The sequence below is a fragment of the Coprococcus sp. AM97-35 genome (genome assembly GCF_027697525.1).
GTDB lineage: Bacteria > Bacillota > Clostridia > Lachnospirales > Lachnospiraceae > Allocoprococcus > Allocoprococcus comes.
The window spans coordinates 38,391-95,815 of record NZ_JAQESL010000004.1 but is presented as its reverse complement, the minus strand read 5'-3'; the positions used below and the strand labels follow the sequence as shown (position 1 = coordinate 95,815).

The window sequence follows — 57,425 nt, the reverse complement described above, 5'->3', positions numbered from 1 at the left end:
GTGGGTTGTTTCTTTTAGAAGGAGGATTTTTAACCGTGAAACAACCATACAATACAACGATTTATAACACTGCACTATATTTGAGATTGAGCCGTGACGATGAATTACAGGGGGAAAGCGGCAGTATCCAGACCCAGCGCATGATGCTTAGACAGTATGCCGCAGAGCATGGGCTGACCGTTGTAGACGAGTACATTGACGACGGATGGAGTGGGACAAATTTCGAGCGTCCAAGTTTCCAAAGGATGATTGATGACATCGAAGACGGGAAAATCAACTGCGTTGTCACAAAGGACTTATCCCGTCTGGGAAGAAACTATATCCTGACCGGTCAGTACACGGAAATCTATTTCCCCAGCAAGGGAGTACGCTACATTGCCATCAATGACAATGTGGACACCATCAACGGAGAAAGCGAGCTTGCACCGTTCTTAAACATCCTGAATGAAATGCACGCCCGACAGACCAGCAAAAAGGTCAAGGCTGCCATGCACACAAGATTTGCCAATGGCGCACACTATGGAGCCTATGCACCGCTGGGCTATGTAAAAGACCCGGACAAAAAAGGTCATCTTCTGATCGACCCGGAAACACGCTGGATTGTAGAGAAGATTTTTGACCTTGCTGTACACGGGCGTGGAGCCGCCAGCATTACACGGATTCTGGTGGAGGAAAAAGTACCTACCCCCGGCTGGCTGAACTATGAAAGATACGGGACTTTCGCCAATATCTACGCCGGTGCGCCCGCAGAAAAAGCCTATGCGTGGACGATAGCACAGGTCAAGAGCATTTTGAAAGAGGAAACCTACATCGGTCACAGCATTCACAACAAGCAGAGCAACATTTCATTCAAGAACAAGAAAAAGGTGCGGAAGCCGCAGGAAGAATGGTATCGTGTGGAAAATACCCACGAAGCCATCATTTCTGAAGAAGTGTTCCAAAAAGTTCAGGAGCTGATTGCAAGCAGACGCAGGAAACGCAGAAACGGTACGACACAGATTTTCGCAGGATTGATAAAATGTGCAGACTGCGGATGGTCTTTAGCCTATGGGGAAAACAAGCAGAATAAGAACCCATACGGGTACTACCATTGCAGCAAGAACGGGCAGGGATTACGCCAGTGTTCCATGCACTATATCCGCTATGATGTACTGTATGCCTATGTGCTTGCAAGACTGCAATACTGGTCTATGCTGGCACAGAAAGACGAGGACAAGCTGCTGAAACGCCTGCTCAATGCCAGCGACAGGGAAAGAAACTCTGCGAAGAAAAAGCAGGCTGCGGAGCTGAAAAAGGCAGAGAAGCGTAAAGCCGAGGTTGACGGGCTGTTTGCTAAAATGTATGAGGACTGGTCTGCCGGACGCATAACCGAGTATAACTTCAATATGCTGTCCGAGAAGTACCAGAACGAGCAAAAGGAGCTTGAAACAAAAATAAGACAGCTTCACGAAACGATGGAAGCCGCCGTACAGACCGCAGCGGATGCTGAAAAGTGGATTGCCCTGATGAAACAGTATGTCAACCCTGTGGAGCTGACCGCCGAACTTCTGAACACTCTAATTGAAAAAATAACCGTCCACGAAGCTGTCAAGGGCGAGGACGGAAGCCGTGAGCAGGAAGTAGAAATCTACTACTGCTTCATCGGCAAAATCGACTGACCTTTCTTTTTTACCCAACAATATCTTTAATTAAGGGAGACGGGAAACACATATCCAGATATATCATTACTTCCGGCAATTGCTCGATTATTAAAAATTGATATGAATGAACTATTTTCATTTCGTGAAGAATTGACAGAAAAAGAGATTGGACAATTTGTGAATGAGCTTTCGGAAGCTTCATTGGATAGCTTTATAAAAGCTTTTGAGATGGGAAAAAATAAAATAAAGGAATATCCTCATTGTGATTCGTTGATTTATTCAATTGCTACTGTTTTAAATGCGGCGTTAACTTTATCCGATGTCGATGATGAGAAAAAGTTGGAATGCAATAATGTGATTGTTGAATGGCTGGAACGAACTGCTGAAAGTCCGAATGAAAAGGTAAGGATTTCCAGTATTTTTATGCTTGCAGCGAAATATATACAAATGGAAAAATATAAAGAAGCAAATATCTTTTTGGATAAAATTCCAGATACTGTGATAGATGCCACAATTATGAAAACGAATGTACTAGCACACCAGGAAGGGACAGATATTGCAGCGTTCTTTTTAGAGGGAAAACTGATGCAGACAGTTACGAATATACAAAACTATCTGTATAAGTTGATAGAAATGGAAGAAGAAACCGGAAATCATTGTAAAGCAGAGGAGATTGCCGAAATCACAGAACATATGGTATCGTTATTTGGTCTGTGGGATTACGGTAAAGTAGTACCATATCTATTGATTGCCGTGTATCGAAAGGATGTAGAAAAATGTATTCAGTTGATAAAAGAAGTGTTGATGGAGTCACAGAAGCCATGGAAGATGGTGAAATCACCTTTATATTACAGATATGCGGATACAGTACAGGGAAAATCTTTTTCAGGAGTCGGAAATAATTTTGTTCGTGCATTAGCTACAGAAATTGAAAATAAAGAAGAGTATGAATTTTTGAAAGGGAATAAAGAACTGGAGGCGATTTTTGCTCAATATTTGAAATAGATTGTGATAAAAATATATAGAAATGATAAGAGCTGTAAAAATCTACGTTGAATTTTACAGCTTTTTGTGTATAATAAAAGTAGAAGAAACAATTTGAAATCAAAGGAAGGAGCTGAAAGAATATGGCAAATATTTTACCAGTATCTGATTTGAGAAATTATAACGAAGTCCTAAAAAACTGTCACAAAGGAGAACCGGTATATCTGACCAAGAATGGCAGAGGACGTTTCGTTGTCATGGATATTGAAGATTATGAGCGTGACCGTGCAGAGAAAAAGCTTCTCTTGAAGCTGCAGGAAGCTGAAGAAGCAGTGAAAGATGGCGAAGGTTGGCTGGATCTGGACGAACTGAAAGCACTTGTGGGGGAATAAGATGTTAAAATTGCGGATCAATCCGATTGTTGCAAAGGATTTGAAAAACATCCGAGATTATATTGCTGAAGATAACGAAGAATATGCAGCAAAGACCATAAAGGAAATTTACGGTAAATTTGAAAACCTTCAGATGTTTCCTGGAATGGGATCGGATCTTTCTAAAAGAGTCAGCTTTCGGACAGATTATAAATATGCGATATGGGAAGATTATGTGATTATCTACAAGGTCGGTAACGAATATGTAGAGATTTATCGTGTAGTTAACCGATATCAGGATATCACGAGAATCTTTGATTGATAACAGAGATGTGATAACAAATTGATAGCACCGTTCAGTACAGCCTGGGAACTTTGGACAGTGGAACACATATAAAACCAGATAGAACCATAATTACTATACAAAAGTGTATAGTGACGAGATTTTATTTGCGAGTTTGAATAACGGACTAAAATGCCGAAAGCCTGTATTTATGCGGGGTTCCGGCATTTGTTTTATCAAATGGCTCTGGTTTGGCTTTATTTGTGGGGAGAGTAATGACTTTCATAAATCAATATATTGCGTTGCTAGGTTGATTAGGAGAAAAGATGACAGATAATGAAAAGAGATTTATAAAAAGTATATTTTCGGGAGACAGTAGTGGACATGACTATTATCATACGATACGAGTATATAAACTGGCTACTAAAATCGCAAAACAGGAAAATGCAGATGTTAAAACAGTGCGGTTGGCGGCTCTGTTACATGATGTGGACGATATTAAGCTTTCTCCGGACACTTATGCTACCAAGAAAAATGCAGTTGATTTTATGACAATTAACAAAATAGATGGTAAAAGGATAGAGGCGGTATGCAAAATTATAGATGAAGTTTCATTTGCAGGAGCTGATTCAGTCGTACCTGATACCATAGAAGGAAAATGTGTGCAGGATGCAGACAGACTTGATGCTATAGGAGCTATTGGAATTGCCAGAACACTTGCATATGGTGGTAGTAGGGGAAGAAAGATTTATGATCCGGAAATAAAACCTAAAATGGGAATGAACAAAGAAGAGTATCGGAATAATCAAGATTCTACAAGCATTAATCATTTCTATGAAAAGTTGCTTTTGTTGAAAGACATGATGAATACGACTGAGGGAAAGAAACTGGCAGAACATAGACAGGTTGTAATGCAGGAATTTCTGAATGAGTTTATGCTGGAATGGGAAGGGAAAATGTGATGGAAGTAAAATTTTATGATACAGTTAATGATGAACTATTGAAATTTGCAGTAATTATCTCACAGAGTAACGGCAAGTGGGTATTTTGCAAACATAAAGAAAGAGATACATATGAAGTGCCGGGAGGGCATAGAGAAGCTGGGGAGGATATTTTTGAAACAGCTAAAAGGGAGTTGCAGGAAGAGACTGGGGCTATCAAATTTGAGATAAAACCAATATGCGTATATTCGGTGACAGGTAAGACTAGAGTAAATGATACTGGTGAAGAAACATTTGGACTGCTTTGCTTTGCAGAGATAACAGAGTTTGCGAAAGAATTACATAGCGAAATGGAGAAAGTTGTGCTTATGGATGAGTTGCCTGAGAACTGGACATATCCGTTGATACAGCCGAAATTGATAGAGAAGTATTTACAGGTAAAAAATAATTCTATAATTGGAGCAACAGTAACTGTCACAGTCGATAGACCATTAGGAAGTTATCATCCTGAATATAAGGATATGTATTATCCAATAAATTATGGTTACATTGAAGGAGTTATGGCACCAGATGGAGAAGAGCAGGACGCTTATATATTAGGTGTAAATGAACCAGTAAAGAAGTTTACAGGTAAAATTATTGCCATTGTTCGGAGAAAAGATGATATAGAAGAAAAGTGGGTAGTTGTGCCAGACGGAGTAACTTTTTCAAAGGAAGAAATCAGGAGACAGATTCATTTTCAGGAACAATATTTCGACAGTGAAATTGTGATGTAATATTAAGGAGATTGCTATGTCATTAGGATTAAAAAGAGGAATAGTGCAGCTTGAACCACATGATAAACAGTGGGATGAGGCTGCCATTTAAACAATCAAAATACTTAAATCTATATTAGGAGATGATGCTATTGATATACAGCATATTGGAAGTACAGCAATACCGGCAATTAAAGCAAAACCGATTATTGATATTGTCGTTGGGGTAACTGATTTTGATAAAGTAATGTTACATAATGAGCAATTACGACAAGTGGGAATATTTTATCGTGGTTCAGATGTGGAATGTCAGCTTCTTTATGTAATGGGCGATATGGAAAATGATACAAGAACGCACCATATTCATATTGTGAAATGGAACGGAACTGAGTGGAAAAATTATATTCATTTCAGAGATTATCTAAATGATAATGAGAATATGGCTTTGCAGTATCAGAATGTAAAGGAAGAATTGGAAAGTAAGTATGCAGATGATAGAGTAGCATACACTAATGGAAAGCAAGATATGATAGACATTATTCTTGATAACCAATAATTTTTTCCCTTGCATAAGCATTAGTTCTTATGTTAGGATACTATCTAAGGAAAGTACCCATGACAGGGCGTTAAGCGTCCGGGGGACGCTTGTTTAGCGCCGACCGGAGCGGAGCGTAGTGGTAGCCTCCCGAGTTTTATGATACCGGGCAACCGGAATACATAGGAAGGGAGGTGGCGCCGATGACGGCTTAATGAGATCATTTCGATTTTCATTGGGATATTAGCATTGCTGATGTCCTTTGGTAGCTTGATTGTAGCGTTGCTTGCCTTTCTCGATAAGAGAAACAAGCGAAAATAAAAATGCCTATCCTGTCTGATCCACAGGATAGGCGGTGTCCTTAAGGATTTTCACATATATGGCAGGCTTTTAATGAACTTATAGAAAATGGACAACTTATTTCAAGTTCGGAAATATTTGAAGAATTAAAAGATGATGATATTGTAAAATGGGCAAAGGAATACAAAGATGCTTTTTTGCCTTTATCAAAGGAAGTACAGTTAAAGACTACAGAAATATTACAACAATTTCCACAAATAATAAAAATTCAAACAAAGGGAAGCTCAAATGGAGATCCATTTTTGATTGCAACAGCTATTTTAGAAGATGGTGTTATAGTAACTGATGAGGGAAACAAGAATAATGGAATATCAATGGTATGTGAATCATTAGGTGTAGAGTATATGAAACTTAATGATATGTTAGATGAGGTATTGGAGTAATGAATTAGAGGGGGAGAAATCCTTCTCTTTTTTGTTTGTATTATTCCGATAAACGATGTATAATCAAACTAGTTTTATGTTTCTACTTATGTATGATTTTGAAGAGGTAAGATTATGGAGTATTTAACGACTGTGGAATTATCAGAAAGATGGAATATCACATCACGTCGAATAGGTGTTTTATGTGCAGAGGGAAGAATTGAAGGCGCAATAAAAAAAGGTAAAACATGGTTAATTCCTTCGGATGCAATAAAGCCTGCGGATGGACGATACAAGAAAAATCAGAAAAGTAAGATGTAATACGAAATAGGATTTATAAATATATGAGAATATATAATTAAATGCAGAGGGGGTACTGATATGGCATTTGATTTTGGAAACGCAAATGAAGCACAGAGAAGTGCTATTTCAACAACAGATGGTCCGTTATTAATTATTGCAGGCCCTGGTACAGGAAAAACATATACATTAGTAAAGAGAATTGTTTATCTTATAACTGAAAAAGATGTGCTTCCTGAGAAAATATTGATTGCTACCCTTCTTCAGAAAGGCGAATATACAAAAGAAGAAAAACTGTTTAAGAAAAAGACTGACACGTTTTCTGGTGTATATTGGTGCTTGACTACAGCGATTTACCTTGCATGGAGCTTCTGGACGATGAGCTGGGATATTACATGGATTGTATGGCCGGTTGCAGGTGTTTTGTTTGCAGCATTGCTTGGTGTGGTGAAAATGGTGTTAAAGAATGGCAGTGAAACTCAGCACTATATTTAAGATGGAGTTAAGTTTATTTTCCGCATATTATACTCATCCAGAAATTCAAGTTTGTAACGAAGGTATTTGCGATGAAAGGAATTAAGATTGAGTTATTGGGGATTGCAATAATACCTTTAGGAATTGCTGTGACAACAAATAATTTTTGGGGATATGTCCTAGGTGTTCTTGGATTTGGCGTCGCTGTAGTTGGCTGTTTTCTAAAAGATAATCACTGATAACTTCTTGTTTGAAAAATTGAGTAAACGTAATATTGAACAAAAAAGAAATGCACAGTTCTTAGCTTATCGTGAACTGTGCATTTTTGTAAATAAATACTTTTAATTAGCCGATTACGGCATCCTCTGCTGTAAAATGTTCCAGAGAATTTTCTTTTACCTGAATGCAGATATAAGTAATTCCAGAAATATCGGATGCAAAAAACTGACGCTTTGCAGCAGGTGCGATTTTTAGCCAGTCTCCAGTTGAAAGGTTAATTTCTTCTCCATCAATTATGGCTTTGCCGTTACCTGAAAGAATTCCATAGATTTCTTCATTTTCTTTATGAGAATGAACAAACGGGACATTTGCTCCTGCAGGTAGTTCGTTTAAACTGATTTCTGCACCTGTTAAAGACAACTTTTCATGCAGCTCAATTCGGTTTTCCTTTCCAATAGTTGTTTTTGTGTAATTTGCCATAATAGTACCTCCATAGTTAATTTGTAGTTTCTGGTTGCTTGGTATTAGTATAGTGTGAGACACATACAAAAACAAGTACGCACCTTTTTGTAACTGTACACTCAAAAATGAATGTGTTACAATAGACTCGGAGGTGAGAATTATGCGAGCAAAAGAAGAATTACCGGAATGCCCAGTTGCAACAGCAGTATCTCTTATCGGAGGAAAATGGAAACTGCTGATTTTGCGTAACTTGAAAGAGCGTCCATGGAGATTCAATGAGTTACAACGAAGTATAGATGGTATTTCACAAAAGGTTTTGACAGATAGTTTAAGACAAATGATGAGTGATGGGCTGGCATATCGCCACGATTACCATGAGCAGCCACCGAGAGTTGAATACGGCTTAACGGAACTCGGAACAAAAATGCTTCCAATTGTTAATTCACTTGCTGACTTTGGTAACTACTATAAATCAATTATTGAACAGAATTAAGGACGTTAGTATTTGAAAAGCTTGAACAATTCCAGTTTGGAGAATTGAAAAAAACGGAATTTACCTATTAAGACATATAAACTGTTGACAATAAAGCTCCTATATAGTATGTTTTAATAAACTACTATATAGGAGCTTTTGTATGGAAATGAATGGAGGATTTCTTGTTACCAAAATAAAACAGCTTGGAGACCGGATTTTCGAGAAGATTCTCAGTGAAAAGAATATTGATGCGTTTAATGGAGCCCAAGGGCGTATTCTTTATGTGCTGTGGCAGAAGGATGGTATTTCAATCAGGTCACTCTCGACTAAATGCGGATTAGCGATAACATCTCTTACTACGATGCTGGAAAGAATGGAAAATCAAGGGCTGATAAGCCGTGTTCAGTCTGAAACGGACAAAAGGAAAACGCTCCTGTTTCTGACTGAGAAAGCACATGCCTTAAAGGGCGAGTACGATTCTGTATCTGATGAGATGGGCAGTATTTACTACAAAGGTTTTTCAGAGGAAGAAATTACCCGGTTTGAGGAATGCCTCGACCGCATCAGAAAGAATCTTGAGGAGTGGCAGAAGTCATGAGTATTTGTATCAAAGATCAGATTCAGAACATGAATATCGTCATTGGCTGCACAGTGGGGTGTACATATTGCTATGCCCGCAACAACGTGAAACGCTGGCATGTGATTGATGACTTCGCTGACCCTGAATTCTTTCCGGGTAAGCTCAAGATGATGGAAAAGAAACGTCCGCAGAACTTTCTTCTTACTGGGATGAGCGATCTCTCCGGATGGAAGCCGGAATGGAGAGACGAGGTATTTGCAAAGATCCGTGAAAATCCACAGCATCAGTTCCTGTTCCTTACCAAGCGACCTGATTTGCTGGATTTTGATACCGATCTGGAAAACGCATGGTTTGGCGTTACGGTGACGAGGAAAGCAGAACTGTGGCGTATCGATGCCCTTCGGAAAAACGTCAGAGCAAAACATTACCATGTTACCTTTGAGCCGTTATTCGACGATCCCGGCACAGTTGACCTTTCCGGAATCAATTGGATCGTTGTGGGCACCATGACCGGAGCTCAGAACAGGAAGATTCATACGGAGCCGGAATGGGCATGGTCTCTGACGGACCAGGCACATAAGCTCGGCATTCCGGTGTTTATGAAGGAAGACCTTGTCCCTATCATAGGGGATGAAAATATGATTCAGGAAATGCCGGAAGAATTTAATAAAGTGTTAGAGGTACAGAAATCATGGAAGAAGTAATAAATGGAATCCTCATTCGTGAGGTGGAAACAAAGAACATCATGACTAAGTCTAGTCTGCCGGTAGGCGGTTACTCGGTCAATCCCTATGTGGGCTGTACACATGCCTGCAAGTATTGCTATGCTTCTTTTATGAAGCGCTTTACCGGGCACAAGGAGGAATGGGGTACTTTCCTTGATGTGAAGCATTGGCCGGAAATTAAAAATCCGAAGAAATATGCCGGACAGCGGGTGGTCATCGGTTCTGTGACAGATGGCTACAATCCACAGGAGGAGCAATTCGGGAATACCAGAAAACTTCTGGAACAGCTGATCGGCAGTGACGCAGATATTCTGATCTGCACAAAGTCGGATCTTGTGGTACGGGATATTGATCTGCTGAAGAAGCTTGGACATGTAACCGTTTCATGGTCGATCAACACATTAGATGAAAATTTCAAGAACGATATGGATTCTGCTTCGAGCATTGAGCACCGTATCTCTGCTATGAAGCAGGTATATGAAGCAGGTATCCGTACAGTCTGTTTCGTATCCCCGGTATTCCCCGGTATCACGGATTTTGAAGCAATCTTTGAGCGGGTAAAGGATCAGTGCGATCTGTTCTGGCTCGAAAATCTCAATCTTCGAGGCGGTTTCAAAAAGACAATTATGGATTATATCGCCGGAAAATATCCTGATCTTGTACCACTTTACGACGAGATCTATAACAAGCATAACCGCAGCTACTTTGAAGCACTTGAAGTAAAAGCTGAGAAAATGGCTAAGAAGTATGATTGTGCCTTTGTGGATAATGAAATGCCTTATGGCAGAGTCCCGCAGGGACATCCGGTGATCGTAGATTATTTCTATCATGAGGAAATCCGTGGGACAGAGAATACCGGAAAAAGAAATCGCTAACTTCAAGTTTGTATATTTCATCAAAAGTTGCATATTTAAATAAATAAGGGGAGATGGTAAAATGAAAGCTCATGAATATTGGTTCAGTCACTATGGTGTCAGGAGAAATCCTGGCATTTTTTTATGTCTTTTTGCACTTCAAAAAATAATTTCAAAAAATTTCTAAAATCATGTCCGATTTTGTCTCTCCCAATACAGAGTATATGCAGCTTTTTCTTTTCGTTCTTCGGCGAGTTTTTCTTTGAGATTTTCTTCACGCTTATCGTCGAATACAACGGCTGCATTATTCAAAAATTCTTTCTTCCATACTGATTTTAGTATATCAGATTTATTATAATCTGTCCGAAAAAGTGTCTAAATTTATGAGACCATTATAGGAGAGTAAAGATAAAAAAAGGTGGTTTATTAGTCTGTTAATCGGTATAATAATGATTACAGGGATTATTTTGGATATTTGTAATATGAGCGTGACATGGATGTGTATGGTTCAGCTATGATCAGTCGGTTCCGAATGCATTATATATGACTGTGTATGCATCAAAGTGGCAGACGAAAAAAGGAACACAGCTAATGATACACAATACTATTATGATGTGAAAAACGAAAAAGTACTCATGATTTTTGACGGTATGGTTGATGGTGAAGATAATCCAGAGCTTATTGAAAAAATCGAAAATACAATTCAAAATTATTTTTGGAGTGGAGCAGGTATGATAGAAGTAAGAAAATATTTGACATAGTTATCCTGCTCTCGGTATCATAAATATGGATACAAAATCAAGTGTACAGAATTTATGGGGATATACGCATGAAATTTCAGGAGGAACAATGAAAAGTAAAAAGATTGGGATGCAGGCACTAAAAATTGCGATAGGAAGCAGTCTGGCGATTTACATAGCCAATCTGTTTGGACTGAAGTATTCACTGGCGGCAGGGAGTGTTGCACTTCTTACGATGGTGACTACAAAGTGGAAAACTGTCAAATTATCGGTAGCGAGGGTTGTAACATTTATAATTTCAGTACTTATGGCGCTTATTATATTCTCGGCAGTAGAATCAGAATGGATGGCATATGGTATTTATGTTTTTTTTGTGGTTATTATCTCAGAGATGATCGGATGGGGAGCGACGATTTCTGTAAATGCACTGATCGGAATGCATTTTCTGGAAGTCAGAGATTTTGAAGTTGATTTTATTGCAAATGAATTTATGCTGGTATTGATCGGAATTACGATGGCACTGGTCCTGAACTTGTTTTATGATTATGGAAGTCAGCGCAAGGCGTTGGTCGAAAATATGCGATATACGGAAGAACGTCTGCAGATGATACTTGGAGAGATCTCGGCATATCTGGCGAATAAGGAAATGCAGAGAAATGTATGGGATGATATCTGTGCGTTGGAAAAAGAGGTTCAGGGCTTTATCCAGGATGCCTATGAATATCAGGATAATACGTTTCAGTCACATCCGGGATACTATATCGATTATTTTGAAATGCGTATGAAGCAGTGCAACGTGATCCATAACTTACATTATGAGATGAAGAAAATCAGACATATGCCAGATGAGGCAATGATCATTTCGAGTTATGTGTTTGATATGCTGGTATGTGTGAAGGAACATACAGTTCCGACAGCTCAGTTGGATGAACTACATGAACTTTTTGCGATTATCAGGAACAATTCACTTCCAAAGACCAGAGAGGAATTTGAGAGCCGTGCGATGCTGTACCATATCCTGATGGATCTGGAAGAATTCCTTGTATTCAAAAGAAGGTTTGTGGATGGGCTGGATGATAAAAAGCGAAAATTATACTGGGATAATTAAGCTCTCATTTGTCAAAAAGAATGTGTTATGGCACATTCTTTTTGACACTTTCAGATCATCAAATTCCTGATAATAAAAAATCAGGAACCGGATGGGATACGGATAATAAGTTTTTCACCGTCTTTTGTAACAGAAGTAAGAACCGGGATATGCTTTTTGCGAAGCTGATGCACGACCGGGTAAAGAGAAAACATATCTCCATCGACATAGACAGCTTCCGGTTTCGTTTTCAGCATATCTTTTACCAGATCTTTGATATATTTTTTCCACTCTGTTTTTTCCATTTCTACCTCAGCATAAATTCCATTGATATCTAAAGCAGGGAGATCAGGCAGAGGTTTGTGGATAATTTTTACATGCGTGAGTTCTGGCAGCTTCATTAAAAGTGTGTTTGTAGAAGTGTCGGAACTGAGATTTACAAGGGTAATCTCGTCAGTAAAGGTATCCAGACTGATCTGACATGCTTTTCGTGCATCTTCTAAAGTAGCTGTAGTCATTAAAAAGCCGCCCTTGTGACAGAAAGAAGCACTCGAAAGACCGGTTTCTTTCTGGAGTTCTTCATTTTCCAGACCGAGCCATTCAGATGGAAAACTGCATTTATAATTCAGGGAATATTCTTTTTTCTGAGGCTGGATACAGTAACCACCGCGGTTGGATGGAAAAATAACGAAAGCGATATCTGTTTCGGAAAGACGTTTCTGGCATGGAATGAATTCAGGAAGGACCAGAATACGGGAATCAGCTTCAGGATTTTGTGTTTCGAGAATTTCTTCGATCCGCTTGTCAGCACGTTCATTTCCAAGGTAACGGGCAAATTTATTGTCAAGGATCATTCCGGCAACACTGACTGCACGGAAAAAGGCTTCATCGGTTCCGCCATCTTCGTCCCAGGAAGGATTGAAGCTTCCAATCAGTGAAGCCAGTTCATTTTTTTCACCGGTATTATCATTATTATCCAGTGGCTGGACAAAAGCTTCGTCAAACTTAGCAGCAAGCTCTTCCCCCAGGATTTCGGTACCAAGTTCTTCCCAGAGAAGGCCGAATGCCGCGTAAGGGATGCCATTTTCACGGATGCGGCTGTCTTTCTGGTGATGGTCATATCTGCCGCGCCCAATGTCGAATATGATGCCGTCAAAGTCTTCGGGTACTTTATTACCACGAAGGATTGTAATTTCCGGATTTAAATATAATAACAATGCAGAGGAAAATACATCATCTGCGTGGAATTTTCCACTATGTGTAAATGCGGAAGCATCTTTTAGGCGGATCTTTTTTAATAATTCATTCATCTTAATCTCTCCAAATAAAAATAGTTTTGCTAATGTAATAATGTATAAGCAGAAAAGGAAAATGTCAAGTGTGGAAAATAGTAGAATTCCGGGCTGTTTCGCAGAGAGGATGGGGAGTTTTGTCAGGATGTGATAATAATCCGGATCATAATGTGCCATCACGCTATGAAAAGATTTATGGATTTTTAGAACTCCCGGATACGCCGGAGGAAAAGTGGGTTCTCTCCGGCATCCGGGGGAAAAGTCACATGGATATGCAGCTGAGGTGATTGTAAGCTATCTGGAAGAACAGCTTATCTGTCAAAAATAGATTCCAGGATTCTGACAAAGTGTTCCAGCCCTTCCTGATCTTCTTCATCAAAACGGGCGAGAACAGGGCTGTCGATATCCAGAACGCCAACGATTTCATTTCCTTTATGAAGCGGAATCACGATCTCGGAATTAGAGGCGCTGTCGCAGGCGATATGTCCCGGGAACTGGTGGACATCCTTTACCAGCATAACCTGATCGTTTGCCACAGCGGTTCCGCAGACACCTTTACCGATTTCAATTTCAATACAGGCAGGTTTGCCCTGGAAAGGACCAAGGACGAGCCTGCCTTCTCTCATCAGATAAAAACCAACCCAGTTGATGTTCAGAAGCGCATCACCGAGAAGGGCCGATGCATTTGCCAGATTTGAGATCTGGTGAGGGATTCCGTCAATCAGACCGCGGAGGCGGATTGAAAGCAGGGAATACAGTGGCTTTTTATCAACTGGCCATTCAAAATTCGAAGTATTCATAAAAAATCTCCTTAAATATTTCCGTTTAACACATCTTCCAATGTAATCTCGTAGAAGAAATCATGTACCATTCCATCAAATTTCTTCCACAAAGGAAGCGTAATGCACTGCTCTTCACGGCTGCAGACCTCGGCACCTGGAACCAGGCAGGCGACTGTAGCAAGATTGCCTTCCGCAAGTTCAAGAATCTCGCCGATAGTGTATTCAGAAGGTTCCCTGGTAAGCTGGTATCCGCCCCCTTTGCCACGGCGTCCTTTTAAGAGTTTCTTCTTTACAAGAATTTTCAGGACAATTTCCAGGTATTTTTCGGAAATTTCCTGGCGGATTGCGATCTCGTTAAGCGGAACATATTCTTCGTCCTTATGCTGGGCGAGATCAATCATCACGCGAAGTGCGTAACGTCCTTTTGTAGAAATCATAATTAGTTTTCCCCCATTTTTTTATATGTACAATAGCAGCACCAGAGAGTTTATGAACCCTGGTGCTTTTTTACCTATTATACCGTAGGGTTATATGTGTTTCAAGAAAAAAACAAAAAAATAAAATAACCTATTGACTTAGTAGGTAATAGATGATATTATACCAACTAAATTGATAGGAAATAAAGGTTATACAAAATAACCAGTACTGATAAATATGAACGGAGGAAGAAATAATGGCAGAATTTGATTATGAAGTAGTAAATGGAAGAAAGATCCGTGTACGTCCGCAGGAAGTTGTATCGGAGATAGATGAGAATGGATATTTTGTCCGCCAGCCAAATCATTTTACAGAAGGATTTGGAGAAGGAAAAAATCCGGTAGAAAAAGGCAGATACCATCTGGTATGGGCAAAGCTTTGCCACTGGTCTAACAGAGCTTCGATCGTAAGAGAACTTCTTGGACTGGAAGATGCAATCAGTGTCAATATGGTTGATCATGCAAAGCATGAGAAGAATCTTGGATGGGAATTCGTATACGACAAAGAACATATCGATCCGGTCCTTGGAATCCAGTTCTTAAGTGAAGCTTATTACAAAGCTGATGATGATTACACAGGAAGAACAACGGTACCGGCTCTGATCGATACAAAGACAGGAAAAGTTGTAAATAACGATTACACCTGGCTTACCAATTATTTTGAAGTAGATTTTAAACCGTTCCACAAAAAAGGAGCACCGGATCTTTATCCGGAAGAACTCAGAAAAGATATCGATGAGATGAATGAATGGCTCTTTGATAACATTAATAATGGAGTTTATAAAGCAACCTTTGCAAGATCAAAGGAAGCTTACTGGGATGCCTATAATTCTTTTTATGCAGCAATGGATATTCTGGAAAAACGTCTGGAAAATCAGAGATTTCTCTTTGGAGATTATGTGACAGACAGTGATGTGAGACTGTATGTGACGCTGGCGAGACTGGATATTCGTTACACCTGGCAGCTTGGACATACCAAACACCGCCTGATCGATTATCCGAATCTGTGGGGATATGCAAGAGACCTGTATCAGATTCCGGCATTCAGAAATAACACCTACTTTAAGGATTTCGCAAATCCAAACAACAAGAAGGTCGGCGCATTATTTTTTGAATCTTTCAATGCAAGATTTCTGGATGAGATTAATTTTGATGCATACTGGGGTGCACCGCATGACCGTGCACATTTAAGCAGCGATCCGGGCAATAAATTTAAGGCAGAAGAACAGTAGGAGGAACGAATTATGGCAGATTTTGAATATGTAGATGTAAATGGAAGACAGATCAGAGTAAGACCGAGAGAAACTGCACAGGAAATTGATGAATATGGAAATTTCCATCGTCAGCCAAACCGCTTCACGGAAGGTTTTGGAGAAGGGAAAAATCCGGTAGAAAAAGACAGATATATTCTTTTCTGGGCAAAAGGATGCAACTGGTCCAATCGGGCAGCGATCGCAAGAGAGCTTCTCGGACTTGAGGATGCAGTGAAAGTTGAGATCGTAGACTGGACAGACCAGGAAGAGAATCTTGGATGGGAATTTGTAAATTCCCCGGATCATATCAATCCGGAAACGGGCGCACAGTTCTTAAGTGAGCTTTACTACAATGCGGATGAAGAATACACAGGACGTACAACCGTTCCGGCATTTGTAGATTATAAGACAAAGAAAGTGGTAAATAATGATTACCACTGGCTTACAAATCATCTGGAAACAGCGTTCAGACCATTCCACAAAAAGGGAGCGCCGGATCTTTACCCGGAAGAATTAAGACCGGAGATCGATAAGCTGAACAAATGGCTCTTTGAAAATGTAAACAACGCTGTTTATCGAGCGCAGTTCGCTGAATCCTTACAGGCATTTGCCGATGGATATGAGACATTTTTCGCAGGGCTTGATGCAATGGAGGAAAGACTTGCAGACAAGAGATTCTTATTCGGAGATTATGTGACAGACAGTGATATCCGTCTTTATACAACCATCGCAAGACTGGATGTGTCTTATTCAAGAAATATCGGACCTTGCAAACACCGTCTGGTAGATTACCCGAATCTGTGGGGATATGCAAGAGATCTGTATCAGATCCCGGCATTCAGACATAACACATATTTTAAGGATTTTGCGGCATCTGTCGATCTGAATGAAGCAGATGAAGAGTATTGGGAAAATACATACTATGATATCGTGGTGCAGGAAACAGACTGGGATACTATCTGGAAGACACCGACAGGAAGAGAATCACTCAGTAAAGATCCGGCACACAAATTTAAAGCAGAAAAATAACAGACGAAAGACGAGGAAAAATATTATGAAAAAGTTGGCAAGCATTTTAGCAGTTACACTGGCAGCAGGAGTCCTGGCTACAGGATGCGGATCTTCTTCAGGAAGCGCTTCAAAGGACAGCTCTTCAGACAGTGGAAAGACAGTAATCAAAGCAGCAACCGGAGCAAACGCAAAACCATATGTCTATGTAGGCGATGATGGCAAGCCGGCAGGATACGATGTGGATGTACTGAATGCAGTTTTTGATAAACTTCCGGATTATGAACTGGAATATGAAGTGACTGATTTTGGATCTGTACTTTCCGGACTGAACAGTGGAAATTATCAGATCGGAGTTAACAACTTCTCTTACAACGAAGACCGTGGAGCAAGTTATCTTTACTCTTATCCATATGACAAGATCAGCTATGTATTCGTAACAAAGAAAGGTGGAAAAGAGATCAAATCATTTGAAGATGCAGCAGGACTTTCTTTTGAAGGTGGTACAGGAATCAGCGTATCCAATGCAGTAGAAGCATGGAATGAAAAGAATCCGGATAAAGCGATCAATATTACTTACTCGGATGCAGATACATCTGTATTTTTACAGCATGTAGCAGACGGATCGCAGGATTTTACGATCATCGATCTGGCAATGTACAACTCTTACATGGAAGAATTTAACTATGATGTGCAGAAAAATGATATTCCGGAAGATGAAGCAAAAATGATTGCAGAAAACTCTTATGCATATTATATTTTCCCACAGGATCAGAAAGATTTAAGAGAACAGGTAGACAAAGCGCTGAAGGAGCTGAAGGAAGACGGAACCCTGACTGAGATCAGTAAAAAATGGTATGGTCAGGATGCCGCACCGGAGGATGATAAGTTCGAGGAGACGATTAACTAATGGGTAAATTATTTGATGGAAAACTGGTATTTACACAGATACCGCTACTTTTAAAATATCTTCCGGTCACAATGGAACTGGCTGTCACAGCAATGATCGCCAGTCTCATCCTGGGACTGCTCCTTGCACTTGTGAAGATTAAAAAGGTACCGGTACTGAAACAGCTGGTAAGTATCTATATCTCGGTTATCCGCGGAACGCCGATCCTGGTTCAGTTATATGTGACTTATTTCGGTATTCCGATGCTCCTGAAATATATCAATTTTAAATGTGGAACCAACTACAATGTCAATGGAGTCGCACCAATCGTATATGCATTCGTTGCTCTGGCACTCAATGAATCTGCATTTAACGCAGAGATCATCCGTGCCTCTCTTGAATCAGTAGATAAAGGACAGGTTGAGGCAGCAAGCGCTTTAGGAATGAATTATTTCCAGGCATTGATAAGGATCATCCTTCCGGAGGCAACCGTGGTAGCACTCCCATCCCTTGGAAATGCATTTATCGGACTGATCAAAGGAACTTCTCTTGCATTTGTCTGTTCCGTAGTGGAGATGACCGCAGAAGGAAAGATTCTTGCGGGAAGAAATTACCGTTATTTTGAAGTGTATATCTCACTGGCAATTATTTACTGGGTAATTACTTTCGTACTTGAGAGAGTGATCAGCTATCTTGAGAAAAAGCTCCGGGTACCGGAAGATGCACCGGCACTTTTAGATATCAGAGATACAGAGGTGGAATAAGGTATGATCGAAATCAAAAATATATCAAAAACATTTAAAAATAATAAGGTTCTTGATGGGATCGACCTTACCATCAATCAGGGAGATGTCGTAGCGATCATCGGACCTTCTGGAACAGGAAAATCCACATTTTTAAGATGTGTGGACAGACTGGAAAAACCGGAAACCGGAACCATAACGATTGACGGTGAGACACAGGATCTTGCACATATTCATGGCAAAGATTTGACAGAGCTTCGGAAAAAGACCGGCATGGTTTTTCAGAATTTCAATCTTTTTTCAAAGAAGACAGCGCTTCAGAATGTAATGGAGGGGCTGATCGTGGTAAAGAAGATGAAAAAAGAGGAAGCAGAAAGGATTGCGAGAGAGCAGCTTAAAAATGTAGGTCTTCTGGATCACGCAAACCATTATCCGAGACATATGTCAGGTGGTCAGCAGCAGAGGGTTGCAATCGCAAGAGCACTTGCGATGGAGCCAAAGCTTTTGCTTCTGGATGAGCCGACATCTGCACTGGATCCGGAGCTTGTCGGAGAAGTTCTGGATACGATCAAAAAAGCGGCAAATGAAGGATATACAATGCTTCTGGTGTCTCATGAGATGAGCTTTGTACGAAACGTTGCAACCAGAGTGATCTTCCTGGACGGAGGAAAGATCCTGGAAGACGGAACGCCGAGAGAAGTGTTTGGAAATCCAAAGAACGAACGTGTCAAAGAGTTCTTTACAAAGATCAACCGGATGGAAGAACCGGATTATTCAATTTAAGAGAAAAACAAAATCGGTTGAGGGATCAGTCGATTTTTTCCAACAGGATAAAAGAAGGGAGCGAAAGCAATGAGTATCAGACTGGTGACAGACAAGGAAAATGTAGATTATCAGGCAGTGGCAGATATTTTAGACCATTTTGGACTGAGTCATTTTGATGCCGCTACAGAAGAAAAAATATTTAAGAACAGCTATGCGACGGCATTTATTTACGATGGAGGCCAGGTAGTTGGCTGTGCGAGGGCAATTTCCGATGGCGTGTGTCAGGCTGCAATCTACAATGTGGCACTTCTGGAAGAAGGCTATCGTTTTGGTGAAAACGATTATGAGAGAAGGCTTGCAAACCAGAGATACTTATTTGGTGACAGACTGACTGAATCTGATGTGCGTCTTTATGTGACACTGGTACGATTTGACTGTGCATATTATCCGGTATTTCGTCTGAATAAAAAGCTTCTCCGCGATTATCCGAATCTGTGGGCATATGCAAGAGATTTGTATCAGACACCGGGATTTGGCGACACAACGAATTTTGCGGCGATCAAGAAGCATTATCATATTGATTGCTGCCCATCCAATGAGTTTGCAATCGTGCCGAACGGACCGGATGAATCCTTATGGCTGACACCACACGGAAGAGAAAAATTATCCGGAAAATAAAGAAAGCGGGGAATGAATGATGAAAGCAGTCAGAGTGACAGAAGAATGGCAGAGAGCCGGGGTACACTATGTGCGGACACAGGCAATGTGCCTGGGATTTAAGATCCCGCTTGAGGGAGAATTTTCAGATGACACACCGGAAGATGAATATATTCTGGTGATGGACGGAATTTATCCGGTATCCACCTGCAGGCTGCATTATCTGGATGAACATACCGGAAAAATTGAGCGCGTGGCAACACTGGAATCCTATAGGGGAAAACATTACGGACAGGCAGGAATCATTGAGGCGGAAAACTGGATGCGCGAAAAAGGTGTGACAAAAATCTATATCAATTCCAGAAAAGCGGCACTTGGATTCTATGAAAAGCTCGGCTATACCGCAGATTTTTCACAGGTAAGCGGCTCCGGAGAGTTTGAATGTGTGATGACGGAGAAAGAACTTGCGTAAATTTATGAAAAGAAAACTGGATTTTGGCAGAAAGATATTGTACAGTAAATAGCGACATTGATTTATAGAAACAGGAGAGATAGACAAGAATGAAGTACGGAATTGATACACGATGTCAGCATTTGGCTGACGATAATAAGGATGAAATATATGGGGCGATCAGTTATCCAATCTATCAGTCTGCAACATTTGCAAGAGACAGAGTAGGCGGAGGAAGTGGTTATGACTATTCCAGATTACAGAATCCGACGAGAGAACATCTTGAGAAGATCGTAGCATCGCTGGAAGAAGGAATCGATGCACTGGCATTTTCGACAGGAATGGCAGCAATCACAGCTCTGATGGAGATTTTCAAACCGGGCGATCACATCATCATTGATGAGGATCTTTATGGAGGAAGCGTCCGTCTGTTCCACAGCATTAATGTGAAAAATGGACTGACATTTACCAGCGTGGATTTAAGCAGTGTGGATGTAGAGGATTATATCCAGGATAACACAAAAGCAATTTATGCAGAGACACCGACCAATCCGATGATGCGTGTATCCGATCTGGAAGAACTTTCAAAGAAAGCAAAAAAACATGAACTTCTTCTGATCGTGGACAATACCTTTTTATCACCATATTTCCAGAATCCGCTGAAGCTTGGTGCTGACATTGTTGTGCATAGCGGGACAAAATATCTGGGTGGACATAATGACACACTTGCAGGTTTTCTGATAACAAACCGCGAGGACATTCAGGAACAGCTTCGTTTTATTATCAAGACGACAGGAGCAACCCTTGCACCGATGGACAGCTGGTTGATCCTCAGAGGGATCAAGACGCTTGGAGTCCGTATGGACAGGGCACAGGAAAATGCACTGAAGATCGCACATTTTCTGGAGAAGCAGGAGTATGTGACAAGGGTGCTTTATCCGGGACTTGAATCACATCCGGGTTACGAACTGATGAAAAAGCAGGCAAGAGGATTTGGTTCGATCCTGACCTTTGAAGTAGATTCCAAAGAGAGAGCATATCACATTCTGGAAAATGTAAAACTGATCCAGTTTGCGGAAAGCCTAGGAGGAACTGAGACTCTGATCACTTATCCGATCACCCAGACGCATGCGGATCTTTCCAAAGAAGAGCTTGACCGGAACGGAATCACAGACCGGATTTTAAGACTTTCCGTTGGAATCGAAGGCGCAGAGGATCTGATCGCAGACCTGGAAGCTGTATTAAAGTAGAAGTGTGAGTCAAGCGACAGACATCTGTGATGGAAGATGTACAGGACAGATGGACGATGACCGTTTTTAGATCGGAATAATGACCGTGCAGATAAGGAAGTGGCAGAAATGAGCAAAATAGAAGTAAATGAAAAAAGAGTAGTTGACGAATTTCAGGAACTGACTGCGATCGATGCACCAAGCTTTGGGGAGCGTCAGATGGCAGACCGGCTGATCGTGAAATTAAAAGAACTTGGTTTTGAAGTAGAGGAAGACAATGCCGGAGAACATTTCGGAGGAAATGCCGGAAACTTATATGCATATCTTCCGGGAGATCTTCCGGGAGATCCGGTCCTTTTGTCCGGTCATATGGATACGGTTGAGCCGTCCAAAGGCAAGAAAGGGATCATCGGAGAAGACGGTGTGATCCGTTCCGCAGGAAAAGCAGTTCTTGGAGCTGATGATGTGGCAGGACTTGTGGAGATTCTGGAAGGAATCCGCAGTGTAAAAGAAGCGGGAGTACCACACCGGGATATCGAGATTCTTTTTGCAATTGCAGAAGAGCTTTATATCAAGGGCAGCAGCGTATTTGATTTTTCAAAGGTTCGTGCAAAAGAAGCCTATGTACTGGATATCAGCGGACCGGTTGGAAGCGCGGCATATAAAGCACCGTCTCTGATTTCTTATCAGGTGGTAGTAACCGGGAAGGCATCCCACGCCGGATTTGATCCGGAGCACGGCGTTCATGCGATCGCTATTGCATCCGAAGCGATCACGCAGATCAGTCAGGGACATGTGGATGAAGAGACAACCTGCAATATCGGATTGATCGAAGGTGGAAGCGGAACGAACATTGTTCCGGAAAAATGTATTGTAAAGGGAGAAATCCGGAGCTATTCTCATGAAAAAGCGACTCGTTGTGTAGAAAAAGTGGGAAATACCTTCAAAAAGGTGGCTGAAAAACACGGAGCTGAATCAGAACTTACCTGCGAAGTTCATCTGATCGCTTATGAGACAGCAAAAGACAGTGTGCCGGTAAAACGGTTTGAAAGAGTAAGCAAAAAGCTGGGACTTGCAGGAAATCTTGTAGAGACATTTGGCGGAAGTGACAACAACAGCTTTGCGAAGAACGGGATTCCTGGACTGGTGCTGTCAAATGGAATGTACCAGGCACATTCGGTAAATGAATATACGACAATCAAAGATCTTGGGACAGGAGCAGAACTGATCGCCGGGCTGATCACCGATGAGCAGTAGTGGATGTTATTATACAGAAAAGACGCCAAAAGCGTCTTTTTTATATTGATAGAAGAAAAACAGATAAAACATATTGAAATTAAATGTTTTTAAAATAATTCCCTATTAACCTATTGACAAAGTAGGTAAAAGTGGATATAATGCAACTATCAAATTTGAAAGATCACTATAGAGATCACGATACATCAGACAGTAGAAAAGAGAGGTAGAAAAATATGAGCGATTATAAATTTGAAACACTTCAGCTTCACGTAGGACAGGAAGAACCAGATCCGGCATCTGATGCCAGAGCAGTACCGATTTACCAGACAACATCTTATGTATTTAAGAACTCTGCACATGCAGCAGCAAGATTCGGACTTGCAGATGCAGGTAACATTTACGGACGTCTGACAAACTCTACACAGGACGTATTTGAAAAGAGAATCGCAGCACTTGAAGGTGGTGTGGCAGCTCTTGCAACAGCATCCGGAGCAGCTGCAATTACATATACCATCGAAGCACTTGCAGCAGATGGCGGACATATCGTAGCGCAGAAGACAATCTACGGTGGAAGCTTCAACCTTCTTGAACACACACTGACACATTACGGAATCACAACTACATTTGTAGATGCACATAACTTGAAAGAAGTAGAAGATGCAATTCAGGATAACACAAGAGCCATCTATCTTGAAACTCTTGGTAATCCGAACAGTGATATCCCGGATATCGATGCAATCGCTGAAATTGCACACAAGCATGGACTTCCGCTTGTAATCGACAACACATTCGGAACACCATATTTGATCCGTCCGATCGAACACGGAGCAGACATCGTTGTACATTCTGCTACCAAATTCATCGGTGGACACGGAACAACTCTTGGTGGAATCATCGTAGATTCCGGTAAATTTGACTGGAAAGCAAGTGGAAAATACCCGGCAATCGCAGATGCAAACCCAAGCTACCACGGAGTATCTTTCGTAGATGCAGCAGGTCCGGCAGCATTTGTAACTTACATCCGTGCAATCCTTCTTCGTGATATGGGAGCAACAATTTCTCCATTTAACGCATTCCTTCTGCTGCAGGGAACAGAGACACTGTCGCTTAGAATTGACCGTCATGTAGAAAATACAAAGAAAGTAGTAGAATACCTCTCTAATCATCCAATGGTAGAGCATGTGAACCATCCGTCACTGCCGAATCATCCGGATCATGCACTTTATGAAAAATATTTCCCGAATGGTGGAGCATCTATCTTCACATTCGAGATCAAAGGCGGACAGGAAGAAGCTCACAAGTTCATCGACAACCTGAAGATCTTTTCGCTGCTTGCAAATGTTGCGGATGTTAAGAGTCTTGTTATCCATCCGGCAACAACAACACATTCTCAGCTGACAGAAGAAGAACTGCTTGATCAGGGAATCAAACCGAACACAATCCGTCTTTCTATCGGTACAGAACATATCGATGATATCATCGCAGATCTTGAAGGTGGATTTGCAGCGGTTCAGGGCAAATAAATATTATACACACAGGAATTTTGGACGGAGGTTTTTCGAAACCTTCGTCTTTTTCGATGTGCACAGAAAATTTTAAGGAGAAAACACTATGACAAAGGCACAGATCAGAAAAAATGCTTTTCTGAAATCCATTCCGATCATGTGCAGTTACATTTTCGTAAGCATGGCATATGGGATTATGATGGAAAATGCCGGATTTGGCTGGTACTATTCACTGTTTGTCAGTCTTGCATTTCCGAAAGGAATTGCGGCAGTCAGGAGTGTTGAAAATGCTGTGCGATAAGCGGAAATCCGGTATTTTCGGATGGATCTCCCTTTGACCAGATGAACAGATTATGCTATGATATGTACCGATACACACGTATTTTTTATTTGACAACAATCCAGATGGAACTTTCTGTTCAATAAAGAGGATTATGTGTCAGGATACATTCTTTTTACAAGGAGAAAATCAATGAGTATAGATATTACGATCGAGGAAATGGAAACGCTTCCTGCAGAGTCCTACGAGCTTTTTGATATCCGTGGCGAGATTGAGCGCGCCCATGGAATCCTGCCGAATTCAGTGGCAAGCTCAGCAGATGCACTGATGGAGAATCCGCCGGAAGATAAGGAAAAGAAGATCATTATCTGCTGCAGCAGAGGACAGATCAGCAGGGATATCGCAGAAGAACTGCAGGATCAGGGATATGAAGCATACAGCCTGAAGGGCGGTTATGTTGGATGGCTGATGGCAGATATGAAGAAAAAGGAAGCAGATGATGTCTGTGAACATGTGGAGCTTAGTATCCGCAAGAAGTTCAAAAAGAAGATATGGTCCAAATTTACAAAAGCTGTCAGAGAATATGAACTGGTCAAAGAAGGTGACCGGATCGCAGTATGTATTTCCGGTGGAAAAGATTCAATGCTGATGGCAAAGCTTTTCCAGGAATTAAAGCGTCACAACAAATTTAACTTTGAAGTAAAGTTCCTGGTGATGGATCCGGGATACAGTCCGGAGAACCGGAAGGTCATTGAAGAAAATGCAAGGAAGATGAAGATTCCGATCCGGATTTTTGAATCCAATATTTTTGAATCGGTATTTGAGATTGAAAAATCACCGTGTTATATCTGTGCAAGGATGAGACGTGGATATCTTTATAATTTTGCACAGCAGATGGGCTGCAACAAAATCGCACTGGGACATCATTATGATGATGTGATTGAGACGATTCTGATGGGAATGCTCTACAGTGCACAGGTGCAGACTATGATGCCGAAGCTTCACAGTACAAATTTTGAAGGGATGGAACTGATCCGCCCGATGTATCTGATCCGTGAGGATGACATCAAGGCATGGAGAGATTACAATGACCTGCATTTTATTCAGTGTGCATGTAAGTTTACCGATACCTGCACAACCTGCAACAATGAAGAAAATCAGTCAAAGCGTATGGAGATCAAAAAGCTGATTGCAGAGCTTAAGAAGACGAACCCGTTTGTGGAGGGCAATATTTTCAAGAGTGTGGAAAATGTCAATCTGGATACGGTTGTCGGCTACAAGGCAAAAGGTGTAAGACACAATTTCCTGGATACTTACGATGATTAAAAATGACTGGATGTGCCGGAGGCGTATCTGAGATAGAAAGAAGAATGAAATTCCCGTCGGGCAGGTACAGGATCTGCCCGGCGGGAATTTTGAGATTAAATGACAGGAATATTGACCTGTACCAGAATTCCTGACGTTGATCAGGATAAAACGGTTTCCTGCTGGTTCTTGATATCGTGGTAAATAACAAAACGTCCACGTCCGTTGTGCTTAGCTGTATACAGAGCATGATCAGCAAGGCGGTATAATTGGCTGAAAGATTCAGCATCCGTTGGAGCAACAGCACAGCCGATACTGCAGGAAAGTTTCCGGCCATTTAGTTCCGGGATATCTACATTTTGAAGATTTGTATAGAGCTTTTGCAAATGCAGATGGATACTGTAATCCAGACGTACATTTTTCATCAGGATCATAAATTCGTCACCACCGACACGACCGATGATATCGGTTGTCCGAAACTGTTCTTTCAGAAATCCGGCAAATATTTTCAGTACCTGGTCACCGGTTGCATGTCCATAAGTATCATTGATCTGCTTGAAATAATCCATGTCGATCATCATTAAAGCCTGTAAATCTTCAAAATCTTTTTCGCGCAGCCATTCGGAAATCGTGTGTTCTGCATAAACTTTGTTCAGAAGTCCGGTCAGAGCATCTGTATGCGCCTGGCGAAGAAGCGAAGTCTGATTCTTCTGGTTGATCTTCCAGAGTGCGAAGATCAGAAGCAGCACAATGCAGATAAAAAAGGCGAACAGAATGATTTCAAAGTTGTTGATAAAAGCAAAGTGCTGACGGGCTTCGACAGCAGGAACGATATAGCAGAGCATCCAGTCGTTGTACTTTAGTGGCTGGTAGGAAATATAGCGTGCATGTGATAAATCTGCTGTAATCTTGCGGCAGTTTGCGTGTCCTTGCTTAAAATCTTCCTGAAGGGTAGCGCCATCTTCCGAGGTCTGAAATACCCAGTCAGAGGAAGAAGTAAAAAAGTTCTCCCGGATTTCGTTGTGAGTAGATTCAATGGAAATAATGTTGCCGTCCGAGTCTGTGATAAATGAGTAGCCGGAACCGGAATACAGATCCTCAAAGAGCATGGTAGTCAGTTTCGCGACATCGATGGAACCTCCAAAAACACCGATAATATTCTGATCTTTGTCATAAACAGGAACTGTGAGGACAACGAGGGTTTCGTTGTCTACGCTACTTGACAGAGGAGAACTAAGGACGCGTCTGCCTTCCAATGTCTTTTGAAAATAGTCCCGTGAACTTGCATCGGTATTCTTTCCATCGCTGGAGTGTCCGATACCGTCTGTAGAAAAAAGCATAAGCCGGTGAAAGGAGCTGGAAGAAGCCAGTTCAGCAAGAAGTTGAAGATTATCTCTACTGAACAGATCGGAAGTTGTTCCGAAGTATGCAGCAGGACTCTCCAGGAATTCATATTCTTTTTCCAGAACCAGTTCCAGGTGATCCTTTTGCTGCAGTGTGTTTTTTTGGATAACGTTCTGTACACTTTTATCAACGCTCTGTTGTACAAACCAGAAAAAAATCAGAAGTGTGAACGTCATTACAATCAGGAACGAAATGACAGCCGTTCCATATTGCATCAGTTCATGACGTGATATTTTTTTCATGTAAGCCCCCCTTATTTTGTACGTTAACAGATGAATTATCATTTTTTTAATTATAGCATGGATTTAACGAAATGTCATTTGAGAAATGTACAAAATGTATAAAACTTAAATAAAAAAAGGAATGAATAATGTAAGATATTAACAAATACATTACATTATTCATTCCGATTCTATTTTGCGAGTCTGTAAATGGCGTCCAGATAAATCTTCATCCAGATATCAAGCTTGTCAAGTTCCAGATATTCATTGGTCTGGTGCATCAGATCCGGCTGATCCGGTAAAAGTGCTCCGAAAGCAACACAGTTATCCAGTGCGCGCGCATATGAGCAGGCTCCGTCAACCAGAGGCATAGCAGATGAATCGCCAACAACGGTACGGTAGGATTCCAACAATGCTTGTACAAGGAAAGAATCTTTTGGGATATGAATCGATTCTGTGGCATTTGGATTTTCAAAACGGAATCCGGAGCCGCTTAAATGCTTCTGGATAAGCTCCTGTACCTGCATGCAGCGGTAAGTGACAGGAACACGATTGTCAATAGAAAAGATGACTTTATAATCCTGTACTTCGACCTTTCCTACATTAAAACTTAATTTACCGGAAATTTCATCGGAAAGATCAATTCCCAGTCCTTTGCCGGTCAGATCAAAACCGATGTACTTCATATAGAAGGCAGCGATTCTGGAAAGCTCATTTTGAAGTGGTAATTCAGAAACAGCTTTCATAAGTCCGCTGATCGCATTGATTCCGGTAGAAGGATGGGCGGCATGTGCGGCAACACCTTCTGCAGTCAGGCGAAGAGACGAGTCCATTCTGTCCAGTCGGAAATGGCAATTCGTCTGTGTTTCCCAGGAGAGAAGATTCTTATGGATCACAGCTTCCATTTCTTCGGGAAGCAGAACAGATGCGTGATCTGCAACTGCATTAAAAGCGTTTCCGCCGGATAGAACAAGCTCTTCCGTGATATCTGTTACAAGTTGATATTGGAAGACACCCTTCTCGGCATAAATAAGTGGAAATACAGCATCCGGTGTAAAAGACATCTGTGGAGCAGGGATTTTCTTTTGATTGAAATAATAATCCATGCATTTCCAGTCGGTTTCTTCATTGGCGCCAACGATGAAACGAATTCTCTTTTGCAGAGGAAGTTCCATTGCTTTCAGAATCTTTACTGCGTGCAGGCAGGCGAGAAGAGGACCTTTGTCGTCAAGAACACCGCGCCCGTAAAGATTTCCGTCTATGATTTCCGGTTTGAAAGGATCACAGATCCAGTTTCCGCTGCAGGGAACGACATCTACATGCCCAAGGATTCCCAGAATTTCATCCTGTTCTCCATAATCGGCATGTCCTGCGTAGTTGTCAAAATTTTCAACTGTAAGTCCCATTGAATTTGCTATTTCAAGAAAACAATCGAGAGCCTTTGCAGGACCTGCACCGAAAGGCATTCCTGCCTCCGGTGCTGCTTCCACACTGTTGATCGATACCAGTTTTATGATATCCTGGATCAGACTTTCCCGATCTGCTTTTATTTGTTTTTCAAAATCCATAACTGGCTTCCTCCTGTCTGGATAAGGTATTTATACATATAATTGAATGATTAGCATGATCGCACTGAATACGGTTGTCATACCCATAAGAGGCATGATAAATTTCAGCCATTTGTCATAGGTAACATCAACCATTGCAAGGGATGCAAGGATCAGTCCGGTCGGTGTGATGAAGGAAATCAGTCCAAGACCGTATGCGTATGCTGAAACGATGACGGATCTTGATACCCCAACGGTGTCGGCGAGCGGTGCCATGATCGGAATGGACAGAACCGCAAGACCGGAGGAAGAGGAAATGAAAAATCCAAGTACGATAAATACCAGCATCATAAGGATGATGAACAGGATCGGATTCATGCCGCTGATCGCTTTTGAGAAGAATTCAAGGATCGTATCAGAAATCATACCATCTTCCAGAATGACATTGATACCACGGGCAACACCGACAACCAGGGCAACACTCATCAGATCGGCAGCACCACCGATAAACTGATCCATAAAGTTCTTTTCGCCGATGCCGGAGGTAAAGGCGAGCAGGATCGCGCAGGCAAGGAAGAGAGCGGTCATATTATCAAACCACCATCCCTGTGCGACAAGTCCCCATACGAGTACACCAAAGGATACACCGAATACAAGCAGGGAAAGTTTCATTTTACCTGTAAATTCCGGAACCTCTCCCTGATGACCGTATTTCTGTAAATGGTATTCATACTGGTCATAGCAGATAGATTTAGACGGATCATCTTTTACCTTCTTTGCGTAACGAAGAATATAGATCAAGGTGATGATGATTCCGAGCACCAGTGCGATACCACGGATTCCCATTCCGTCAGCAAGGCTGATTCCGGCTGCGTTTGATGCATTTCCTACGGAAAACGGGTTAATGGTAGGGAACATGGTTCCGATGGAAGAACCCATATAAATGGCAGCGATACAGACCATAACATCGTATCCGGCTGCAAGGAATACCGGAACAAGGATCGGATACAGAGCAATGGTTTCTTCGGCAAGACCAAAGGTTGTTCCACCTGCCGCAATAATAATGGTAATCAAAATAATCAGGATATATTCTTTCCCTTTTGTGACTTTGGAAAGAGCGGCAATTGCTGCATTGAATGCGCCCATATAATTCAGGACACCGATACATCCGCCCAGAATGAATACGAAGAGGATGATATCAATGGTATCATATACACCTTTGATGGCAGCGAGAAGGATTTTGAATACTCCCTGTGGCTGTTGTTCTACTTTTTGATAAGTTCCCGGAACGGCAATTGGTTTGCTGATGCTTCCATCCAAAAATTTGTTCAGATTACCGGTGACACCAAGTTCATCCAACGTTTCCTGAGTGGGAGCCATTTCTGTAACGTCACCATCCGGTGTAGTGATTTCAAATACATCATGATCTGCGTTGTAGGTTAATTTGGAATAAAGTCCTGCCGGTACGATTGCGGTTAAAATAGCGGCAAAAATAAGGACGATAAATAATACGGTAAGCGCAGAAGGGAAAGAGATTTTTTTCTTTTTCATAATCGGTACCTCTGTTTTCTATTCGTTTGCAAATATTTTTACAAGTTCTACGATCACACGGACAGCAGCTTCCATGCCTTCTATGGTTACATGCTCTAATGGTCCGTGATAGCCATGACCTCCGGTGCCAAGGTTTGGACAAGGAAGTCCTTTGAAAGACAGCTTGCAGCCATCTGTGCCGCCTCTGATCGGAGAAATATCTTCCGGGACATTTGCGTTTGCACAAGCCTGTCTTGCGTAATCGATCAGATACATATGCTCTTTAATAATACATTCCATATTCTTATATTCGTCTGTCAGAGTCAAAGCAACTGTTCCCGCTCCCCAGAACTCATTTAAGGTTTTCTCGATATGGCGGAGTGTATTTTTTCGAGCCTCAAAGCTGTCTGTATCATGATCGCGGATAATATATTCAGCGATGGCATATCCTTCGTCGCCGTGAATACTCAGAAGATGGTAAAATCCTTCGTACTCTTCGGTATATCTCGGAATCTCATATCTTGGAAGCATATTGTTGATATCTGCTGCGATGAGAACCGCATTGATCATGACATTTTTTGCAGATCCGGGATGAACATTCTTCCCGTTGATTTCAAATTTTGCTTCACAGGCATTGAAATTCTGGTATTGGATCTCGCCTTCTCCATCTCCGTCCATTGTATAGGCAACTTCAGCATCAAAAGCTTCAAAATCGAAATGAGCAGCACCGCTTCCGCATTCTTCATCCGGTGTAAATGCTACACTGATCTGACCATGAGGAATCTGCTCTGTCTGCAGGATTTCCAGCAGCTGCATGATTTCTGCAATACCGGCTTTGTCGTCTACTCCGAGGATGGTATTTCCGTCAGAGGTAATTAAGGTACGTCCCTTTAAAGCTTTTAAATGTGGGAAATCCTTTGTGGTAAGAATTCTTCCACTGTCTCCAAGGACGAGATCTTCACCATTATAATCTGGTGTACAGACAGGATGAATTTCTCCTTCGCAGAATTCCTGAACGGTATCCATGTGTGCAATAAATCCCAGTTTTTTTCTGGTCTCATAACCGGGAGTAGCCGGGAGAATTCCATAGACAAAACACTTGTCATCCAGAATCACTTTGGTAAGTCCGAGATCTTTTAATTCATCGGCAAGGATTTTCGCAAGATTAAACTGACATGATGTAGTTGGAACCTTATCACTGTTTTCGTCACAAGGTGTTTTGATGGAAATGTATTTTAGTAATCTTTCTTCAACTTCCATTTGTAATCCCCTTTCATTTCTTCCTTGATTTTTAGTTACACAAATTTATGAGTTGATTGTGTTTGACAACCTCATTTTATGCGGATTAAACCAAAATGACAAAGGAGGTGTGTTTTATTGACAGGAAAAAAATGAACGTGTTATTATTGAAATAATAGAAAAAACATGCTGCAAAATGCAAATTTTGGAAAATGCGACGAAATTTATGCACATGTCATAAAAAAATTGATTTAAAGGAAAGAAAATTGGTATGAATGTAGATGAAAGAGTAGGTCAGAATATCAGAAAATACCGTATGGCGTATAATATGACCTTAAAAGAACTGGCGGTACTGTTACATAAGAGTGTGTCGACAGTTTCTAAATACGAAAAAGGAGATATTTCATTGGATATGTCGACATTTGTGGAGCTGTCACGGATTTTGAAAGTATCTCCGCTGGCAATTATTGGGGATGAGACTGCAAAAGAAGAGGAAGAATGCCGTTATGCAGAGAAGATCGAAAAATTGTATATGTATAGCTATGATGCAATCGGGAAGGTGATCATCAAAAGTGTGATCGAACAGCAGGTAGTTGAAGGAAATGGGAATCGATATAAAGTACATCTTTTTAATGATGTAAGTGAAATTCGGGAACCGGGAGATTGCAGTGGACTTTATACAGGAGAATATGAGAAAGAAGGCTTTATCGGAACCTATATGCTGCATAATCAGGCATTAAAGTCGGAGCATATCATGATTTCCTGTGTTAATAATCTGGTAAATCCCGGGCAGCAGCTTGCACTGGTATCGGGGTTGTCGAATTATACGATGCTTCCGATTACCTTTAAAGCAGTAATTTCAGAAAAAGAGATCGTGAATAAAGAAAAGCTGATGAATCTGCTTACCTTCAATAAAGACGATATCAAACAGATGAAACAGATTAATTATCTTACAATACAGAATATGAAGTAAAGAGGAGTAGAAAATGACGAAAAAACAAAGGACATTGGAAGTAATCGAACGCCTCCGAAAAGAATATCCGGATGCAGACTGTACTCTGGATTATGATCAGGCATGGAAACTTCTGGTCAGTGTGCGTCTTGCGGCACAGTGTACGGATGCAAGGGTAAATGTAGTCGTAGAAGGTTTATTTGCAAAATATCCGACAGTAGAGGCACTTGCAGAAGCAGATGTAAATAATATCGAAGAGATTGTACGTCCTTGTGGGCTTGGGAAAAGTAAGGCACGGGATATCAGTGCCTGTATGAAGATGCTTCGGGATGCGTATGGCGGAAAGATTCCGAAGGATTTTAATGCGATCTTAAAGCTGCCAGGTGTTGGGAGAAAGAGCGCGAACCTGATCATGGGAGATGTATTTGGTGAGCCTGCGATCGTAACGGATACCCATTGTATCCGTCTGGTGAACCGTATTGGACTGGTAGACGGGATTAAGGATCCGAAGAAAGTAGAGATGGAACTCTGGAAGCTGGTTCCGCCGGAGGAAGGAAGCGATTTCTGTCACAGACTGGTGTACCACGGAAGAGAAGTTTGTACGGCAAGGACGAAGCCGCACTGCGACAGATGCTGTCTGGCGGATATCTGTAAGAAGATAGGGGTAGAAAAATAAATGCAATATACAATTCCGGATTATTATAAAGAGTTCACCTGCATCGCAGACAAATGTGAAGATACCTGCTGTGCAGGGTGGAAGATTGTAATTGACAAAAAATCACTGAATAAATATAAGCATGTGAAAGGAAAATTCTGGTTTACGATGTTGAAATCCGTGGACTGGATCCGTGGCATTTTCAGGCAGGATAAAGAAAAGCGATGTGCATTTTTAAATGACTGTAATCTGTGTGAGATGTATGCGAATCTCGGAGAGAAAAGTCTGTGTAAAACCTGCCGCCTGTATCCGAGACATGTCGAGGAGTTTGAGGATGTACGGGAGATTACCCTGTCGGTATCCTGTCCAGAGGTGGCAAGGATTTTGATGGAGAAGAAAGAGCCGGTCCGTTTTCTTACTTATGAAAAAGAAGGAGAAGAGGAATACGAGGAATTTGATCCGTTTCTGTATTCTATGCTTGTAGATGCGAGAGATGCAATGCTTGGAATTCTGCAGGACCGGGAACATTCATTAAAAATAAGAGTGGGACTGATTTTTGGAATGGCGCATGATCTGCAGGGCAGATTTAACCGGGAACAGTTATTTTCCTGCGAGGAAGTCATTGAACGTTATCAGACAAAGAGTGCCAGAAAGTTTGTACGGAAACTTTGGAAAGAAGAAAAGCCGTCTGTGCAGGAAAGATGGGAGATGGCGCATAAGATGTTCCGGGAACTTTATGAATTGGAACTTCTACGTGAGGACTGGGATATGCTTCTGATGGAGAGCGAAGAACTTCTGTATTCACATGGAGCAGATGCGTATAAAGGAATCTCGTCTGACTTTAAGCGGTGGGCGAAGGAAGAGAGCAATATCCAGATCCAGGCAGAGCAGCTGCTGGTGTATTTCATTTTCACTTATTTCTGTGGCGCAGTTTATGATGGAAGGATTTATGCGAAGGTGCAGATGGCAGTAATAAGTACTTTCCATATTTATGAGCTGTGGAAAGCACGGTGGATAAAAAATGAAGGAGAGCTTACACCAGAAGAGATCGTAGAGCTGGTGTACCGGTATTCGCGGGAGATTGAGCATTCGGATAAGAATCTAGAGCGGATGGAAAAGATGATGCTGCGGGACAGGCTGCCGTGGTATAGGGGATAATAAATAGATGCGTGGTGTGTATAATTAGAATAAGGGAGTTTTACTTTATAACTGATTTCAGTGATAGAGCAAAACTCCCTTATAATTTTAATCTCTATGCATAGAGAACTTATTCATATCGTAATTCTTCAGGTTATCAAGAATTCCACGATCGTCAGCCTGAGAAATCAGGGTGTCACGGTTCTTCTTGGAAGCCATCTGGTCATTGAATGAACTTGGACCGCCGACACATCCGCCGTCACATGCCATACCTTCGATGAAGTCTTCCGGAAGACGTCCAACCTTCATGAGAAGGAGGGCTTTCTTACATTCCTGAGAACCATTTGCACGACAGACTTTCGCGTCGATGCAATTGTCAGATTCTTTCAGACTTTCCAGAACAGCTGCTGTTACACCGCCGGAATTTGCAAAGCGTTTTCCGAAGGTAGAAGCGGTCTGGTTGTCGTTCGGACAGGCCTCGAGCTCAACGCCTTTTGCTTTCATGATCGCACGGATCTCGCTGTATGTAAGAACATAATCTGCATTTCCTTCAATCTGCTGATCAACAACTTCGGATTTCTTAGCAAGGCAAGGTCCGATAAATACAGTGAGCGCTTCTGGATCCTGTGCTTTGATCATACGGGAAATTGCACACATCGGAGAAACAGTTGTTGAGATATTGTCAGCAAGCTGTGGGTAATGCAGGCGAACCATATTTACAAATGCAGGGCAGCAGGAAGTTACTTTTTTCTGTCCTTCTTTGTAAGCTTCAGCCCATTCCTCAGCTTCGTAAGCAGCAGTCATATCTCCACCGAGTCCTACATCGTAGAAATCTACGAATCCGAGCTCTTTCATTGCTTTGCGCCAGCTTTCCATGGTAATGTCAGCACCAAACTGACCTTCTGTGGCAGGAGCAGCCATTGCATAGATGTGTTTGCCTTCTCTTAAAGCATTGATTATCGGAACAATAAATGTTTTGGAAGCAATTGCACCGAATGGACAGCTGTGGATACATTTACCGCAGCGGATACATTTGTTTTTGTCGATTACGGAAATGCCATGCTCGTCGTAGGTGATTGCATCGACCGGACAACTGAATTTACACGGACGTTTTAAATGTGCAATGGCATTGTACGGACAGGCTTTGGCGCACTGACCACATTCTTTACATTTGGATGCGTCAATATGGGAACGGTAATGTCCCGGTTCAATTGCTCCAAACTTACATGCATTGATACATGCCTTTCCAAGACAGTTCTGACAGTTCTCTGTTACTGTGTAGCTGGAGATCGGACAGTCTTCGCAGGCAGAAGAAATAACCTGGATGATATTGCCATCATCTTCCGGTCCCGGAGCTTTGCCTTCTGCGAGGCGGATTCTCTGGCGGATGATCTCACGCTCTTTGTAGATACAGCAGCGGAACTGCGGTGTCGGTCCCGGAATAAGCTTCAGCGGGAGGTGATCACGTTGTTCTTCAAGTTCACCTGCAAAAGCAAGCTTTGCTACTTCGAACAGTACGTCATGTTTGATTTTGATTACGTTTCCATCAGCATTCATAATTAACCCTCTCTTCTCTAAATTGTTAAAAAATTCACTCTTCCTTTATTATAATTGAAACTACTATAAATGGAAAGAAGATTTCATGTTTTTAATGAGAAACATAGCGTAGAAGTTTGATGAGAAGTATGTTATGATGAATGTGCTATGTTGGGAAATATAGTGTGCCGCATATTTGGGGAAATAAGAGGCACCGGTATGAAAGAGAGGAAAGAAAATTGAAAGAGAAGAACAAAGCAAAAAACATATTGAAAGAGTATGCAACGATCACGGTAGGAATGTTTATTGTATCGGCATCAGTGTATTATCTGATGATGCCGAATTCCTTTGTTGTGGGAAGTATTTCGGGACTTGTCATGGTTCTGGCAAATTTTATTCCGCTGAAGGTTTCGACGATGACGATGATTCTAAATGTAGCACTTCTGATCATAGGGATTGTGTTTGTCGGAAAAGAATTCGGAGGTAAGACGGTCATTACATCTTTAATGCTCCCGGTTTATCTGCGTATTTTTGAAACAGTGACACCAGATGTTCCGCCGCTCACGGATGATATGTTTATCAATATGCTGTGCCATATTCTGGTGATCAGCATTGGACAGGCGATTTTGTTTAATGTCAATGCATCTTCTGGTGGGCTTGATGTTGTTGCAAAAGTTTTAAATAAATATTTGCATTTTGAAATTGGAAAGAGTCTTACGATCGCAGGATTTGTGACCGCTGCGACGTCTATCCTTGTCTACGACAGAAAGACACTGGTAGTGAGCCTTCTGGGAACTTATCTTTATGGGATTGTTCTGGATAATTTTATCGATGGTTTCAGTATCCGTAAGAGGGTGTGTATCCTGTCAAAGAAATATCCGGAGATCCAGCAGTTTGTTGTACATGAGCTGCACAGAGGGGCGACTCTTTATCCGGCAGTCGGAGGACTGGGCAATCAGGAACAGACAGAAGTGGTTACAATTCTGGAAAAGAGTGAATATGCAAAGCTTCTTGCATTTATCCATGAGACAGACCAGAGTGCGTTTGTTACGGTATCAACTGTCAGTGAGGTAATCGGAGAGTGGAATAAACATAAAAAGAACCGTTTGAGAAAAGCGGAGTAGTCGAGGAAATTTATGAGAGAAACAGTATTATTATTTAATATAAAAGATAAGAAGCGTGCGCAGGAGCTGCAGATGATCTGTATGTCACTCAGGATTCGGGTGCGACTGATAAAAAGAGAAGAGTATTTTCAGACGGTTGGTGTACTTGCCGGAATGAAAGAAGCGTCAGAGACAGACAGGATTTATGAGGGTGAAGAGCTGGCAGATGAGATGATGGTATTTGCCGGAGTGACAGGCAGCCATCTGGATCAGATTTTATTTATGATGCGAAAGAAGGGTATGAAACGTATTGATTATAAAGCGGTTCTGACAGACACAAACAGTCAGTGGACTGTGCCGGAACTTTTTAAAGAGTTGGAAAAGGAGCATGCGGCGATGCATCAGTCCTGATTTTACAGAAAAATCACATTTTTCCTATAGACAGAACAAGTTTTTCGGGTAGACTACCATTTGTGAAAATTTGCGAAAGGTGATGGAAGATGTCAAAAAAGGTGAAGATAATCGGATGTGTAGCGGACTTGTGACCGGACTTACAGGCAGTGCACAGGATCTGAATGAAAATGATGTGATTGACAGCGGATTTGCAGGAGTCTTTGCAGAGTATGATGCAGAACATAACTTGATTGCATCTTACATGATGGATGTGGAAAAATTTATATACAGAGTGTACAAATATTCTTTTGACGGATATTATTTCGAGTGATAAAGTGTCTGCTAATGGCAGATTGGGAGGATAGAAAAGGGAGTTGGAACAGGTAAGTTAGTCTTGCTGAATCCGACTCCTTTTCTTAGGTTGCTTTTCAAAAGTTTACGGGTTATAATGGTCAGAGAATGGAAAAATTAAAGGAGGTTTTTTAAAATGTCTACAATACCGGAAAGACTTGAAAAATTGCGTGCAAAAATGCAGGAAAAGGGAATAGATATTTATATTATTCCGACTGCAGATTTTCATCAGAGCGAATATGTGGGGGAGCATTTTAAAGCAAGAGAGTATATTACTGGATTTACGGGATCTGCAGGAACAGCAGTGGTTTCAAAGACAGAAGCACGCCTGTGGACAGACGGAAGATACTTTATCCAAGCGGCAAAGCAGCTGGAGGGAACAACAGTAGAACTGATGAAGATGGGACAGCCGGGCGTTCCGAAGATTGGGGAATATTTGGAAACAGCTCTGGCAGAAGGCGAAAATGTAGGATTTGATGGACGTGTTGTTTCTGTAACAGAAGGAGAGGAATACGAGAAGATCGCATCTGAGAAGAACGGAAAGGTCGTATATGCATATGATCTGATCGATGAAGTATGGGAAGACCGTCCGATTCTTTCAGAAGAGCCGGTATTTGAACTGGAACAGAAATACACAGGAGAGACTGTGGAGAGCAAGCTTGCACGTACACGTGCAGCAATGAAAGAAGCAGGTGCGACAGCACACGTTCTTACCACACTGGATGACATCTGCTGGACATTGAACATTCGTGGAAATGACGTAGAATATTTTCCGTTGGTTCTGACCTATGCAGTGATTAGAATGGATAAGGTGGATCTTTTTGTAAATGAGAAAAAATTAAGCGATGAGATCAAAGCACATCTTGCAGCAGACGGGGTTATTCTGCACCCATACAATGATATTTATGAGGACATCAAAAAGGTTGCAGCAGAAGAAGTCCTGATGGTAGATCCGGGAAGACTGAACTTTGCACTTTACAAGAACATTCCGGAGAATGTGAAGAAAGTGGAAGAGAGAAATCCGGCGATCTTATTCAAATGTGTAAAGAATCCGACAGAGGTCGAAAATATCCGTATCGCTGAGATCAAGGATAGCGTGGCTCATGTCAGATTTATGAAATGGCTGAAAGAAAATGTTGGCAAAGAGACGATCACAGAGATGAGCGCTTCTGACAAATTGGATGAGTTCCGTGCCGAGATGGGTGGATTTATCCGTCCAAGCTTCGGACCGATCTCTGCATTCGGGGAGCACAGTGCGATCGTACACTATTCTTCTTCACCGGAGACCGATGTAGAGCTTCATGAGGGAAGTTTCCTGATGACGGATACAGGAGCAGGATTCTACGAAGGATCTACTGATATCACCAGAACATATGCTTTTGGAGAAGTTTCACAGATCATGAAAGATCATTTTACACTGGTTGCGATCAGTAACCTGAATCTTGCAAGTCCGATCTTCAAGAAAGGCTGCTGCGGAATGAACTTTGATTATCTGGCAAGAAAGCCGTTTTGGGACAGAGGACTGGACTTTAATCACGGAACAGGACATGGGGTTGGATACCTTCTGAACATCCACGAGGGACCGGCAGGCTTCCGTTATACTTACAGAGCCGGTGAGTCTGATGCATTCCAGCCAGGTATGGTCATTACGGATGAACCGGGAATCTACATCGAAGGATCTCACGGTGTGCGTCTGGAAAATGAATTGCTTGTCTGTGAAGGCGAGAAGAATGAGTATGGAGAATTCCTGTATTTTGAACCGATTACTTATGTGCCATTTGACCTGGATGCGATCAATCCGGATATCATGAATGCAGAAGACAAGGAACGTCTGAATACTTATCATGCAACTGTATATGAGAAGGTGTCTCCTTATCTGAATGATGAAGAGAAAGAATGGCTGAAGAAGTATACGAGAGCGATCTAATAAATATGGTAATAGGAACACATATGTCGATTGCGAAAGGGATTGTGAAGACTGCAGAGAATGTGGTGAAGATGAATGCAGATACGATGCAGATTTTCAGCAGGAATCCGCGGGGATCGAATTATAAGGATCCGACGGTGAAGGAAGCGGAGGAGTTTCAGAGGATCAGGAGAGAGGCCGGTTTTGGAGCGATTCTGGCGCATGCACCTTATACGATGAATCTGGCGAGTGCGAAGCCGGAGGTGTATGAATTCGCCTGCACGGTGATCCGGGAAGATGTGACGCGGATGGACAGACTGGGGATTGAGAATCTGGTGTTTCATCCGGGAAGCCATACCGGAATTGGCGCAGAAGCAGGAATTCAAAATATCATTGCGGGGCTTGACCAGGCGATTACCGGAAAAGAGAATATTACGGTTCTGCTTGAGACAATGAGCGGAAAAGGGACAGAGATTGGCTGGAGATTTGAAGAGCTGAAAGCAATCCGCGACGGGGTATCACATCCGGAGCGGATCGGAATCTGTCTGGATACCTGTCATGTGTTTGCAGCAGGATATGATATTGTAAATAATCTGGACGGGGTGCTGGAAGAGTTTGACAAAGTACTTGGACTTGAGCTTTTGAGAGCGATTCATTTAAATGACAGTATGATGCCATTTGGTTCAAGAAAAGACCGGCATGCGGTGATCGGCGGCGGAGAGATCGGGATAGAGGCGCTTTTAAATGTCATGCGTCACCCGAAATTAAAAGATCTGCCGTTTTATCTGGAAACGCCACTGGATGATGCGGGGCATAAAGAAGAAATTGCAAGGCTTCGGGATCTTGCCTAGGTGGTCAGACAGATGGAAAAGAGTTGTTAAGGCGGTATCTGCAGGCTATAGATTGTACAGAAGATAAGTTTTATCACAGATACAGCGCGAGAAATCAAAACAGGAGGGTATGATTTAATATGAGTCATACCCTCCTGTTTTAAGAACAGCTTTTTTGCTATAATGCATATCGCAAAAGAACGACGTATATACCTATGATTCCAGTGCATCCGGATCAGCAGAAAGATCGGCAGATGCAATCCGGCGAACCGGGTTGGACTTATCAATATCTTCTGCAAATTTCTGCGCTTTTAACAGCATTTCTGATATCTCTTCCTCTTCCTCAGGAACAAAGCATCTTGCACTTTCATCCGGAAACAGATGATTTTTTAATTTGAAAGCCATCAAAAAGGCTTCCAGTTCCTGATTGAGTGCATCTTTGTAAAATTCAAAATAAAAACGAATTTCAGTTTTCTCAAAATCGGTACATATGCATCCGCACTGGGTTCCGCGTGTACGGCTTGTCCGGCGGAAATATTCGGGATCTCCGGTTACCATGTAAAAAATCTGGACCAGAAGATTTTCCTCGATATCTGTCTCATATGTAAACCAGTGCTTGCTGAGCTTGTCTTTTTGTAATGCTTTTTCATCAATATCATACTTCTTCAGAAGCTTATGATACATTTTGATGGCGGCCTCTTTCTCGCCACCTTCTCCCCGTTCGGCAAGCGCTTTAATCTTCAGCAGTTTTGCTTCTAATTTGTTGTCATCCAATTTCTTAATCCCCTTATGATTATAACACTTTTTTACATACTGAATTATTATAGCACATTTGCTATATAATGGAAGTAGAAAAATGGAAGTTAGCTAAGAGTTTTTTATAGCGGTGAATGTTAAGATTTGTTTACATTTTCGGATGAACTGTTGAAATTTGCTGACAATATCGGTAAAATAAATTTATAGAAAAACAGTAATTGATAAGAAAAGGGGGATTTACTATGACAGAAGATTTGATCAAAAAATTAAAAGATGTCAAGCAGGCACTGGTCAGCAAAGATATGACCGGCGAAGAGTGGGAAGAACGTGAAGAAATTCTGGAAAAACTGGAAGACGTAACCACGTATTTAAAAGATGCCCTCGGAAAGGGAATTGAATTCTGATGAAGGTAGAAGCACTGGTATTTGATATGGACGGACTGCTCCTTGATTCGGAACGTGTTGTGCAGAGATCCTGGAATTATGCAGGAGAGAAGCTCGGATACGGACGGATCGGGGAGCATATTTATCATACGCTGGGATTCAATGTAGTCCGCAGAGAAGCATATTTTAAAAGTGTATATGGCGAAGATTTTCCGATGGATAAGTTTAATGAGCTGACACGGGAGAAGTATTACGGCATTTGTGACAAAGAAGGGATCGGCGTAAAAGAGGGAGCAAGGGAACTTCTTATCTATGCGAAGGAACACGGATACAAGGTCGGACTTGCGACGTCCTCCAGAGAGATCCACGCAAAGGCATCTCTTGAGAAAGTCGGTTTGTGGAAATATTTTGATGGCGGGGTTTTTGGCGATTCGGTGAAACATGCAAAGCCGGATCCGGAAATTTACCTCAAAGCGTGCGAGGCGATCGGCATCGAGCCGGTACATAGTATTGCGCTTGAAGATGCACCGGCAGGAATCCGCTCGGCTTCGGCTGCGGGTATGATCCCGGTGATGATCCCGGATCTTGCACAGCCGGATGAAGAAGTGAGAGGATTATGCCGGTATGTGTATCCTACACTTCTGGATGTGATTAAGATGCTTGATCGTGAAAATGCCGAAGCTGGTCGGTAAGAGACTGGATATCAGTATCGGAAAGTGCTTCGACAAGAGCGGTCTGGTACTGAAGGATCTTTGCCGGATTGTATGGAATGTCCAGGGCAAATTCACTGTAGGCACGCAGCTTCTGAAAATAAAGGGCTGCGTTTGCCTGTTCTTTTGCCTGGATGCACATTTCATACATGGCATGGCAGTCTGTAACGGCTTCGTCTGTGCATGGCTTGCAGATCCATTTTCCTATATAATAGTAATCAGTCCCGATTCGGTAGACGAATCCGGGATTTTTTTTGAATTCTTCTAATAAGTTCATTTTTTGTATTCTCCATTCTAATCTGCTTTTGTTTCCAACTGTTCCCAGTTACATGGGACTTCAAATTCCATACGTTTTCCGGTGGTCGGATGGCAAAAAGAAAGCCGGAAAGCCCGCAGTGCAATCGGGAAATATCCTCTTTTATTTACAAATTCCGGGTTATATTTGTTGTCACCCCAGAGTGGTGCGCCTGCACCTGCCATCTGGACACGGATCTGGTGATGGCGTCCGGTTCCGAGATGGATCTGAACAACGGATAAGCCAGTCACTTCGGAAGTTTCCAGTATTTCATACGAAAGGACAGCTTTTTTGGCACCGGGTGTATTTTTACTGCAGATGCGGGAGGTATTGGTGCGACCGTCCTTTACCAGATAATCGGTCAGAGTGCCGGAGTCCGGAAGGGATCCACATACTACAGCCTGGTAGTATTTTTCAAATTGATCGTTCTGTAACTGCTGGTTCAGATTTTTCGCAGCCGCAGGTGTGCGGGCAAAAACCAGGATGCCGGAAACCGGTTGATCCAGTCTGTGGATCACGGCAAGATAAGGTGGCTTATGTCCGGCATGATGTGAAGAATGGATGAACAGATAATTTTTCAAAATGCTCTCCATGTCCTGTGTGCCGATCTTTTTTGTCTGCACGGGAACACCGGCAGGTTTGTGGCAGACCAGAATCTGGTCGTCTTCATATAGAATTTCAGGTGTTTGCAAAATAATTCCTCCCCATATGCGAAAATTTTGTTTCTTTGATTAAAACATAACGGAAAGGGCTTGTCAATTGGGTTGACAAATCCGAAAATCTCAATTAAACTCTATAGTAAATCGAAGAGATTTGACGATGAAGAGGACTAGTATATGATGAAAGTGGCACAGAGAGGCTTCTGGCTGGTGGGAGGAAGCTACATGGAAATTATAGAACCGACCTTGGAGTTCCGCATGAAAAGTGTGGCGTATGCCTGGCGTTAACGGGTAATGAAGTGAATCGTAATACGATTAATTAGGGTGGTACCGCCGAATTTTCGGTCCCTTGTCAGGGGCATGAAGATTTGGTGTTTTTTATTTTACGGGCAAAGCATGTCTGATCTGAATCCCCTGCATCCGGCAGAGGCTGCAGAGAGCAGCATCTTCTGGTTTTATGATAACCTTATTTATAAAATCAAAGTAACTGTTCAGAGCCAACCTTCAAAATGCTACGCATTTCGTCGGTGTGGCGTATCCACCAAATAAAAATTTAAAAACAGTCTTAAAAATGCAAGCATTTTACACCTGTTTTATGAAATTTTGCTTGGCTCTGAACAGTTACAAATCAAAAATGAAGAAAAGGAGAACTTACCAATGGCTAAGGAAAAGAAATTTGTACAGGCGATTACCTCTCGTGATGAAGATTTCGCACAGTGGTATACCGACGTTGTAAGAGAAGCAAAGCTTTGTGATTATTCAAGTGTAAAAGGATGTCTTAATTATCTTCCAAATGGATATGCAATCTGGGAGAAGATCCAGGCAGACCTTGACAAGAGATTTAAAGAGACAGGTGTTGAAAACGTATACCTGCCAATGCTGATCCCGGAGAACCTTCTTCAGAAGGAAAGCGATCATATCGAAGGATTTGCACCGGAAGTTGCATGGGTAACAAAAGGTGGTCTTGAGACTCTTCAGGAGCCAATGTGCATCCGTCCGACATCGGAGACTCTGTTCTGCGACCTGTGGGCAAGAACCGTACAGTCTTACCGTGACCTTCCGAAAGTATGGAATCAGTGGTGTTCGGTACTTCGCTGGGAGAAGACAACCAGACCGTTCCTTCGTTCCAGAGAATTCTTATGGCAGGAAGGACACACTATTCATGCAACTTATGAAGAAGCAGAACAGAGAACACTGACCATGCTTCGTGTATATCAGGAACTGATCCGTGATTCCCTTGCAATCCCGTTCGTATCAGGTCCGAAGACAGAGAGCGAGAAGTTCGCAGGTGCACAGGACACTTACACCGTAGAAGCTCTGATGCATGACGGAAAAGCACTTCAGTCTGCAACCAGCCATTTCTTCGGAAATGCGTTCCCGGATGCATTTGACATCAAATATCTGGATAAGAACAATGAACTTCACAGCGTATATGAGACTTCATGGGGACTGTCTACACGTATCATCGGAGCCCTGATCATGGTTCACGGTGATGACAGCGGACTTGTTCTTCCACCGAGAATCGCACCGGTTCAAACAAGAGTCATTCCGATCGCACAGCACAAAGAAGGCGTTCTTGAAAAAGCAAATGAACTGACAGAGAGACTGAAAAAAGCTGGCTACAGCGTGAAGATTGACGATTCTGAGAAGAGCCCTGGATGGAAATTCAGTGAGCAGGAAATGCTTGGTATCCCGACACGTATCGAGATCGGACCAAAGGATATCGAACAGAACCAGGTTGTTGTTGTACGTCGTGATACAAGAGAAAAGATCGTTGTTTCTTTAGATGAGATCGAGACAAAACTTGGCGAGATCCTTGAAACAATCCAGAAGGATATGTATGACCGTGCAAAAGCATTCCTTGACAGCCACATTGATTTTGCTGAAACCATGGATGAAATGAATGAAAAATTCAACACCAAACGTGGATTTATCAAAGCAAAATGGTGTGGAAGCGCAGAATGTGAAGATGAGATCAAGGCAGCAACAGGTGGAGCAACCACCCGCTGTATCTGCAAAGAGGATCAGGTAAAAGACGGAGATACCTGTATTTTCTGTGGCAAACAGGCTAAACATGTTGTTTATTTTGGAAAAGCATACTAGGAGCGAATGTATATGAAAATTCAGTTACCTGAAAAGGTGAATCGAATTATAACTACATTACAAAAACATGGCTTTGAGGCATATGCAGTCGGCGGCTGCGTCCGGGATTCTTTTCTCGGACGTGTGCCGGGTGACTGGGATATCACAACATCGGCAGCGCCGGAAGAGACGAAGTCATTATTTGCCAGAACTTTTGACACCGGAATCGAGCATGGAACGATTACGGTGCTTTTAAATGGAGAAGGATTTGAAGTGACGACATACCGGATTGACGGGAAATACGAAGACAACCGGCATCCGAGTAAAGTGCAGTTTACCAGAAGTCTGTCAGAGGATCTGCTGCGCAGAGATTTTACGATCAATGCGATGGCGTACAATGAACAGGATGGACTGGTGGATCTGTTTCATGGGATGGAGGATCTGAAAAAAGGTGTGATCCGTTGTGTGGGAAATGCTGAGGCACGTTTTTCGGAGGATGCCCTGCGGATTTTGAGGGCGATCCGTTTTTCGGCGCAGCTTGGATTTGAGATTGAGAAAGAGACCAGACAGGCAATCCGAAAACTTGCACCAAATCTTTCCTATATCAGTGCAGAACGTATTCAGACAGAGCTTGTAAAGCTTCTGGTCTCCGATCATCCGGAAAAGATCCTGGATGCATATGAGCTTGGGATCACAAAGGTGATCCTCCCGGAATTCGATGCAATGATGGAAACAACACAGGAAACTTTGCATCACTGTTATAATGTAGGTGAGCATACGATCCATGCGCTGATGAATATTCCGGCAGATAAAGTGCTGCGTCTTACAATGCTGTTTCACGATACGGGGAAACCGGCACGAAAGACGGTCGATCCGGATGGGACGGCACATTTTAAAGGGCATGCATACGTCAGCGAAGAACTCACAAAGTCGATCATGCATCGCTTGAAATTCGATAATGATACGCTGCGTAAGGTGTCAAAGCTGGTGCTGTATCATGATGACCGGATGCCTGCAACGATGAAGCATGTACGCCGCGCAATGAACCGGATCAGTGCGGAACTGTTCCCGTATTATATGAAGGTACGGATGGCTGATACGTTGGCACAGAGTGATTATCAGCGTGATAAGAAGCTGGAAAATCTGGCTGGTATCGAGAAGTGCTACCAGGAGATTCTGGAGAAAAAGCAATGTGTTTCTTTAAAAGAACTAAAAGTAAACGGTCAGGATCTGATCGCGGCAGGTATTGAAAAAGGACCGAAAATTGGTCAGACACTCCAGACACTTTTACAGGAAGTGATCGAGGAACCGGAGAAAAATACACGGGAATATTTACTTGCCAGAATAAAAGAACTGGAATAATCAAAAATCATGCATGACTTAAGTCTCCCCCTGCATACATTAGAAAGACCGGTAAAACAAAGCGGCAGGGGGAAGCCATGAAAGATTATGGAATCAGTGTATTGACACAATATCAGATGGAAGTATTCGGCACCCACAAAGTAAGGGGTGCTATTTTATGCGATACAGATAAGGGGCTGCTCCTCTTGAAGGAGACGCGCATGGAGGAGAGCCGGATCTGCGCGCTTGCAAAAATATATGAGCAGTTAAATGCGAATGGATTTGAATGGGTAGATACGCCTCTGCTTAATAAAGAGGATGCTTATGTCAGTAAAGCCGAGGATGGAACAGGCTATATCTTAAAGAAATGGTTTCAGGGACGTGAGTGTGATGTCAGACGTGAAAATGAACTGATCGCCGGTGCGGAAAATCTTGCCCGGATCCATCTATGCATGCGTCTGGCTGGGGAAGAAAACGGATTTGCAGGAAGAGAAGAAAATCCGGTGATCAAGGAGTACGCAAGGCATAACAGAGAACTCAGAAAGGTTCGGGAATTTGTCTGCAGAAGAAGTGTGAAAAGCCCGTTTGAGATCGCATTTTTAAAGGGATATGACCAGATGTATTTTTGGGCAGACAGAGTGCTGAAAATACTGGAAAATATGGATCTGGACAGTGTTTTTAAAGAAGCGGAGGCAGAAAATCATATGGTCCATGGAGACTATAATTATCATAATCTTCTGGTCTGTCAGGAAGGCATGGCGGTGACTGGATTTGAACATGCACACCGGGATGTTCAGATGGAAGATCTGTATTATTTCCTGCGCAAATGTATGGAAAAGCATCATTATGATGAACGGCTTGGATATCGGATGATGAGAGCGTATGATTCGGTGAATAATCTTGGGAAAAAAGAACGGGATTACCTTGCAATCCGTCTTGCTTATCCGGAAAAATTCTGGAAGATCACCAATTCGTATTACCACTCAGGAAAGGCATGGATTCCTGCAAAAAATGTCGAAAAACTTTCACTTTCTGTCGCACAGACAGAAGAAAAAAAGCGGTTTTTGCGGAATCTGTTTGCGTTTCAGGTATAGCGTTCGGTTTTCTTAGATTTTAAGGGTTTAGACTTGACAAAGAAGGTAAAAACTTATATAACATATGTAGGGTAAGGGGCGTGTCAGACCGCATGGATACGCAGAATAAACCTAGCAAAAAGACAAAATGCCGGGGTGTTCCGGGAGTATATTTTACAGGAGGACGTAAGTCATGAACAAGACAGAATTAGTAGCTGCAGTTGCAGAACAGGCAGATATTTCAAAGAAAGATGCAGAAAAAGCATTAAAAGCATTTGTTGATGTTGTTACAGAAGAAATGAAAAAAGGTGAAAAAGTTCAGTTAGTAGGATTCGGAACTTTCGAAGTAAGCGAAAGAGCTGCAAGAGAAGGAAGAAATCCACAGACTGGAAAAACTATGAAGATCGAAGCTTGCAAGGCTCCGAAATTCAAAGCAGGAAAAGCTTTAAAAGATGCTGTTAATGCATAATTTGTAAAACATTTTTGAAAAATGGCGCAGTCTGAAAAGGGCTGCGCTTTATTCGTATTACGGGAAGGAAAAATCAAAATGAGACTTGATAAATTTTTAAAGGTGTCCCGCCTGATCAAACGGCGCACCGTTGCAAATGAAGCCTGTGATGCAGGAAGAGTCCTGATCAACGGGGCGGTGGCGAAGGCTTCCACGAAAGTAAAAAAAGGTGATATCATTGAGATCCAGTTTGGAACCAAGACTGTAAAGGCAGAGGTTCTGGATCTGCGAGATACGACTAAAAAAGAAGAGGCGGCAGATTTATTCCGTTATCTTTAAAACTCCGGAACATCAGAAAAGATGTGGTTTGAGATCATTCTGGCAGCGGATCCGAGGCATATTTACCAGATGTTATTCATACAATAACTAGAAAGACAGTATAGGAAAGGTTGGGATTTGTATGGAAGAGAGACAGCTGGTAAAACCTCAGAATCACAGGCTGGTTATCAATAACCGGAAGACAGGTACAGTAACGGGAGTGCTGGACGTTCTTTCTTTTGATTTAAATGAGATCCTGCTTGAGACAGAGCAGGGAATGCTGATGGTAAAAGGTACGGACATGCATGTAAACCGGCTGAATCTTGAAAAAGGGGAGGTCGACCTGGCAGGCAATATTGACAATATTTCTTATTCGGATATCCATTCTGGAGTAAAAGCCGGAGAAAATCTGTTGTCAAAACTGTTTCGGTAGGAGGAGAAAAAATGTCTGGTATCGGAACAGAGATCAGGGTTTTCTGTTATGCAATCCTGACCGGTGTCCTGATCGTGGCAGTCTATCTGTGGATCAGGGTTTTGCGCAGACTGGTTGCTCACAGATTGTGGCTGATCAATCTGGAGGATGCCTGTTACTGGGCAGGGATTTCCGTTTATACCTTTGTGCAGATCTATCATACGAGTGATGGTGTTCTGCGGTGGTATATCGGATTGGGGATTGCGCTCGGAGCAATCTGGATGGCGCTGCTTTCAGCTGTCTTTGTAAGAGCTTACAAAAAGATTTCTACACGAATTTGTGAAAAAAGAGTAAAAAGAGTTGATAAATCTGATTAAAAACGGTACACTGTAGAAGACTAAATGGGTTTGGTAGTAAGAAGCTATACAAGATCAACTGATAGCGAAAGGTGAATAGATTAGATGGGAAGCTTAAAGAAGAACCGGAAAAAGAGTCCGGGGAGCGGGCTTCAGAAGCACAAAAGAAGTATTGTTGCGATTACCGCAGTTATTATATTATTATGCGGCATGGTTATTGTACATGGGATGGCGCTCAAAAAGAGCAATGATGCATATAAGGTGCAGGAAGAAGAACTGCAGACACAGATCGATGCGGAAAAAGAACGCTCAGAAGAAATTAATAAACTGAAAAAATATGTAGGAACAGATGAATACATCGAGGAAGTCGCCAGAGAGAAGCTGGGACTTGTAAAGGAGAATGAGATTCTGTTCCGTGCACAGCAGTAACGTAAGAAAAGCTTTGGGAAGAAAATATCCCGAAGCTTTTTTCATTCATAGAAATTTAGAGGGTGGTGGCAAATGGAGGTTAAATACAGAGAGGAGCAAGTGATCACAAGTCCATATGTAACGCAGGCAGATAAGATGGCAGTGTCGCTTCGGCATCTGGCAGACAGGTTTCTGAAAATGGAGCCGAAAAAGCAGTGTTTTACACCCGAAGAAATGACAGAAATGTATGATCGGATTACGGAAAAGGTGTGCAGAGGATGCAGCAGGAAATCGGAGTGTCTGGAGAGAAAGAAGGCAGAACACTGGCAGCTTTTTTATGATCTTTTGTGTACGATTGAAGGATATGGTGCAGAACTGAATAAAGAGATGAAACAGCATCTTCAGAGGGAGTGTATTCAGGCACCACGATTTTTACGAGAATCACTGGAAACTTTCCAGGAGGCAAAAAGGATTCTGGTGTGGAATAATAAGATGGTACAGAGCCGTGAGGGATGTGCGGCACAGCTGGATTCTTTTGCGGACATGCTCTGCCATGTGACGAGAGATCTGGATGCGAGTATTTTTACGGATCCGCCGCTTGCAAAAAAGGTTGCGCAGCATTTCAAAAAAGCAGGGATCCGGATGCTGAGTTCCGTTTTTTTTGTGGATGAGCATGGCAGATATGAAATTCATGTAACGGTAAAAAGTGAGAAGGGAAACTGTATCCCAACCAGAAAAGCGGCAGAGCTTTTATCAGTATGTACTAAGAGAAGGATGTGCCCGGCTCAGAACGAAAGGCAGGTTCTGGGACAGGAGTATGAAACTATTGTATGTGTGGAAGGACCGGGATATTATGTGCTGCAGGGTGTGGCAAAAATGGGAAAAAACGGACAAAAGATATCTGGTGACAGTTTTCTTATGAAGACACTTCCGGGTGGAAAAGAGGCGGCAATTTTGTCAGACGGAATGGGATCTGGTGAGAGGGCGCTACAGGAAAGCGGGATGCTGGTAGAAATGCTGGAAGAGCTTCTTGGAGCAGGATTTCCTGTGGAAACTGCACTTTCCATGATCAATACGGCTCTTGTTATGGGACGGGAAGAGGTTCGCTTTTCTACGGTTGATATGAGCATTTTTGATCTCTATAATGGAAAATGTGAGTTTGTAAAAGCAGGAGCGGCAGTGACATTTCTGCGGACTAAAGACGGGGTGGAGCATATCCGTTCGGAAAGTCTTCCGCTGGGGGTAATCCAGAGACAGCAAAGTGAAAAGGAAACCAGACAGTTGGAATCCGGAGATGTGGTGGTCATGGTATCGGACGGGATCCTGGATGCGCTTCCGGCAGGAGAGCAGGAGCATTTACTGGATCTGATGATTGGGGGAAGTCCGCTGGAGAATCCGGAGGAACTGGCGAATTATATTCTGGATAAGGTTCTGGAGCTGGCGGCCGGAAATGCAGGAGATGATATGACAGTCCTTGTGGCGGGAATCTGGAAGATGTGTTACAGTAGATAAAAGACGAGAGGAATTTACCATGTTAGAAAAAGTAGAGAACTATATCAGGCAGTGGAAGATGCTTGAAAAAGGAGATAAAGTTGTCGTTGGTCTTTCTGGAGGGGCAGATTCTGTATGCCTTTTTCTGATACTGGAAGAGCTGCGAAAAAAGATCGGATTTGAGATCCTTGCGGTACACGTGAATCACGGGATCCGTGGGGAAGAGGCAAAAGCTGATGAAGAATTTGTAAAGACACTGTGTGAGAAAAAAGAAATCCCATGCAGGAGTGTTTCGGTGGATATTCCGAAAATGGCAGTGGAATACAAGATGTCAGAAGAAGAGGCGGGAAGGACTGCACGAAGGGAAATATTTGAGCAGGCAGCGGAAGAATGGGGAGGAACAAGGATCGCACTGGCACATCATCAGGATGACAATGCAGAGACTTTTTTCCTGCATCTGGCCCGCGGCAGCGGACTTCGGGGACTCGGCGGTATATATCCGGTAAATGGGATGTATATACGGCCGCTTCTTTGCGTGGGGAGAAAAGAGATCGAGGATTATTTGAAGGGACGGGAGATGTCTTACTGCATTGATGCGACAAATATGGAAGATGCATATATGCGAAACCGCATCCGTAACCATGTGATTCCGTATTTTAAAGAAAATATCAATGAAAAAACCGTGGAGCATATGAACCGGTCTATGGATCAGCTTAGGGAGATCTGGGATTATATGGAACGGCAGACAGAAGGTGCATATCAGATCTGTACTGACCAAAATGGAGAAAAAATCTGCATCCATGCAGATGCATATCACCGACAGGAACGGCTGATCCGGAAAATGATTCTCCGGAAAGCATTGGCATTGGTGGCAGAACATGAAAAAGATCTGGAGCAGGTTCATGTAGAAAAGCTGGAGGGACTGTTTGAAAAGCAGGTTGGAAAAAGACTGGATCTTCCTTATGGGGTCTGTGCATGCAGAACCTATGAAGGAATTGAACTGAAGCGGAAAAAGAAGGACACGGAATTGGCAGAAGAAGAGAAAAATCTGGATCTGAAGCAGGTTTCGGGAAATATAACTTACGGGAAATGGGAAATTTCCTACCGTATTTTTGAAAAAGAAGAATGCAGATGCCAGATCCCGAAAAAAACGTACACGAAATGGTTTGATTATGGTATAATAAAACAGAGTGTCGCTGTACGCACCAGAAGGGCTGGCGATTTTATTGTAATTGATGAAAGCGGAGGAAGGCAGAAGCTGAAATCCTATTTTATCAATAAAAAAATACCAGTGGCAGAACGTGCCGGAATTCCTCTGATCGCAGAGGGAAGCGAGATTTTATGGATTGTGGGCTGCCGGCAGAGCAAGGCATACCAGGTGACAGAGCAGACAACGAAAATATTAGAAATTACGATAAATGGAGGTACCTTAAATGGCCGAGAAAGTGAAAATGTTAATTCCGGAAGAAGAAGTAAATGCCAGAGTTGAAGAACTTGGAAAAAAGATCAGTGAAGAATATGCGGGAAAGCAGGTTCATCTGATCTGTGTTTTAAAGGGTGGAGTGTTCTTTATGTGTGAACTGGCAAAAAGGATTACAGTGCCGGTAACAATGGACTTTATGAGTGTCAGCAGCTATGGTGACGGAACCCAGTCCAGTGGAATTGTTAAGATTGCAAAAGATCTGGATGAGTCTCTGGAAGGAAAAGACGTAATTGTTGTTGAGGATATCGTAGATTCAGGACGTACTCTTTATTATCTGCTTGACATCCTTCGGAAGAGAGGACCGAAGAGCATGAAACTTTGTACACTTCTTGATAAACCGGATCGTCGTGTGTGCGATGTACATGTAGATTATGTCGGATTTAATATTCCGGATGAATTTGTGGTAGGATTCGGTCTGGATTATGCACAAAAATATAGAAACTTACCGTACATCGGAAGTGTAGAGATGTAACAGGTGGAAGGAGCAGGTTTTGAATAATAATAAGACAAGAGGAATCAGTGGTCTTTCGATTCTGCTCTGTGTTCTGGTGCTGGCAGGTGTGTACTGGTTTATGAGCCAGTCGGGTGTGCAGCAGACAGCATACACGTATCAGGATTTTCAGAAAGATCTGAAAAAAGAGAAGGTAGAAAGTGTAGAGGTCAAGCAGAACAAAGTCGCACCGACTGGGACACTGAAGATCCGGCTGAAGAATGATGACATCGAACAGCTTCATGTATCCGATGTCAACAGTGCAGAGGATCTGCTTGAATCTTATGACATTTCCTACAGTGTGGACAATGTCCCGCAGGACAGCTGGATGTCAACAACACTGGTTCCGATCATATTGATGGCAGGTATCATGGTATTTGTTGTGATGATGATGAATCGTCAGGGCGGATCGAATGCAAAAGCGATGAATTTCGGAAAGAGTAGGGCAAAGATGAGCACGCAGGAAGAAAACCATGTGACGTTTGCGCAGGTTGCCGGACTGCAGGAAGAAAAGGAAGAGCTTGCAGAGATCGTGGATTTCCTCAAGAGCCCCGGGAAGTATACGCAGGTAGGAGCCAGAATCCCGAAAGGTGTCCTTCTTGAAGGACCTCCGGGAACAGGTAAGACGCTTCTTGCAAGAGCAATTGCGGGAGAAGCAGGTGTCCCGTTCTTTACCATTTCAGGCTCTGATTTTGTGGAGATGTTTGTCGGTGTCGGAGCATCCCGTGTAAGAGATCTTTTCGAGGATGCCAAGAAAAATGCACCTTGTATTATTTTTATTGATGAGATCGATGCCGTGGCAAGACGTCGTGGAACCGGTATGGGCGGCGGACATGATGAGAGAGAGCAGACGCTGAACCAACTCCTCGTAGAGATGGATGGTTTTGGCGCGAATGAAGGAATCATCGTACTTGCAGCAACCAACCGTGTCGATATTCTTGATCCGGCGATCTTAAGACCGGGACGTTTTGACCGTAAAGTCATGGTCGGCAGACCGGATGTGAAGGGACGCCTGGAAATCCTTCAGGTTCATGCCAAGGGCAAACCGCTCGGGGATGATGTGGATCTGGAACAGGTTGCGAGAACAACGGCAGGATTTACCGGAGCTGATCTGGAAAATCTTCTGAATGAGGCTGCGATCCTTGCAGCAAAGGATGGAAGAGTGTATCTGCAACAGGAGGATATCCGCAGAGCATTTGTAAAAGTCGGAATCGGTGCAGAGAAGAAGAGTCGTGTAATTTCTGATAAAGAGAAGAAGATCACTGCATTCCATGAAGCAGGACATGCCATTTTATTCCATGTACTTCCGGATGTAGGACCGGTGTACAGCGTGTCGATCATTCCTACCGGTGTAGGGGCAGCCGGATATACGATGCCGCTTCCTGAAAAGGATGAGATGTTCAATACCAAAGGAAAGATGTTGCAGGATATTACCGTATCACTAGGTGGACGTGTGGCAGAAGAGCTGATCTTTGATGATATTACAACCGGGGCATCCCAGGATATCAAGCAGGCAACAGCATACGCCAAATCCATGGTAACGAAGTTCGGTATGTCGGAAGCACTTGGTCTTGTAAGCTATGGAGATGATAATGATGAAGTATTTATCGGAAGAGATTTTGGTCATACCTCCAGAGGTTATGGTGAACAGGTTGCCACAACGATCGACAGTGAAGTGAAACGGATCATTGACGAATGTTATGACCGTGCAAAGACCATTATTAAAGAGCATGAAGCTGTTCTTTATAAATGTGCAGATCTGCTTCTTGAAAAAGAGAAGATTACAAGAGAAGAATTTGAAGCATTATTTGAAGAATAGAGGCTAGATTATGAAAAAAGAAGCATTGTTTTGTGATGGAACAGAGGCGTATGTGAGTCCGCCGGAACCGGAGGCAGGAGATGAACTTCAGTTGTGGTTCCGTACAGCAGCTCACGACGTAGACGAAGTCTATCTGGAAAACCGCGAACTATGCATTCCAATGAACAAAGTAATCTCAAATAAGGCATTTGACTTTTATGAAGTGAAATACAAATTAGAAGATAAACCATTCCGGTATCATTTTAAGATCAGATCAGGAAATGAGATCTGCTACTATAACAAATGGGGAGCAGAGAGCAAACTTGTGGATTATTATGATTTTAAAATCGTGCCAGGCTTTACGGCACCGGATTGGGCAAAAGGAGCGGTCATGTATCAGATTTATACAGACCGCTTCTGTAACGGCGACCCGGATAATGATGTACAGACGGGAGAGTACTTTTATATTGGAGAGCAGGTTCATCATGTAGATGACTGGTACCGGGATCCGCAGCCGATGGATGTACGGGAATTTTACGGAGGAGATATCCAGGGGATCATTGATAAACTGGATTACCTGCATGGACTTGGAGTAGAAGTTGTCTATTGTAATCCACTATTTGTATCACCATCTAATCATAAATATGACACACAGGATTACGATTATATTGATCCGCATGTCGGTAAAATTGAAGTCGATGAAGGAAGGCTTCTGGATCCGGGAGAAAATAACAATATCCATGCGGACCGTTACCGGACAAGAACTACCAGAAAAGAGAATCTGGAAGCAAGTAACCGGCTGTTCATCAAGCTGGTAGAAGAACTCCATAAGAGGGGAATGCGAATCATCATTGACGGCGTCTTCAACCATTGTGGTTCTTTCAATAAATGGCTGGACAGAGAGCTGATCTACGAGAGCGCCGATGGTTATGAAGTAGGTGCTTTTGTGTCACCGAAGAGTCCGTACCGGAATTATTTTCTATTCCATCGTACCGGGGAGAATGAATGGCCGGGCAATGGAAGCTATGACGGCTGGTGGGGACACGATACGCTGCCAAAGCTGAATTATGAAGATTCAAAAGAGCTGGAAGAGTATGTTCTTGGTATCGCAAAGAAATGGGTTTCACCGCCGTATAATGTAGACGGCTGGAGACTGGATGTTGCGGCAGACCTTGGAAGAAGCAATGAGTACAATCATGAATTTTGGAAGAAATTTCGTAAGGCAGTAAAAGAAGCAAATCCACATGCACTGATCCTTGCCGAGCACTATGGAGATCCGAGTGACTGGTTGCAGGGCGATGAATGGGACAGCGTTATGAATTACGATGCATTTATGGAGCCGGTCACCTGGTTTCTGACCGGGATGGAGAAACACAGTGATGAATATCGCGGCGATCTTCTCGGAAATGCAGACCATTTTATGAATGCGATGAAGCATCATATGGCAAATATGATGACACCGTCACTTCAGACGGCGATGAACCAGTTGTCAAACCATGACCATTCCCGTTTTCTGACGCGTACCAACCACAAGGTTGGCCGTGTGGGACAGCTTGGGTCGCGTGCGGCAGAAGAAGGGGTAAGCCTTGCAGTTATGCGGGAAGCGATCATCATGCAGATGACCTGGCCGGGAGCACCGACCCTTTATTATGGAGACGAAGCAGGACTTTGTGGTTTCACGGATCCGGATAACCGGAGAACTTATCCGTGGGGAAGAGAAAAACGGGATCTGATCAATTTCTACCGTGAGATGATCCAAATCCATAGAAAGTCTCTGGCTCTCAGAAAGGGGTCAATCAAGATGCTGAAAGCAGAACCGGATCTTCTGGCCTATGGAAGATTCTGGGGGAATGAGCAGATCGTGGTTATTATCAATAATTCCGATCATCTGAAGGAAGTAAGGGTTCCGGTATGGCAGGCAGAAGTTGCCGAAGGACATAATATGGCGCGAGTGATGTATTCTTATGAAGATGGGTATATTGGAGAATTCGAAGAGTATATCGTGAAAGAGGGAAATATTTCACTGATGATGGGTAAGAAATCGGCGATCGTGCTGAAGAATAAGAAGTGGTAGAATGATATAAGTAGTACAAGCCA

General features: G+C 42.5%; 66 protein-coding genes and 1 other annotated feature. Of the genes, 54 read left to right on the top strand and 12 right to left on the bottom strand.

Annotation, left to right across the window (positions count from 1 at the left end; translation table 11 throughout):
- Nucleotides 1-35 precede the first annotated feature (35 nt).
- The 12 genes from PG840_RS05350 to PG840_RS05290 all read left to right on the top strand — a co-directional run bounded on the left by PG840_RS05350 (nt 36) and on the right by PG840_RS05290 (nt 7,244).
- The gene (locus tag PG840_RS05350; RefSeq protein WP_270613405.1) at nt 36-1,658 is read left to right on the top strand and encodes a recombinase family protein; all 1,623 of its coding nucleotides are present in this window, start codon (nt 36-38) and stop codon (nt 1,656-1,658) included.
- Nucleotides 1,659-1,760: 102 nt separating this feature from the next.
- Nucleotides 1,761-2,645, top strand: coding sequence for an XRE family transcriptional regulator (locus PG840_RS05345; RefSeq protein WP_270613404.1), 885 nt, complete (start codon nt 1,761-1,763; stop codon nt 2,643-2,645).
- A 122-nt stretch (nt 2,646-2,767) separates the two neighbouring features.
- Nucleotides 2,768-3,016, top strand: coding sequence for a type II toxin-antitoxin system prevent-host-death family antitoxin (locus PG840_RS05340; protein WP_021905858.1), 249 nt, complete (start codon nt 2,768-2,770; stop codon nt 3,014-3,016).
- 1 nt (nt 3,017) lies between these two features.
- Nucleotides 3,018-3,317 carry a type II toxin-antitoxin system RelE/ParE family toxin gene (locus PG840_RS05335; RefSeq protein WP_019163197.1) on the top strand — a complete coding sequence of 100 codons (300 nt, stop codon included), beginning with the start codon at nt 3,018-3,020 and terminating at the stop codon, nt 3,315-3,317.
- A gap of 287 nt (nt 3,318-3,604) precedes the next feature.
- A complete protein-coding gene (locus PG840_RS05330; RefSeq protein WP_055248363.1) occupies nt 3,605-4,240 on the top strand; it encodes an HD domain-containing protein in 636 nt (211 codons plus the stop codon).
- Nucleotides 4,240-4,995, top strand: a complete 756-nt coding sequence (locus PG840_RS16830; RefSeq protein WP_306464917.1) for an NUDIX domain-containing protein — start codon at nt 4,240-4,242, stop codon at nt 4,993-4,995. Before PG840_RS05330 ends, PG840_RS16830 begins: the two co-directional genes overlap by 1 nt.
- A gap of 94 nt (nt 4,996-5,089) precedes the next feature.
- The gene (locus PG840_RS05315) at nt 5,090-5,530 is read left to right on the top strand and encodes a GrpB family protein (RefSeq protein ID WP_243002816.1); all 441 of its coding nucleotides are present in this window, start codon (nt 5,090-5,092) and stop codon (nt 5,528-5,530) included.
- A 228-nt stretch (nt 5,531-5,758) separates the two neighbouring features.
- A complete protein-coding gene (locus tag PG840_RS05310; RefSeq protein WP_270205595.1) occupies nt 5,759-5,830 on the top strand; it encodes a putative holin-like toxin in 72 nt (23 codons plus the stop codon).
- 56 nt (nt 5,831-5,886) lie between these two features.
- On the top strand, nt 5,887-6,252 hold the full coding sequence (locus PG840_RS05305) for a DUF4411 family protein (protein ID WP_270205594.1): 366 nt from the start codon (nt 5,887-5,889) through the stop codon (nt 6,250-6,252).
- 114 nt (nt 6,253-6,366) lie between these two features.
- Nucleotides 6,367-6,552: a DNA-binding protein gene (locus PG840_RS05300; protein ID WP_118301011.1), complete on the top strand. Its 186-nt coding sequence runs from the start codon at nt 6,367-6,369 to the stop codon at nt 6,550-6,552.
- A gap of 60 nt (nt 6,553-6,612) precedes the next feature.
- Nucleotides 6,613-7,026: a UvrD-helicase domain-containing protein gene (locus tag PG840_RS05295; RefSeq protein ID WP_270205591.1), complete on the top strand. Its 414-nt coding sequence runs from the start codon at nt 6,613-6,615 to the stop codon at nt 7,024-7,026.
- Nucleotides 7,027-7,097: 71 nt separating this feature from the next.
- Nucleotides 7,098-7,244: a hypothetical protein gene (locus PG840_RS05290; protein WP_008373708.1), complete on the top strand. Its 147-nt coding sequence runs from the start codon at nt 7,098-7,100 to the stop codon at nt 7,242-7,244.
- Nucleotides 7,245-7,350: 106 nt separating this feature from the next.
- On the opposite strand, the gene PG840_RS05285 is transcribed toward PG840_RS05290, so the two are convergent.
- Complete coding sequence (locus PG840_RS05285) at nt 7,351-7,704, bottom strand: cupin domain-containing protein (protein WP_117824071.1); 354 nt, start codon at nt 7,702-7,704, stop codon at nt 7,351-7,353.
- Nucleotides 7,705-7,846: 142 nt separating this feature from the next.
- Here PG840_RS05285 and PG840_RS05280 point away from each other — a divergent pair, with 142 nt between their 5' ends.
- From PG840_RS05280 to PG840_RS05255, 6 genes are all read left to right on the top strand, one after another.
- Nucleotides 7,847-8,179, top strand: a complete 333-nt coding sequence (locus PG840_RS05280; protein ID WP_008373705.1) for a winged helix-turn-helix transcriptional regulator — start codon at nt 7,847-7,849, stop codon at nt 8,177-8,179.
- 142 nt (nt 8,180-8,321) lie between these two features.
- Nucleotides 8,322-8,759 (top strand): radical SAM mobile pair system MarR family transcriptional regulator, encoded by a 438-nt coding sequence (locus PG840_RS05275; RefSeq protein WP_004844961.1) that lies wholly within the window; start codon nt 8,322-8,324, stop codon nt 8,757-8,759.
- Nucleotides 8,756-9,445, top strand: coding sequence for a radical SAM mobile pair protein A (locus tag PG840_RS05270; protein WP_270205589.1), 690 nt, complete (start codon nt 8,756-8,758; stop codon nt 9,443-9,445). Before PG840_RS05275 ends, PG840_RS05270 begins: the two co-directional genes overlap by 4 nt.
- Entirely contained in the window at nt 9,433-10,341 is a 909-nt protein-coding gene (locus tag PG840_RS05265) for a radical SAM mobile pair protein B (protein WP_117835112.1), read from the top strand. Before PG840_RS05270 ends, PG840_RS05265 begins: the two co-directional genes overlap by 13 nt.
- Nucleotides 10,342-10,883: 542 nt before the next feature.
- Entirely contained in the window at nt 10,884-11,081 is a 198-nt protein-coding gene (locus tag PG840_RS05260; protein ID WP_118198904.1) for a hypothetical protein, read from the top strand.
- An 88-nt stretch (nt 11,082-11,169) separates the two neighbouring features.
- Entirely contained in the window at nt 11,170-12,168 is a 999-nt protein-coding gene (locus PG840_RS05255) for an aromatic acid exporter family protein (protein WP_117835110.1), read from the top strand.
- A gap of 80 nt (nt 12,169-12,248) precedes the next feature.
- Here PG840_RS05255 and PG840_RS05250 read toward each other — a convergent pair whose 3' ends face one another.
- Nucleotides 12,249-13,457 (bottom strand): MYG1 family protein, encoded by a 1,209-nt coding sequence (locus PG840_RS05250; RefSeq protein ID WP_195479647.1) that lies wholly within the window; start codon nt 13,455-13,457, stop codon nt 12,249-12,251.
- 68 nt (nt 13,458-13,525) lie between these two features.
- Between PG840_RS05250 and PG840_RS05245 the strand changes: the two genes are divergently transcribed.
- On the top strand, nt 13,526-13,726 hold the full coding sequence (locus tag PG840_RS05245) for a hypothetical protein (protein WP_270205588.1): 201 nt from the start codon (nt 13,526-13,528) through the stop codon (nt 13,724-13,726).
- A gap of 24 nt (nt 13,727-13,750) precedes the next feature.
- Here PG840_RS05245 and PG840_RS05240 read toward each other — a convergent pair whose 3' ends face one another.
- Together PG840_RS05240 and PG840_RS05235 are read right to left on the bottom strand one after the other, a co-directional pair.
- Nucleotides 13,751-14,239, bottom strand: coding sequence for a GAF domain-containing protein (locus PG840_RS05240; protein WP_055158593.1), 489 nt, complete (start codon nt 14,237-14,239; stop codon nt 13,751-13,753).
- 11 nt (nt 14,240-14,250) lie between these two features.
- Nucleotides 14,251-14,658: an RrF2 family transcriptional regulator gene (locus PG840_RS05235; RefSeq protein ID WP_055158591.1), complete on the bottom strand. Its 408-nt coding sequence runs from the start codon at nt 14,656-14,658 to the stop codon at nt 14,251-14,253.
- Between the two features lie 236 nt (nt 14,659-14,894).
- Here PG840_RS05235 and PG840_RS05230 point away from each other — a divergent pair, with 236 nt between their 5' ends.
- The 12 genes from PG840_RS05230 (at nt 14,895) to PG840_RS05175 (ending at nt 26,042) form a co-directional block, all read left to right on the top strand.
- Nucleotides 14,895-15,929 (top strand): glutathione S-transferase C-terminal domain-containing protein, encoded by a 1,035-nt coding sequence (locus PG840_RS05230; protein WP_117835106.1) that lies wholly within the window; start codon nt 14,895-14,897, stop codon nt 15,927-15,929.
- A 12-nt stretch (nt 15,930-15,941) separates the two neighbouring features.
- Entirely contained in the window at nt 15,942-16,979 is a 1,038-nt protein-coding gene (locus PG840_RS05225; protein ID WP_270205587.1) for a glutathione S-transferase C-terminal domain-containing protein, read from the top strand.
- A gap of 25 nt (nt 16,980-17,004) precedes the next feature.
- A complete protein-coding gene (locus PG840_RS05220) occupies nt 17,005-17,868 on the top strand; it encodes a transporter substrate-binding domain-containing protein (protein WP_117835104.1) in 864 nt (287 codons plus the stop codon).
- Entirely contained in the window at nt 17,868-18,611 is a 744-nt protein-coding gene (locus PG840_RS05215) for an amino acid ABC transporter permease (RefSeq protein WP_055158585.1), read from the top strand. Before PG840_RS05220 ends, PG840_RS05215 begins: the two co-directional genes overlap by 1 nt.
- 3 nt (nt 18,612-18,614) lie before the next feature.
- Nucleotides 18,615-19,373 (top strand): amino acid ABC transporter ATP-binding protein, encoded by a 759-nt coding sequence (locus tag PG840_RS05210; protein ID WP_055249387.1) that lies wholly within the window; start codon nt 18,615-18,617, stop codon nt 19,371-19,373.
- A 69-nt stretch (nt 19,374-19,442) separates the two neighbouring features.
- Entirely contained in the window at nt 19,443-20,033 is a 591-nt protein-coding gene (locus PG840_RS05205; RefSeq protein ID WP_270205586.1) for a glutathione S-transferase C-terminal domain-containing protein, read from the top strand.
- 16 nt (nt 20,034-20,049) lie between these two features.
- Nucleotides 20,050-20,484: a GNAT family N-acetyltransferase gene (locus PG840_RS05200; RefSeq protein ID WP_008369942.1), complete on the top strand. Its 435-nt coding sequence runs from the start codon at nt 20,050-20,052 to the stop codon at nt 20,482-20,484.
- A gap of 89 nt (nt 20,485-20,573) precedes the next feature.
- Nucleotides 20,574-21,713 (top strand): trans-sulfuration enzyme family protein, encoded by a 1,140-nt coding sequence (locus PG840_RS05195; RefSeq protein ID WP_270205585.1) that lies wholly within the window; start codon nt 20,574-20,576, stop codon nt 21,711-21,713.
- Nucleotides 21,714-21,821: 108 nt separating this feature from the next.
- On the top strand, nt 21,822-22,949 hold the full coding sequence (locus PG840_RS05190; protein ID WP_195502137.1) for a M20/M25/M40 family metallo-hydrolase: 1,128 nt from the start codon (nt 21,822-21,824) through the stop codon (nt 22,947-22,949).
- A 215-nt stretch (nt 22,950-23,164) separates the two neighbouring features.
- Nucleotides 23,165-24,454: an O-acetylhomoserine aminocarboxypropyltransferase/cysteine synthase family protein gene (locus tag PG840_RS05185; RefSeq protein ID WP_008369949.1), complete on the top strand. Its 1,290-nt coding sequence runs from the start codon at nt 23,165-23,167 to the stop codon at nt 24,452-24,454.
- An 88-nt stretch (nt 24,455-24,542) separates the two neighbouring features.
- A complete protein-coding gene (locus PG840_RS05180) occupies nt 24,543-24,737 on the top strand; it encodes a hypothetical protein (RefSeq protein ID WP_055156213.1) in 195 nt (64 codons plus the stop codon).
- Nucleotides 24,738-24,908: 171 nt separating this feature from the next.
- A complete protein-coding gene (locus PG840_RS05175; RefSeq protein ID WP_195502138.1) occupies nt 24,909-26,042 on the top strand; it encodes an ATP-binding protein in 1,134 nt (377 codons plus the stop codon).
- A gap of 140 nt (nt 26,043-26,182) precedes the next feature.
- Here PG840_RS05175 and PG840_RS05170 read toward each other — a convergent pair whose 3' ends face one another.
- From PG840_RS05170 to pepT, 4 genes are all read right to left on the bottom strand, one after another.
- The gene (locus PG840_RS05170; RefSeq protein ID WP_270205584.1) at nt 26,183-27,667 is read right to left on the bottom strand and encodes a sensor domain-containing diguanylate cyclase; all 1,485 of its coding nucleotides are present in this window, start codon (nt 27,665-27,667) and stop codon (nt 26,183-26,185) included.
- A 170-nt stretch (nt 27,668-27,837) separates the two neighbouring features.
- The gene (gene pepV / locus PG840_RS05165) at nt 27,838-29,214 is read right to left on the bottom strand and encodes a dipeptidase PepV (protein WP_270205583.1); all 1,377 of its coding nucleotides are present in this window, start codon (nt 29,212-29,214) and stop codon (nt 27,838-27,840) included.
- 30 nt (nt 29,215-29,244) lie between these two features.
- Nucleotides 29,245-30,744, bottom strand: coding sequence for a YfcC family protein (locus tag PG840_RS05160; RefSeq protein ID WP_173826119.1), 1,500 nt, complete (start codon nt 30,742-30,744; stop codon nt 29,245-29,247).
- A gap of 18 nt (nt 30,745-30,762) precedes the next feature.
- The gene (pepT, locus tag PG840_RS05155; protein WP_118198896.1) at nt 30,763-31,983 is read right to left on the bottom strand and encodes a peptidase T; all 1,221 of its coding nucleotides are present in this window, start codon (nt 31,981-31,983) and stop codon (nt 30,763-30,765) included.
- 250 nt (nt 31,984-32,233) lie between these two features.
- Between pepT and PG840_RS05150 the strand changes: the two genes are divergently transcribed.
- From PG840_RS05150 to fliB, 3 genes are read left to right on the top strand one after another with little or no spacing between them, the layout of a single operon-like run.
- Nucleotides 32,234-32,935, top strand: a complete 702-nt coding sequence (locus PG840_RS05150; RefSeq protein WP_117557557.1) for a helix-turn-helix domain-containing protein — start codon at nt 32,234-32,236, stop codon at nt 32,933-32,935.
- Nucleotides 32,936-32,948: 13 nt separating this feature from the next.
- Complete coding sequence (locus PG840_RS05145) at nt 32,949-33,590, top strand: endonuclease III domain-containing protein (protein ID WP_195502141.1); 642 nt, start codon at nt 32,949-32,951, stop codon at nt 33,588-33,590.
- Nucleotides 33,591-34,727 (top strand): flagellin lysine-N-methylase, encoded by a 1,137-nt coding sequence (fliB, locus tag PG840_RS05140; RefSeq protein ID WP_195502142.1) that lies wholly within the window; start codon nt 33,591-33,593, stop codon nt 34,725-34,727. It abuts the gene before it with no gap.
- 87 nt (nt 34,728-34,814) lie between these two features.
- On the opposite strand, the gene PG840_RS05135 is transcribed toward fliB, so the two are convergent.
- Nucleotides 34,815-36,263, bottom strand: coding sequence for a 4Fe-4S dicluster domain-containing protein (locus PG840_RS05135; RefSeq protein WP_270205582.1), 1,449 nt, complete (start codon nt 36,261-36,263; stop codon nt 34,815-34,817).
- A 218-nt stretch (nt 36,264-36,481) separates the two neighbouring features.
- Between PG840_RS05135 and PG840_RS05130 the strand changes: the two genes are divergently transcribed.
- From PG840_RS05130 to PG840_RS05110, 5 genes are all read left to right on the top strand, one after another.
- Entirely contained in the window at nt 36,482-37,366 is an 885-nt protein-coding gene (locus PG840_RS05130; RefSeq protein ID WP_082424298.1) for a YitT family protein, read from the top strand.
- A 12-nt stretch (nt 37,367-37,378) separates the two neighbouring features.
- Nucleotides 37,379-37,756, top strand: a complete 378-nt coding sequence (locus tag PG840_RS05125; protein ID WP_118217411.1) for a DUF3783 domain-containing protein — start codon at nt 37,379-37,381, stop codon at nt 37,754-37,756.
- An 82-nt stretch (nt 37,757-37,838) separates the two neighbouring features.
- Nucleotides 37,839-38,069: a hypothetical protein gene (locus PG840_RS05120; RefSeq protein ID WP_270613403.1), complete on the top strand. Its 231-nt coding sequence runs from the start codon at nt 37,839-37,841 to the stop codon at nt 38,067-38,069.
- 156 nt (nt 38,070-38,225) lie between these two features.
- Complete coding sequence (locus PG840_RS05115; RefSeq protein ID WP_117557547.1) at nt 38,226-40,016, top strand: aminopeptidase P family N-terminal domain-containing protein; 1,791 nt, start codon at nt 38,226-38,228, stop codon at nt 40,014-40,016.
- Complete coding sequence (locus PG840_RS05110) at nt 39,986-40,846, top strand: deoxyribonuclease IV (RefSeq protein WP_117557546.1); 861 nt, start codon at nt 39,986-39,988, stop codon at nt 40,844-40,846. Before PG840_RS05115 ends, PG840_RS05110 begins: the two co-directional genes overlap by 31 nt.
- A 192-nt stretch (nt 40,847-41,038) precedes the next feature.
- Here PG840_RS05110 and PG840_RS05105 read toward each other — a convergent pair whose 3' ends face one another.
- Nucleotides 41,039-41,599 (bottom strand): hypothetical protein, encoded by a 561-nt coding sequence (locus tag PG840_RS05105; RefSeq protein ID WP_022220216.1) that lies wholly within the window; start codon nt 41,597-41,599, stop codon nt 41,039-41,041.
- A gap of 224 nt (nt 41,600-41,823) precedes the next feature.
- On the opposite strand from PG840_RS05105, the gene PG840_RS05100 reads away from it, so the two are divergent.
- Both PG840_RS05100 and PG840_RS05095 read left to right on the top strand, forming a co-directional pair.
- Nucleotides 41,824-41,985 (top strand): hypothetical protein, encoded by a 162-nt coding sequence (locus PG840_RS05100; RefSeq protein WP_008369991.1) that lies wholly within the window; start codon nt 41,824-41,826, stop codon nt 41,983-41,985.
- On the top strand, nt 41,985-42,656 hold the full coding sequence (locus PG840_RS05095; RefSeq protein WP_117557544.1) for an HAD family hydrolase: 672 nt from the start codon (nt 41,985-41,987) through the stop codon (nt 42,654-42,656). The genes PG840_RS05100 and PG840_RS05095 overlap by 1 nt, the downstream gene beginning before the upstream one ends.
- Here the strand turns inward: PG840_RS05095 and PG840_RS05090 are convergent.
- Both PG840_RS05090 and PG840_RS05085 read right to left on the bottom strand, forming a co-directional pair.
- Nucleotides 42,616-42,951, bottom strand: coding sequence for a hypothetical protein (locus PG840_RS05090; protein ID WP_270205580.1), 336 nt, complete (start codon nt 42,949-42,951; stop codon nt 42,616-42,618). The genes PG840_RS05095 and PG840_RS05090 overlap by 41 nt on opposite strands.
- A 17-nt stretch (nt 42,952-42,968) precedes the next feature.
- Nucleotides 42,969-43,661, bottom strand: coding sequence for an RluA family pseudouridine synthase (locus tag PG840_RS05085; RefSeq protein WP_022220218.1), 693 nt, complete (start codon nt 43,659-43,661; stop codon nt 42,969-42,971).
- A 118-nt stretch (nt 43,662-43,779) separates the two neighbouring features.
- Nucleotides 43,780-43,981 (top strand) — a binding site (T-box leader).
- Between the two features lie 304 nt (nt 43,982-44,285).
- Here PG840_RS05085 and proS point away from each other — a divergent pair.
- From proS to PG840_RS05020, 13 genes are all read left to right on the top strand, one after another.
- Complete coding sequence (gene proS / locus PG840_RS05080; protein ID WP_008370004.1) at nt 44,286-45,731, top strand: proline--tRNA ligase; 1,446 nt, start codon at nt 44,286-44,288, stop codon at nt 45,729-45,731.
- 12 nt (nt 45,732-45,743) lie between these two features.
- Complete coding sequence (locus tag PG840_RS05075; RefSeq protein WP_117557540.1) at nt 45,744-47,072, top strand: CCA tRNA nucleotidyltransferase; 1,329 nt, start codon at nt 45,744-45,746, stop codon at nt 47,070-47,072.
- A 77-nt stretch (nt 47,073-47,149) separates the two neighbouring features.
- Entirely contained in the window at nt 47,150-48,145 is a 996-nt protein-coding gene (locus tag PG840_RS05070) for a CotS family spore coat protein (RefSeq protein ID WP_117557538.1), read from the top strand.
- Nucleotides 48,146-48,317: 172 nt separating this feature from the next.
- Entirely contained in the window at nt 48,318-48,593 is a 276-nt protein-coding gene (locus PG840_RS05065; protein WP_117557536.1) for an HU family DNA-binding protein, read from the top strand.
- 78 nt (nt 48,594-48,671) lie between these two features.
- A complete protein-coding gene (locus PG840_RS05060) occupies nt 48,672-48,911 on the top strand; it encodes an RNA-binding S4 domain-containing protein (RefSeq protein WP_022220222.1) in 240 nt (79 codons plus the stop codon).
- Between the two features lie 121 nt (nt 48,912-49,032).
- Entirely contained in the window at nt 49,033-49,323 is a 291-nt protein-coding gene (gene yabP, locus PG840_RS05055) for a sporulation protein YabP (protein WP_117557534.1), read from the top strand.
- A gap of 11 nt (nt 49,324-49,334) precedes the next feature.
- A complete protein-coding gene (yabQ, locus tag PG840_RS05050) occupies nt 49,335-49,679 on the top strand; it encodes a spore cortex biosynthesis protein YabQ (RefSeq protein ID WP_117835086.1) in 345 nt (114 codons plus the stop codon).
- Nucleotides 49,680-49,763: 84 nt separating this feature from the next.
- Entirely contained in the window at nt 49,764-50,087 is a 324-nt protein-coding gene (locus PG840_RS05045) for an FtsB family cell division protein (protein ID WP_270205579.1), read from the top strand.
- A gap of 72 nt (nt 50,088-50,159) precedes the next feature.
- Nucleotides 50,160-51,578 carry a SpoIIE family protein phosphatase gene (locus PG840_RS05040; protein ID WP_270205578.1) on the top strand — a complete coding sequence of 473 codons (1,419 nt, stop codon included), beginning with the start codon at nt 50,160-50,162 and terminating at the stop codon, nt 51,576-51,578.
- A gap of 19 nt (nt 51,579-51,597) precedes the next feature.
- On the top strand, nt 51,598-53,046 hold the full coding sequence (gene tilS, locus PG840_RS05035) for a tRNA lysidine(34) synthetase TilS (protein WP_270205577.1): 1,449 nt from the start codon (nt 51,598-51,600) through the stop codon (nt 53,044-53,046).
- Nucleotides 52,991-53,512, top strand: a complete 522-nt coding sequence (hpt, locus tag PG840_RS05030) for a hypoxanthine phosphoribosyltransferase (RefSeq protein WP_270205576.1) — start codon at nt 52,991-52,993, stop codon at nt 53,510-53,512. Before tilS ends, hpt begins: the two co-directional genes overlap by 56 nt.
- A 19-nt stretch (nt 53,513-53,531) precedes the next feature.
- Nucleotides 53,532-55,349: an ATP-dependent zinc metalloprotease FtsH gene (gene ftsH / locus PG840_RS05025; RefSeq protein WP_022220226.1), complete on the top strand. Its 1,818-nt coding sequence runs from the start codon at nt 53,532-53,534 to the stop codon at nt 55,347-55,349.
- A gap of 10 nt (nt 55,350-55,359) precedes the next feature.
- Nucleotides 55,360-57,402 (top strand): glycoside hydrolase family 13 protein, encoded by a 2,043-nt coding sequence (locus tag PG840_RS05020; protein ID WP_118217405.1) that lies wholly within the window; start codon nt 55,360-55,362, stop codon nt 57,400-57,402.
- Nucleotides 57,403-57,425: the final 23 nt, after the last annotated feature.

Coding starts and splice junctions, on each gene's coding strand:
- PG840_RS05205 (WP_270205586.1), top strand. CDS start 19,443: ATGAGTATCAGACTGGTGACAGACAAGGAAAATGTAGATTATCAGGCA.
- PG840_RS05330 (WP_055248363.1), top strand. CDS start 3,605: ATGACAGATAATGAAAAGAGATTTATAAAAAGTATATTTTCGGGAGAC.
- yabQ (WP_117835086.1), top strand. CDS start 49,335: ATGTCTGGTATCGGAACAGAGATCAGGGTTTTCTGTTATGCAATCCTG.
- PG840_RS05135 (WP_270205582.1), bottom strand. CDS start 36,263: ATGAATGCTGATGGAAACGTAATCAAAATCAAACATGACGTACTGTTC.
- PG840_RS05210 (WP_055249387.1), top strand. CDS start 18,615: ATGATCGAAATCAAAAATATATCAAAAACATTTAAAAATAATAAGGTT.
- PG840_RS05115 (WP_117557547.1), top strand. CDS start 38,226: ATGTCTACAATACCGGAAAGACTTGAAAAATTGCGTGCAAAAATGCAG.
- PG840_RS05040 (WP_270205578.1), top strand. CDS start 50,160: ATGGAGGTTAAATACAGAGAGGAGCAAGTGATCACAAGTCCATATGTA.
- PG840_RS05075 (WP_117557540.1), top strand. CDS start 45,744: ATGAAAATTCAGTTACCTGAAAAGGTGAATCGAATTATAACTACATTA.
- hpt (WP_270205576.1), top strand. CDS start 52,991: ATGGCCGAGAAAGTGAAAATGTTAATTCCGGAAGAAGAAGTAAATGCC.
- PG840_RS05335 (WP_019163197.1), top strand. CDS start 3,018: ATGTTAAAATTGCGGATCAATCCGATTGTTGCAAAGGATTTGAAAAAC.
- PG840_RS05250 (WP_195479647.1), bottom strand. CDS start 13,457: ATGAATGAATTATTAAAAAAGATCCGCCTAAAAGATGCTTCCGCATTT.
- PG840_RS05200 (WP_008369942.1), top strand. CDS start 20,050: ATGATGAAAGCAGTCAGAGTGACAGAAGAATGGCAGAGAGCCGGGGTA.
- PG840_RS05065 (WP_117557536.1), top strand. CDS start 48,318: ATGAACAAGACAGAATTAGTAGCTGCAGTTGCAGAACAGGCAGATATT.
- PG840_RS16830 (WP_306464917.1), top strand. CDS start 4,240: ATGGAAGTAAAATTTTATGATACAGTTAATGATGAACTATTGAAATTT.
- PG840_RS05145 (WP_195502141.1), top strand. CDS start 32,949: ATGACGAAAAAACAAAGGACATTGGAAGTAATCGAACGCCTCCGAAAA.
- PG840_RS05290 (WP_008373708.1), top strand. CDS start 7,098: ATGAAAGGAATTAAGATTGAGTTATTGGGGATTGCAATAATACCTTTA.
- PG840_RS05270 (WP_270205589.1), top strand. CDS start 8,756: ATGAGTATTTGTATCAAAGATCAGATTCAGAACATGAATATCGTCATT.
- PG840_RS05160 (WP_173826119.1), bottom strand. CDS start 30,744: ATGAAAAAGAAAAAAATCTCTTTCCCTTCTGCGCTTACCGTATTATTT.
- pepT (WP_118198896.1), bottom strand. CDS start 31,983: ATGGAAGTTGAAGAAAGATTACTAAAATACATTTCCATCAAAACACCT.
- PG840_RS05215 (WP_055158585.1), top strand. CDS start 17,868: ATGGGTAAATTATTTGATGGAAAACTGGTATTTACACAGATACCGCTA.
- PG840_RS05300 (WP_118301011.1), top strand. CDS start 6,367: ATGGAGTATTTAACGACTGTGGAATTATCAGAAAGATGGAATATCACA.
- PG840_RS05185 (WP_008369949.1), top strand. CDS start 23,165: ATGAGCGATTATAAATTTGAAACACTTCAGCTTCACGTAGGACAGGAA.
- PG840_RS05275 (WP_004844961.1), top strand. CDS start 8,322: ATGGAAATGAATGGAGGATTTCTTGTTACCAAAATAAAACAGCTTGGA.
- PG840_RS05120 (WP_270613403.1), top strand. CDS start 37,839: ATGGAAGATGTCAAAAAAGGTGAAGATAATCGGATGTGTAGCGGACTT.
- PG840_RS05090 (WP_270205580.1), bottom strand. CDS start 42,951: ATGAACTTATTAGAAGAATTCAAAAAAAATCCCGGATTCGTCTACCGA.
- PG840_RS05255 (WP_117835110.1), top strand. CDS start 11,170: ATGAAAAGTAAAAAGATTGGGATGCAGGCACTAAAAATTGCGATAGGA.
- PG840_RS05070 (WP_117557538.1), top strand. CDS start 47,150: ATGAAAGATTATGGAATCAGTGTATTGACACAATATCAGATGGAAGTA.
- PG840_RS05125 (WP_118217411.1), top strand. CDS start 37,379: ATGAGAGAAACAGTATTATTATTTAATATAAAAGATAAGAAGCGTGCG.
- PG840_RS05190 (WP_195502137.1), top strand. CDS start 21,822: ATGAGCAAAATAGAAGTAAATGAAAAAAGAGTAGTTGACGAATTTCAG.
- PG840_RS05295 (WP_270205591.1), top strand. CDS start 6,613: ATGGCATTTGATTTTGGAAACGCAAATGAAGCACAGAGAAGTGCTATT.
- PG840_RS05265 (WP_117835112.1), top strand. CDS start 9,433: ATGGAAGAAGTAATAAATGGAATCCTCATTCGTGAGGTGGAAACAAAG.
- PG840_RS05195 (WP_270205585.1), top strand. CDS start 20,574: ATGAAGTACGGAATTGATACACGATGTCAGCATTTGGCTGACGATAAT.
- PG840_RS05170 (WP_270205584.1), bottom strand. CDS start 27,667: ATGAAAAAAATATCACGTCATGAACTGATGCAATATGGAACGGCTGTC.
- fliB (WP_195502142.1), top strand. CDS start 33,591: ATGCAATATACAATTCCGGATTATTATAAAGAGTTCACCTGCATCGCA.
- PG840_RS05100 (WP_008369991.1), top strand. CDS start 41,824: ATGACAGAAGATTTGATCAAAAAATTAAAAGATGTCAAGCAGGCACTG.
- yabP (WP_117557534.1), top strand. CDS start 49,033: ATGGAAGAGAGACAGCTGGTAAAACCTCAGAATCACAGGCTGGTTATC.
- PG840_RS05285 (WP_117824071.1), bottom strand. CDS start 7,704: ATGGCAAATTACACAAAAACAACTATTGGAAAGGAAAACCGAATTGAG.
- proS (WP_008370004.1), top strand. CDS start 44,286: ATGGCTAAGGAAAAGAAATTTGTACAGGCGATTACCTCTCGTGATGAA.
- PG840_RS05340 (WP_021905858.1), top strand. CDS start 2,768: ATGGCAAATATTTTACCAGTATCTGATTTGAGAAATTATAACGAAGTC.
- pepV (WP_270205583.1), bottom strand. CDS start 29,214: ATGGATTTTGAAAAACAAATAAAAGCAGATCGGGAAAGTCTGATCCAG.
- tilS (WP_270205577.1), top strand. CDS start 51,598: ATGTTAGAAAAAGTAGAGAACTATATCAGGCAGTGGAAGATGCTTGAA.
- PG840_RS05220 (WP_117835104.1), top strand. CDS start 17,005: ATGAAAAAGTTGGCAAGCATTTTAGCAGTTACACTGGCAGCAGGAGTC.
- PG840_RS05110 (WP_117557546.1), top strand. CDS start 39,986: ATGGCTGAAGAAGTATACGAGAGCGATCTAATAAATATGGTAATAGGA.
- PG840_RS05345 (WP_270613404.1), top strand. CDS start 1,761: ATGAATGAACTATTTTCATTTCGTGAAGAATTGACAGAAAAAGAGATT.
- PG840_RS05045 (WP_270205579.1), top strand. CDS start 49,764: ATGGGAAGCTTAAAGAAGAACCGGAAAAAGAGTCCGGGGAGCGGGCTT.
- PG840_RS05230 (WP_117835106.1), top strand. CDS start 14,895: ATGGCAGAATTTGATTATGAAGTAGTAAATGGAAGAAAGATCCGTGTA.
- PG840_RS05235 (WP_055158591.1), bottom strand. CDS start 14,658: ATGATTTCTACAAAAGGACGTTACGCACTTCGCGTGATGATTGATCTC.
- PG840_RS05020 (WP_118217405.1), top strand. CDS start 55,360: ATGAAAAAAGAAGCATTGTTTTGTGATGGAACAGAGGCGTATGTGAGT.
- PG840_RS05095 (WP_117557544.1), top strand. CDS start 41,985: ATGAAGGTAGAAGCACTGGTATTTGATATGGACGGACTGCTCCTTGAT.
- PG840_RS05150 (WP_117557557.1), top strand. CDS start 32,234: ATGAATGTAGATGAAAGAGTAGGTCAGAATATCAGAAAATACCGTATG.
- PG840_RS05225 (WP_270205587.1), top strand. CDS start 15,942: ATGGCAGATTTTGAATATGTAGATGTAAATGGAAGACAGATCAGAGTA.
- PG840_RS05240 (WP_055158593.1), bottom strand. CDS start 14,239: ATGAATACTTCGAATTTTGAATGGCCAGTTGATAAAAAGCCACTGTAT.
- PG840_RS05060 (WP_022220222.1), top strand. CDS start 48,672: ATGAGACTTGATAAATTTTTAAAGGTGTCCCGCCTGATCAAACGGCGC.
- PG840_RS05175 (WP_195502138.1), top strand. CDS start 24,909: ATGAGTATAGATATTACGATCGAGGAAATGGAAACGCTTCCTGCAGAG.
- PG840_RS05280 (WP_008373705.1), top strand. CDS start 7,847: ATGCGAGCAAAAGAAGAATTACCGGAATGCCCAGTTGCAACAGCAGTA.
- PG840_RS05180 (WP_055156213.1), top strand. CDS start 24,543: ATGACAAAGGCACAGATCAGAAAAAATGCTTTTCTGAAATCCATTCCG.